Source organism: Pullulanibacillus sp. KACC 23026 (assembly GCF_029094525.1).
GTDB lineage: Bacteria > Bacillota > Bacilli > Bacillales > Sporolactobacillaceae > KACC-23026.
On record NZ_CP119107.1, the window covers coordinates 980,418 to 1,038,088 of the forward strand.

General features: G+C 43.2%; 55 protein-coding genes, 1 tRNA gene and 1 riboswitch (1 of these 57 only partly in view). Of the genes, 43 read left to right on the top strand and 13 right to left on the bottom strand.

What is annotated here, in order from left to right; genetic code table 11:
* Positions 1-205 precede the first annotated feature (205 nt).
* Complete coding sequence (locus PU629_RS04265) at positions 206-847, bottom strand: YigZ family protein (RefSeq protein ID WP_275283036.1); 642 nt, start codon at positions 845-847, stop codon at positions 206-208.
* Between the two features lie 578 nt (positions 848-1,425).
* On the opposite strand from PU629_RS04265, the gene PU629_RS04270 reads away from it, so the two are divergent.
* The 8 genes from PU629_RS04270 to prfB all read left to right on the top strand — a co-directional run bounded on the left by PU629_RS04270 (position 1,426) and on the right by prfB (position 11,742).
* Positions 1,426-2,127: a response regulator gene (locus PU629_RS04270; RefSeq protein ID WP_275283037.1), complete on the top strand. Its 702-nt coding sequence runs from the start codon at positions 1,426-1,428 to the stop codon at positions 2,125-2,127.
* Between the two features lie 141 nt (positions 2,128-2,268).
* A complete protein-coding gene (locus PU629_RS04275) occupies positions 2,269-3,123 on the top strand; it encodes a DegV family protein (protein ID WP_275283039.1) in 855 nt (284 codons plus the stop codon).
* A 41-nt stretch (positions 3,124-3,164) separates the two neighbouring features.
* On the top strand, positions 3,165-5,063 hold the full coding sequence (locus tag PU629_RS04280; protein WP_275283040.1) for an ATP-dependent helicase ComFA: 1,899 nt from the start codon (positions 3,165-3,167) through the stop codon (positions 5,061-5,063).
* Between the two features lie 26 nt (positions 5,064-5,089).
* Positions 5,090-5,818 (top strand): ComF family protein, encoded by a 729-nt coding sequence (locus PU629_RS04285; protein ID WP_275283041.1) that lies wholly within the window; start codon positions 5,090-5,092, stop codon positions 5,816-5,818.
* Between the two features lie 91 nt (positions 5,819-5,909).
* Positions 5,910-6,137: a hypothetical protein gene (locus PU629_RS04290; RefSeq protein WP_275283042.1), complete on the top strand. Its 228-nt coding sequence runs from the start codon at positions 5,910-5,912 to the stop codon at positions 6,135-6,137.
* Positions 6,138-6,989: 852 nt separating this feature from the next.
* Positions 6,990-7,553 carry a ribosome hibernation-promoting factor, HPF/YfiA family gene (hpf, locus tag PU629_RS04295; RefSeq protein WP_275283043.1) on the top strand — a complete coding sequence of 188 codons (564 nt, stop codon included), beginning with the start codon at positions 6,990-6,992 and terminating at the stop codon, positions 7,551-7,553.
* Positions 7,554-8,014: 461 nt separating this feature from the next.
* Positions 8,015-10,531 carry a preprotein translocase subunit SecA gene (gene secA, locus PU629_RS04300; protein ID WP_275283044.1) on the top strand — a complete coding sequence of 839 codons (2,517 nt, stop codon included), beginning with the start codon at positions 8,015-8,017 and terminating at the stop codon, positions 10,529-10,531.
* A gap of 109 nt (positions 10,532-10,640) precedes the next feature.
* A protein-coding gene (gene prfB, locus PU629_RS04305) for a peptide chain release factor 2 (protein ID WP_275283045.1) occupies positions 10,641-11,742 on the top strand; the annotation gives its coding sequence in 2 pieces (ribosomal slippage) (positions 10,641-10,712 and positions 10,714-11,742; 1,101 coding nt in all).
* Between the two features lie 855 nt (positions 11,743-12,597).
* Here prfB and PU629_RS04310 read toward each other — a convergent pair.
* Entirely contained in the window at positions 12,598-13,635 is a 1,038-nt protein-coding gene (locus tag PU629_RS04310; protein WP_275283046.1) for a sensor histidine kinase, read from the bottom strand.
* A 701-nt stretch (positions 13,636-14,336) separates the two neighbouring features.
* Positions 14,337-14,486, bottom strand: a complete 150-nt coding sequence (locus tag PU629_RS04315) for a hypothetical protein (protein WP_275283047.1) — start codon at positions 14,484-14,486, stop codon at positions 14,337-14,339.
* Positions 14,487-15,141: 655 nt separating this feature from the next.
* Between PU629_RS04315 and ftsE the strand changes: the two genes are divergently transcribed.
* From ftsE to PU629_RS04380, 13 genes are all read left to right on the top strand, one after another.
* Positions 15,142-15,828 (top strand): cell division ATP-binding protein FtsE, encoded by a 687-nt coding sequence (ftsE, locus tag PU629_RS04320; RefSeq protein WP_275283048.1) that lies wholly within the window; start codon positions 15,142-15,144, stop codon positions 15,826-15,828.
* Positions 15,818-16,720 (top strand): permease-like cell division protein FtsX, encoded by a 903-nt coding sequence (gene ftsX, locus PU629_RS04325; RefSeq protein ID WP_275283049.1) that lies wholly within the window; start codon positions 15,818-15,820, stop codon positions 16,718-16,720. The genes ftsE and ftsX overlap by 11 nt, the downstream gene beginning before the upstream one ends.
* A gap of 166 nt (positions 16,721-16,886) precedes the next feature.
* Positions 16,887-18,206, top strand: coding sequence for a murein hydrolase activator EnvC family protein (locus PU629_RS04330; protein ID WP_275283050.1), 1,320 nt, complete (start codon positions 16,887-16,889; stop codon positions 18,204-18,206).
* 224 nt (positions 18,207-18,430) lie between these two features.
* Positions 18,431-19,879 (top strand): S41 family peptidase, encoded by a 1,449-nt coding sequence (locus PU629_RS04335; protein WP_275283051.1) that lies wholly within the window; start codon positions 18,431-18,433, stop codon positions 19,877-19,879.
* Between the two features lie 279 nt (positions 19,880-20,158).
* Positions 20,159-21,352 carry a PDZ domain-containing protein gene (locus tag PU629_RS04340; RefSeq protein WP_275283052.1) on the top strand — a complete coding sequence of 398 codons (1,194 nt, stop codon included), beginning with the start codon at positions 20,159-20,161 and terminating at the stop codon, positions 21,350-21,352.
* 711 nt (positions 21,353-22,063) lie between these two features.
* The gene (uvrB, locus tag PU629_RS04345; RefSeq protein WP_275283053.1) at positions 22,064-24,043 is read left to right on the top strand and encodes an excinuclease ABC subunit UvrB; all 1,980 of its coding nucleotides are present in this window, start codon (positions 22,064-22,066) and stop codon (positions 24,041-24,043) included.
* Positions 24,044-24,048: 5 nt separating this feature from the next.
* Positions 24,049-26,913 (top strand): excinuclease ABC subunit UvrA, encoded by a 2,865-nt coding sequence (uvrA, locus tag PU629_RS04350; RefSeq protein ID WP_275283054.1) that lies wholly within the window; start codon positions 24,049-24,051, stop codon positions 26,911-26,913.
* A gap of 231 nt (positions 26,914-27,144) precedes the next feature.
* Positions 27,145-27,345 carry a PspC domain-containing protein gene (locus PU629_RS04355; RefSeq protein WP_275283055.1) on the top strand — a complete coding sequence of 67 codons (201 nt, stop codon included), beginning with the start codon at positions 27,145-27,147 and terminating at the stop codon, positions 27,343-27,345.
* 1 nt (position 27,346) lies between these two features.
* Complete coding sequence (locus tag PU629_RS04360; RefSeq protein WP_275283056.1) at positions 27,347-27,712, top strand: phage holin family protein; 366 nt, start codon at positions 27,347-27,349, stop codon at positions 27,710-27,712.
* A 319-nt stretch (positions 27,713-28,031) separates the two neighbouring features.
* The gene (gene hprK / locus PU629_RS04365; RefSeq protein ID WP_275283057.1) at positions 28,032-28,955 is read left to right on the top strand and encodes an HPr(Ser) kinase/phosphatase; all 924 of its coding nucleotides are present in this window, start codon (positions 28,032-28,034) and stop codon (positions 28,953-28,955) included.
* A 37-nt stretch (positions 28,956-28,992) separates the two neighbouring features.
* Positions 28,993-29,640, top strand: coding sequence for a pyrophosphatase PpaX (ppaX, locus tag PU629_RS04370; RefSeq protein WP_275283058.1), 648 nt, complete (start codon positions 28,993-28,995; stop codon positions 29,638-29,640).
* Between the two features lie 42 nt (positions 29,641-29,682).
* Positions 29,683-30,201 carry an acyltransferase gene (locus PU629_RS04375; RefSeq protein ID WP_275283059.1) on the top strand — a complete coding sequence of 173 codons (519 nt, stop codon included), beginning with the start codon at positions 29,683-29,685 and terminating at the stop codon, positions 30,199-30,201.
* 32 nt (positions 30,202-30,233) lie between these two features.
* Positions 30,234-30,443 carry a hypothetical protein gene (locus PU629_RS04380; RefSeq protein WP_343076305.1) on the top strand — a complete coding sequence of 70 codons (210 nt, stop codon included), beginning with the start codon at positions 30,234-30,236 and terminating at the stop codon, positions 30,441-30,443.
* A gap of 118 nt (positions 30,444-30,561) precedes the next feature.
* Here PU629_RS04380 and cax read toward each other — a convergent pair whose 3' ends face one another.
* The gene (gene cax, locus PU629_RS04385) at positions 30,562-31,623 is read right to left on the bottom strand and encodes a calcium/proton exchanger (protein ID WP_275283060.1); all 1,062 of its coding nucleotides are present in this window, start codon (positions 31,621-31,623) and stop codon (positions 30,562-30,564) included.
* A 390-nt stretch (positions 31,624-32,013) separates the two neighbouring features.
* Between cax and PU629_RS04390 the strand changes: the two genes are divergently transcribed.
* The 8 genes from PU629_RS04390 to hisIE are packed head-to-tail and all read left to right on the top strand — an operon-like array spanning position 32,014 to position 38,540.
* Complete coding sequence (locus PU629_RS04390; protein WP_275283061.1) at positions 32,014-33,183, top strand: ATP phosphoribosyltransferase regulatory subunit; 1,170 nt, start codon at positions 32,014-32,016, stop codon at positions 33,181-33,183.
* A 27-nt stretch (positions 33,184-33,210) separates the two neighbouring features.
* On the top strand, positions 33,211-33,876 hold the full coding sequence (gene hisG / locus PU629_RS04395) for an ATP phosphoribosyltransferase (protein WP_275283062.1): 666 nt from the start codon (positions 33,211-33,213) through the stop codon (positions 33,874-33,876).
* The gene (gene hisD, locus PU629_RS04400; protein WP_275283063.1) at positions 33,840-35,177 is read left to right on the top strand and encodes a histidinol dehydrogenase; all 1,338 of its coding nucleotides are present in this window, start codon (positions 33,840-33,842) and stop codon (positions 35,175-35,177) included. Before hisG ends, hisD begins: the two co-directional genes overlap by 37 nt.
* Positions 35,116-35,703 carry an imidazoleglycerol-phosphate dehydratase HisB gene (gene hisB / locus PU629_RS04405; protein WP_275283064.1) on the top strand — a complete coding sequence of 196 codons (588 nt, stop codon included), beginning with the start codon at positions 35,116-35,118 and terminating at the stop codon, positions 35,701-35,703. The genes hisD and hisB overlap by 62 nt, the downstream gene beginning before the upstream one ends.
* A complete protein-coding gene (hisH, locus tag PU629_RS04410) occupies positions 35,703-36,341 on the top strand; it encodes an imidazole glycerol phosphate synthase subunit HisH (protein WP_275283065.1) in 639 nt (212 codons plus the stop codon). Before hisB ends, hisH begins: the two co-directional genes overlap by 1 nt.
* Positions 36,342-36,364: 23 nt before the next feature.
* Entirely contained in the window at positions 36,365-37,102 is a 738-nt protein-coding gene (hisA, locus tag PU629_RS04415; RefSeq protein WP_275283066.1) for a 1-(5-phosphoribosyl)-5-[(5-phosphoribosylamino)methylideneamino]imidazole-4-carboxamide isomerase, read from the top strand.
* Positions 37,096-37,854, top strand: a complete 759-nt coding sequence (gene hisF, locus PU629_RS04420) for an imidazole glycerol phosphate synthase subunit HisF (RefSeq protein WP_275283067.1) — start codon at positions 37,096-37,098, stop codon at positions 37,852-37,854. The genes hisA and hisF overlap by 7 nt, the downstream gene beginning before the upstream one ends.
* Before the next feature lie 41 nt (positions 37,855-37,895).
* Entirely contained in the window at positions 37,896-38,540 is a 645-nt protein-coding gene (hisIE, locus tag PU629_RS04425; RefSeq protein WP_275283068.1) for a bifunctional phosphoribosyl-AMP cyclohydrolase/phosphoribosyl-ATP diphosphatase HisIE, read from the top strand.
* A 65-nt stretch (positions 38,541-38,605) separates the two neighbouring features.
* Here hisIE and PU629_RS04430 read toward each other — a convergent pair whose 3' ends face one another.
* The 3 genes from PU629_RS04430 to PU629_RS04440 form a co-directional block, all read right to left on the bottom strand.
* Complete coding sequence (locus tag PU629_RS04430) at positions 38,606-38,902, bottom strand: hypothetical protein (RefSeq protein ID WP_275283069.1); 297 nt, start codon at positions 38,900-38,902, stop codon at positions 38,606-38,608.
* 164 nt (positions 38,903-39,066) lie between these two features.
* Positions 39,067-39,228, bottom strand: a complete 162-nt coding sequence (locus tag PU629_RS04435) for a hypothetical protein (protein ID WP_275283070.1) — start codon at positions 39,226-39,228, stop codon at positions 39,067-39,069.
* 164 nt (positions 39,229-39,392) lie between these two features.
* A complete protein-coding gene (locus PU629_RS04440) occupies positions 39,393-39,554 on the bottom strand; it encodes a hypothetical protein (protein WP_275283071.1) in 162 nt (53 codons plus the stop codon).
* A 373-nt stretch (positions 39,555-39,927) separates the two neighbouring features.
* Here PU629_RS04440 and PU629_RS04445 point away from each other — a divergent pair, with 373 nt between their 5' ends.
* The 7 genes from PU629_RS04445 to PU629_RS04475 all read left to right on the top strand — a co-directional run bounded on the left by PU629_RS04445 (position 39,928) and on the right by PU629_RS04475 (position 46,808).
* Positions 39,928-41,442 carry a tetratricopeptide repeat protein gene (locus PU629_RS04445; RefSeq protein WP_275283072.1) on the top strand — a complete coding sequence of 505 codons (1,515 nt, stop codon included), beginning with the start codon at positions 39,928-39,930 and terminating at the stop codon, positions 41,440-41,442.
* 114 nt (positions 41,443-41,556) lie between these two features.
* A complete protein-coding gene (gene trxB / locus PU629_RS04450; protein WP_275283073.1) occupies positions 41,557-42,492 on the top strand; it encodes a thioredoxin-disulfide reductase in 936 nt (311 codons plus the stop codon).
* A gap of 354 nt (positions 42,493-42,846) precedes the next feature.
* Positions 42,847-43,308: an 8-oxo-dGTP diphosphatase gene (locus PU629_RS04455; RefSeq protein ID WP_275283075.1), complete on the top strand. Its 462-nt coding sequence runs from the start codon at positions 42,847-42,849 to the stop codon at positions 43,306-43,308.
* A 79-nt stretch (positions 43,309-43,387) separates the two neighbouring features.
* Positions 43,388-44,266, top strand: a complete 879-nt coding sequence (gene rapZ / locus PU629_RS04460) for an RNase adapter RapZ (RefSeq protein WP_275283076.1) — start codon at positions 43,388-43,390, stop codon at positions 44,264-44,266.
* A complete protein-coding gene (locus PU629_RS04465) occupies positions 44,266-45,255 on the top strand; it encodes a gluconeogenesis factor YvcK family protein (RefSeq protein ID WP_275284354.1) in 990 nt (329 codons plus the stop codon). The genes rapZ and PU629_RS04465 overlap by 1 nt, the downstream gene beginning before the upstream one ends.
* 205 nt (positions 45,256-45,460) lie before the next feature.
* Positions 45,461-46,414 (top strand): DNA-binding protein WhiA, encoded by a 954-nt coding sequence (whiA, locus tag PU629_RS04470; RefSeq protein ID WP_275283077.1) that lies wholly within the window; start codon positions 45,461-45,463, stop codon positions 46,412-46,414.
* A 136-nt stretch (positions 46,415-46,550) separates the two neighbouring features.
* Entirely contained in the window at positions 46,551-46,808 is a 258-nt protein-coding gene (locus PU629_RS04475) for an HPr family phosphocarrier protein (protein ID WP_275283078.1), read from the top strand.
* 556 nt (positions 46,809-47,364) lie between these two features.
* On the opposite strand, the gene crcB (PU629_RS04480) is transcribed toward PU629_RS04475, so the two are convergent.
* The 4 genes from crcB (PU629_RS04480) to PU629_RS04495 all read right to left on the bottom strand — a co-directional run bounded on the left by crcB (PU629_RS04480) (position 47,365) and on the right by PU629_RS04495 (position 49,496).
* Positions 47,365-47,706, bottom strand: coding sequence for a fluoride efflux transporter CrcB (crcB, locus tag PU629_RS04480; protein ID WP_275283079.1), 342 nt, complete (start codon positions 47,704-47,706; stop codon positions 47,365-47,367).
* Complete coding sequence (gene crcB, locus PU629_RS04485) at positions 47,703-48,080, bottom strand: fluoride efflux transporter CrcB (protein WP_275284355.1); 378 nt, start codon at positions 48,078-48,080, stop codon at positions 47,703-47,705. The genes crcB (PU629_RS04480) and crcB (PU629_RS04485) overlap by 4 nt, the downstream gene beginning before the upstream one ends.
* Positions 48,081-48,206: 126 nt before the next feature.
* A riboswitch (Fluoride riboswitch) is annotated at positions 48,207-48,296 on the bottom strand.
* 6 nt (positions 48,297-48,302) lie between these two features.
* Positions 48,303-48,887, bottom strand: a complete 585-nt coding sequence (clpP, locus tag PU629_RS04490) for an ATP-dependent Clp endopeptidase proteolytic subunit ClpP (RefSeq protein ID WP_275283080.1) — start codon at positions 48,885-48,887, stop codon at positions 48,303-48,305.
* A gap of 294 nt (positions 48,888-49,181) precedes the next feature.
* The gene (locus PU629_RS04495; protein WP_275283081.1) at positions 49,182-49,496 is read right to left on the bottom strand and encodes a hypothetical protein; all 315 of its coding nucleotides are present in this window, start codon (positions 49,494-49,496) and stop codon (positions 49,182-49,184) included.
* Between the two features lie 153 nt (positions 49,497-49,649).
* Between PU629_RS04495 and PU629_RS04500 the strand changes: the two genes are divergently transcribed.
* A tRNA-Arg gene (locus tag PU629_RS04500) sits at positions 49,650-49,728 on the top strand.
* A 303-nt stretch (positions 49,729-50,031) separates the two neighbouring features.
* Here PU629_RS04500 and PU629_RS04505 read toward each other — a convergent pair.
* Both PU629_RS04505 and PU629_RS04510 read right to left on the bottom strand, forming a co-directional pair.
* Positions 50,032-50,241 (bottom strand): hypothetical protein, encoded by a 210-nt coding sequence (locus tag PU629_RS04505; protein WP_275283082.1) that lies wholly within the window; start codon positions 50,239-50,241, stop codon positions 50,032-50,034.
* 38 nt (positions 50,242-50,279) lie between these two features.
* The gene (locus tag PU629_RS04510; protein WP_275283083.1) at positions 50,280-50,492 is read right to left on the bottom strand and encodes a hypothetical protein; all 213 of its coding nucleotides are present in this window, start codon (positions 50,490-50,492) and stop codon (positions 50,280-50,282) included.
* Between the two features lie 134 nt (positions 50,493-50,626).
* Between PU629_RS04510 and rpoN the strand changes: the two genes are divergently transcribed.
* From rpoN to tpiA, 6 genes are all read left to right on the top strand, one after another.
* Positions 50,627-51,940, top strand: a complete 1,314-nt coding sequence (rpoN, locus tag PU629_RS04515) for an RNA polymerase factor sigma-54 (protein ID WP_275283084.1) — start codon at positions 50,627-50,629, stop codon at positions 51,938-51,940.
* 990 nt (positions 51,941-52,930) lie between these two features.
* The gene (locus PU629_RS04520) at positions 52,931-53,173 is read left to right on the top strand and encodes a glutaredoxin family protein (RefSeq protein WP_275283085.1); all 243 of its coding nucleotides are present in this window, start codon (positions 52,931-52,933) and stop codon (positions 53,171-53,173) included.
* 238 nt (positions 53,174-53,411) lie between these two features.
* Positions 53,412-54,425: a sugar-binding transcriptional regulator gene (locus tag PU629_RS04525; protein WP_275283086.1), complete on the top strand. Its 1,014-nt coding sequence runs from the start codon at positions 53,412-53,414 to the stop codon at positions 54,423-54,425.
* 40 nt (positions 54,426-54,465) lie between these two features.
* The gene (gap, locus tag PU629_RS04530; protein ID WP_275283087.1) at positions 54,466-55,473 is read left to right on the top strand and encodes a type I glyceraldehyde-3-phosphate dehydrogenase; all 1,008 of its coding nucleotides are present in this window, start codon (positions 54,466-54,468) and stop codon (positions 55,471-55,473) included.
* A gap of 226 nt (positions 55,474-55,699) precedes the next feature.
* On the top strand, positions 55,700-56,887 hold the full coding sequence (locus PU629_RS04535; protein WP_275283088.1) for a phosphoglycerate kinase: 1,188 nt from the start codon (positions 55,700-55,702) through the stop codon (positions 56,885-56,887).
* A gap of 123 nt (positions 56,888-57,010) precedes the next feature.
* Positions 57,011-57,671, top strand: the 5' portion of a protein-coding gene (gene tpiA, locus PU629_RS04540; protein WP_275283089.1) for a triose-phosphate isomerase. The gene runs 101 nt beyond the window's last position; the window shows 661 of its 762 coding nt (coding positions 1-661); its start codon is at positions 57,011-57,013; its stop codon lies beyond the right edge, outside the window.

The window sequence follows — 57,671 nt, forward strand, 5'->3', positions numbered from 1 at the left end:
AAACATAAAGCCTCTATTATATATAGCTGTTTGTGCAAGTTAAATGGGTCTACTTAGTTGTTCGTCATGTAAGTTTTTTTTATGTCGCTTTCATGAGGGGCAACTTTTCTAAAATGGCTTTGTCATTTGCCCCTCCGTAGATGATGGATTGTCCTCTATAAGGAAGTATGATGGTCTAACCTTAAAAATTCCTTAATTTTTCTTGTTAATCCTTTTTATGATCGACCTCTATATAGTCATCTCGCAAATGTGTCAAGGTGTTTTGGCCGTTGCAGAGATTTGTTATCCAGGGTTCAAAGGTGTTGATATCCGAAGAGCGCACGGCAATTTCTAATGTTATTTTATCCGTATAGGTTGTTTGGTTCAGGATGTAGGGGGAATGTGACAATGCATTTTGGACAGCTCCCCATAATGGATAATCAAAAGAGACGGTGAACAAGCTGACCGGTACGCGTTCAATGATCCCTGCCGCTTCAATACCGATTGAAGTCGAGGTCGAGTAGGCCCTAATTAGGCCGCCTGCCCCGAGTTTGATTCCGCCAAAGTAACGGGTAACAACAACCAGGGTATCGCGGAGATGCTGTTTCTTTATTACTTCTAGGATCGGTACGCCGGCTGTCCCGCTCGGTTCACCATCATCACTTGCTTTTTGAATATGACTTGTCTCCCCGATTACATAGGCAAAGCAATTGTGATTAGCTTTCCAATGGGTTTTGCGAATTGCTTCAATATGTGATAAGGCTTCTGCTTCTTCCTCAATGTGGAAGATATGAGAAATGAATTTAGATTTTTGTATGATATAGACCTCTTCTGTCGCCTGTTTTACTGTATAATAGGGATGTTCCATCATTGCCTCCCAATGGATATGACTATTACGCTTTAAATGATAAAAGGTGTTATGATTACATCTTAAAGGGAAATGGACGGACATTCAAAAAATTAGACGTTAGTGGCTCTTAAAATGTTTCAGTTACAAGGCATTTTTGTTTACTTAATTAAGGAAAATAACAACTTCCCTACGGCCCACAAGCTTCCTCGGAAAGTTGGCATGATGCAAGTCTTGAACTTCAAGCAGATACTCGCCAGGAATTGGCGACAAGCCAAGTTTTTCTAAAGAGGCGAAAGTTGAAAAAGTGAATCCATTAATAAACCCGCCAAAAAGGACTTTTTTCTTAAATGAGTGGTGTTCACTTTCATTAAGGTGACCCAGCTCTCGTTTTAACATGCTTTTATATATGTAACAATTCATTAGGACATGCTGCGGAATTGGGACAAAAAGAACTGTTGTCAATCGAATAGTTATATTAATAGGTAAATCGGTTAACCGTTTCCAAGAAGCACGGGAAACCCAAATGAATTAGCCAGCAGATGCCCTAGGTTGGCGATTGGCAAGTGAATCGGTTTCCGCTTGAAGGAGGTATGAGAATGAGTCTTACCATGAATACACGTAAAATTAAAATCTTTTTAATAGATGATCATCGGCTTTTCAGAGAAGGTGTGCGTCGAATCCTAGAGATGGAACCTAACTTTCAGGTGGTCGCTGAAGCGGATGATGGGTTAGAAATGAGTAAAATTGTTGAAACAGAAGATCCAGATGTTCTCATTATGGATATAAATACATCAGGTTCAGATGGACTCGAGACCATTCGTCGCTTACTGTTAGACTACCCGGATGTTAAAATTCTCATCTTATCCATCCGTGATGAAGAGTCATATGTGACACATGCGTTGAGGTTGGGAGCTTCAGGTTATTTGCTGAAGGAAATGAATGCGGATTCGCTCATTGATGCCGTGCGTGTTGTAGCCGGTGGCGGGGCTTATATTCATCCGAAAGTGACACATACTCTTATTAATGACTATCGGAGACTTGCCAAAACTCAAGAATCTCAATCTGTCTTGCGAAATGTTGAGTACCGAAAACCGCTCCATATTCTAACGAGACGGGAATGTGAAGTGCTTCAGCTTATGACAGATGGCCGAAATAATCGCAGTATCGGTGAGGACCTGTATATAAGTGAGAAGACGGTGAAAAACCATGTCAGCAACATTCTGACTAAAATGAATGTGGAGGACCGCACACAAGCGGTTGTTGAGGCAATAAAAAAGGGATGGGTCCAAGTTCGTTAAAGTTAAAGGCAAAAAAGGATTCTCCTGGATGAATAGCGAATAGGTATGTAGAGCAACAAAGCCCGGGTGAGAGACTTACTGCAGGGTCAGCTATTTTGTTTAGGGTACACTAATAAAAAAGTGTTAAAGTGAGGTTTGGCTGTGTCTAAGATTGCTTTAGTAACAGATAGTACGTCTTATTTACCTGATGATTTTGTAAAGGAAAATGATGTTCGAATTATTCCTCTCAGTGTTATTTTCGGTTCAGAGGTTTATAAAGAAGGCATTGAGCTGGATGCTAGCGCCTTTTATAAAAAATTGAAAGACGTCCAGGAGCTTCCGACCACCTCCCAGCCGCCAGCAGGCGAATTTGTTTCTGTATATGAACAGTTGGAGAAGGAAGGCTATGATGAAGCGATTGTCATTTGCTTATCCAGCGGCCTTAGCGGAACGTTTAACACGGCCAAAGCAGCTGCTGAAATGGTCGAGAAGATTAAGGTTCATGTGTTTGATTCTGAAATTGCCGCACTAGCAGAAGGATTTTATGTGATTGAAGCGGCCAAAATGATTAAAGAAGGCGCCACATCGGAAGCCATTCTCCAACGCTTAACAACCATCCGAGATGAACACGGCATGAATGTCTATTTGGTTGTTGATGATTTAACGAATCTGCATCGCGGTGGACGAATGACCGGAGCCCAAGCCCTCCTCGGAAGTCTCCTTCAAATTAAACCTATCCTGACATTTAAGGATAAGAAGATTGGTTTGTTTGAAAAAGTGAGGACAAAGAAAAAGGCGCTTGCCCGTATGCTTGAACTTTTTTCCGAGGATGCCAAAACTGGTGCCCCTATTCGTGCTTCAATTATTACAGCTGAGCGAGAAGAAGAGGCTCAAGCCATGATTAAGGATTTGGCTGCGACTTATCCGAATATCGAAATTGACACAGGCTATCTCGGTGCCGTCGTTGGGACACACGGCGGTGAAGGGCTTATCGGCCTTGTTTGGTACAGGAAATGAAACGATACCTGAATAGGTTCTGGAAAAAGGGGATAAGCGCCTTGCGCGCCCCTGCTTCCATTCATTCTAGTCCGCCCCTTACGTCCAATTACCACTCCGCTGTTTCCCCAGAGCCGCTTCCTTCTAACGTAGACGCCTCTGTCTGTCGGCATCTAAATCCGGCCCTTTTTGATACTTGGTATGCCCCTTTATCTCCTAAAGAACCATCCGTCCATTTGGTCTCTGCTGCCCCCCCTACATCGACCGCTTATTTTCTCGATACCTGTCTTTCCTATTTTAAAAAATCCAGCCCTTTTATTTATGAGTATGAACCCACCCTTCAAGCGTTTATAACCCTTAGTTGGCGCCGCCTATTAAAATGGCTTCATTCTGACCGATTTTCGGAAGAGAACACCGCACCTTACTCTCAATCAAGCCAAATTGATGCGACGTTTGACCAAACAGCTACTCATCGAACACGCGGCCAGTCAAAGAAACAACATCCAACCCATGCATTAACCCAATCTATCCGTAATGAGACCCATCCCGCTTATTCATCGTCATTTTGCATGCCGCTTGATCCTGACTTTTCTCCCAATCAACAGCTGCAAGTCTTCCTAGCAGGACGGCTGCTGTTAATGAGTGAGTGCCAAGCGTTTCCTCTAAAAGAATTAGAGGCACATTTTAAGGCAGGTTATCTGCAAATTCAACAAGGAATTACATGTGTCGGAGGAATCCCCTTTTGTCATCGATGCGGAAATCACGTTTTTCATCAATTTGTTTCCCATACATGCAGGCGGTGCGGGAGAAAATGCCTCTATTGTCGAGAGTGTTTGGAGATGGGATTAGTCCGTTCATGTACAGCTCTTGTGAAGTGGCGGGGGCCGAGTCCGCCGCTTCTGTATCAGGAAGTACAGTTAAATTGGGAGGGGACATTGACTGTTGAACAACAGGAGGCTTCAGACAAACTGCTGCATTCAGTCAAGGCGCGGCAAAACTTCCTCGTCTGGGCAGTTTGCGGAGCAGGGAAAACAGAAGTCCTCTATCAAACCTTGAAAAATATGATTGAACAAGGGAAACGAGTAGCGATCGCGTCACCTCGTTCCGATGTTATTCTTGAACTTGATCGCCGTATAGGTTCTGTCTTTCCAACTCTTTCACGTGTGGCCATATATGGGGATTCACCTGATGACTATACCTTCACACCCTTTGTCCTGACAACGCTCCATCAGCTCAGACGGTTTGAATCGGCGTTTGATTTAATCGTGATTGATGAAGTGGATGCCTTCCCTTTTAAAGGAAACCAGGCATTGAATACCGTCTTGCAGCGAGCGCTCATGTCAGATGGCAGTCTCGTCTTTGTTACCGCTACACCTGATCGGGAAATGAAGAAAGCCTATCTCCATGGAAGGCTTAATGGGATTCATATTCCGATCCGATTTCATCGAGGGCCATTGCCGGAGCCAAAATTTGTATGGATCGGTGATTGGAAGAAGAAGCTCAGTCGTGGAAAACTGCATGAAAGTCTGTATAAATGGCTTCAAGAACGGATTCAGGATAAGCGAAGAGTCTTCCTCTTTGTCCCTGAGATTGGGGATGTTGAGCCGATGGTTTTGCTGCTGAATAAGAAACAGTTTTTGGCTGAAGGGGCTCATTCGAAGGACCCTATGAGGCGCGACAAGGTTTTGGCGTTTCGAGAAGGGCGCCATCACATTATGGTGACGACAACGATCCTAGAGCGTGGTGTGACCATTTCCCGTGCTGATGTTGCTATATTGGGGGCAGAACGTCCTATTTTTGATGAGCGAGCTTTAGTTCAAATGTCAGGTCGGGCAGGACGAGACCGAGAGAACCCAGACGGTGAGGTCGTTTTTTTTCACAATGGAAAGACCCGTGAAATGCTTCGCGCTCTACGCCATATACAATTCATGAATCATGAGGCTATGAAACTAACCCGGTAAAAGGGGAATTAGGGGAGTGTATGAATATGCCAGTTTGCTTGTGGTGTCATCAGCGGCCTATTCAAGCCGTATCATGGGAAACTTTGTTTGAGCTAGGGCCTCGTCCGGGTTTTTGCGAGCAATGTGAGGCAGAGCTTGTTCGGCTAAAAGGAGCGAGGCTGTGTCAGAAATGCGGACGTGATTTAGACCAATTGGACGATCAATTTCAGGTAAACGGAATATGTCTGGATTGTACGAAATGGCAAAGTACCCCTTTTGGACAAGCGCTTTATCAGAATCGGTCGGTCTACTTGTATACCCCCCATTTAAAAGACTTATTAACACAACTGAAGTTTCGCGGTGATGCTATACTTATTGAAGGATTTAGACGGGACTTAAGGAAGGCTTATTGGGCATGGTACAAATGGCGGCTTGCGATTCCCATACCATTGAGCGCTGAACGCCAAGAGGAACGAACCTTTAATCAATCAGAGCTGATCGCAGACTGTTTGGCGGCTCCAAAACTCCTCGCGCTGGTGCGATCCGGTTCCACTGAAAAGCAGAGTAAAAGAACAAGACAAGAGCGCCTTCAGAAGTTGAAACAAGAGTCCCTGCCCTTTAGTGTGGTACCCGAGTTCAGCCGGCATTTAAAAGACAGGCACCTTGTGCTCATAGACGATATTTATACAACAGGAGTAACCTTGAGACTGGCCGCTCAAGCCCTCTTACCCTATGCCCCCCGTTCCATCTCCAGCTTTACTCTCGCCAGAAGCTAATGGTCCACGATAGATTTTTTATTTTGCTAGCCTCAATTAAATCGTTCCTAAATCATTTCACCTAACCTAATCAATGAAAGGAAAAGATCCTATGACTGAATTAGCCCATTGTACAGAATGCGGAAAGCTCTTTGTTCAAACGACCTACGACCTTTGTCCATCCTGTCGGCAAGAACTGGAAAAGAAATACGAAACCGTTTTTGACTACATTCACCAAAAAGAATCACAGGACCTAACCGTCAGCGACATTCATCGCGCAACAGGTGTAGAAGAAAACCTACTCAACAAATGGCAAGAAGAAGGCAAACTCGAAAAGTGAAACGCGGGGACGGTTCTCCCGTTTCATTTTCATTTCGGAACGCGGGGACGGTTCTCTTGTTTCATTTTTTCATTCCTATTAACAGGCAATCTGACACCTTTATTTATAATAAACTTATAAAATAAGAGTGCGACTATTTAAGAATTTCTATAAGAAGTAGGTTCAAAAAGCCATCCAGTTTACGAAAATAGCCACCCATGGTAAGTTATACGATCAGGCGATCAGATCACCTATGCGCGTTTTGAGGCGCCACTACCAGATGCATGCAAATTGCATAGACTTTATTAGCTTTAGCCATCTATTTTGGCCTTGCTTTCAGGGGTGTAAAATACCGTTACACTTAATTAAGTTAGCATAGCGAGAATTCGTTATCGCGGTTGAAAATGGCTATTTAACAAGATAGACGCAACGAGGAAACGCTGAACCTGGGCTCCTGCCCCGTTTTAGGCTGAAAATAGTGGAATGAACAACAAATAAGGGGTTTACAAAACTATCAAATGTGGTATAAATAGAATAAGCTTATAAATAAATGGACGTGAGGAGGGACGTTAGTCGTAAACATCCGAGCTCAGGGAGGTATAAACAACCACTTGAATCTGGATAGCGATGTGCGGCCTTTTTTCATCTCATTTTATAAGCGGAGTCTCTCAAAAGTTAGCGAGAGACACGGAGGTTTAGAAGACATCAAAAGGAGGCATTAAAACGATTTAACTAAACCCATCATCTTGACGGTTTGACGCTTCATTTAAGCTTCATTGACGTTGGTATTTTCCAAAAATTCGGACAAGTTAAAAGGGATAACAAGGATTTGTAATGAATAGGATATACAAATCCGATAAGGAGGAGTTCACAATGAATTTTAACATTCGCGGTGAAAATCTAAAAGTGACCCCGGCACTCCGGAACTACACGGAAAAGAAAATTTCAAAACTGGGTCGATATTTTGATACTCCCCTGATGACTGATGTTCATGTCAACATGCATGTGCACAACAACAATCAGGTGATTGAAGTCACCATTCCATTGCAAGGATTGCTCTTAAGAGCGGAGGAGTCCCAAATGGATATGTATGCGGCCATTGACTCAGTTATTGAAAAACTTGAACGGCAAATTCGAAAATATAAAACAAAAGTCAATAGGAAATATCGTCAGCGTGTGAGTCGCGGTTATGCTCAAATTGCGGTTGGAGCGAACCCTGTTTCTTATTATGAAGATGATGAGGTTGTAGAAGAATCCGATTTTGATGTTGTACGTCGCAAACGATTTAATTTTAAACCTATGGATGTCGATGAAGCTATTATGCAAATGGACATGCTTGGACATGATTTCTTTGTTTTCTCCAATTCTGTAACCGGAGACACTAGTGTCGTCTACCGTCGCAAGGATGGAAAATACGGCTTAATCGAAAAAGAATAGTGATCTTTAGAAAAGATCAACGTGCATTAACAACCTACTTACTTTATAAAGCAACGCCTCACATTGGTGAGGCGTTGTTGTTGTGTTCTTATTTTTGATGAAATAATGAAAGGGTTTTTACTCAGAACGGCTTCCTTTCTATTTCTATCTTTAAATAGTCCTGTTGTTTGTAAAGAAGAGGTTTGTCACTTTGTACAGGGTTTGTTAAAATAGAGAGTGAACCTTTAATGAATAGACATAAAAAGTTAAAGAAAGAACAACATTTTACTAAAAAATTGTATTTTTCTTCTTTTTAAAAGGTTATATATAGAATATTAGTAGAGATTGGTGCTTATGATTACTTCTATTACGATTCTGTTATTCGAACAGAAATGAGTTTCGGCAGGACAAGTATCTAAATGTGGTTTGCGTTCGGTATAGAAACGCTCAGCGAATTGGGCAAAAATTTGAGGTGACATCACATGATGGGAATTTTGAAGAAAATTGTTGGTGACCCTAGTCAAAGACAATTGAAGAAAATGGAGAAAGTTGCGGATCAAATCGACGCGTTGGCAGATGAGATGAAGGCGTTGTCTGATGAAGCGCTTCGAGCCAAAACAGACGAATTTAAAAAGCGTTATCAGGATGGAGAAACACTTGAATCGCTCATGCCAGAAGCTTACGCAGTCGTTCGGGAAGCATCGACCCGTGTTTTGAATATGACTCCTTTTTACGTTCAGCTTTTGGGTGCCATTGCGCTCCATGAAGGTAATATTGCTGAAATGAAGACAGGTGAAGGTAAAACGCTTGTAGCCACAATGCCGCTTTATCTTAATGCATTGACTGGTAAAGGGGTTCATCTTGTCACAGTTAACGAATACTTGGCATCACGTGACGCCGAGACCATGGGTGAACTCTTTCATTTCCTAGGAATGTCTGTTGGCTTGAATGTGGCCAGCCTCTCACATGAAGAGAAACAAGCCGCTTATCAGGCGGATATCACCTATGCCACAAATAATGAGCTTGGTTTTGATTATTTGCGTGACAATATGGTGCTCTATAAAGAAGAGATGGTTCAACGCCCGCTTCACTATGCCATCATTGATGAGGTTGACTCCATTTTAATTGATGAAGCAAGAACGCCTTTAATTATTTCAGGTTCCGCTGAAAAATCCACGATCCTTTATACTCAGGCCAACCAATTTGTTCGGTTGCTGACGAAGGATGAGGACTATACAATCGACATTAAGACCAAATCTGTCCAATTAACGGAAGAAGGAATGACCAAAGCGGAGAAATTCTTCAAGGTCGAAAACCTTTTTGATACAAAAAATATTCAATTAAATCATCATGTTCACCAAGCTCTCAAAGCCCACACCATTATGCACCGAGACACAGACTATGTGGTGCAGGATGGCGAGATTGTCATTGTTGACCAATTTACTGGTCGATTAATGGCGGGCCGCCGTTATAGCGAAGGCTTACACCAAGCCATTGAAGCAAAAGAGGGCTTAGAAATTCAGCGGGAGAGCAAGACGCTTGCCACCATTACGTTCCAAAACTATTTCCGTATGTACGAGAAACTCGCTGGTATGACGGGGACCGCAAAGACTGAAGAAGAAGAATTTCAAAGCATTTACAACATGGATGTTGTTGTAATTCCTACCAATCGTGCTGTTGCCCGTATTGATAAGCCAGATTTAATTTTTAAGTCAATGCAAGGTAAGTTTACGGCAGTAGTCGATGAAATTAGTCGTGCTCACCAAACCGGTCAGCCAGTACTAGTTGGTACCGTGGCTGTTGAAACTTCAGAAATTGTTTCTCAGTTATTAAAGAAAAAAGGCATTCCTCATAATGTATTAAATGCGAAGAATCATGCGAAGGAAGCCGAGATCATTGAAAACGCCGGTCAGTATGGTGCGGTTACGATCGCTACGAATATGGCTGGTCGAGGAACTGACATTAAGCTTGGTGAAGGGGTCAAGGAGTTAGGCGGTCTTTATATTATTGGAACAGAACGCCATGAATCCCGACGCATTGATAATCAGCTAAGAGGACGTTCGGGTCGTCAAGGGGACCCAGGGGTTAGCCAATTCTATTTATCAATGGAAGATGAGCTTATGCTTCGTTTTGGTTCGGACCGAATGAAGGGGATGATGGATCGGCTAGGTATGGCCGATGATCAGCCGATAGAAAGCCGTCTTGTGTCCCGTTCTGTTGAAGCGGCACAAAAACGAGTTGAGGGGAACAACTTTGATGCACGGAAACAGCTCCTTCAATTTGATGATGTTATGCGTCAACAACGGGAGATTATCTATAAGCAGCGTTTTGAGGTTCTAGAATCCGAGAATTTGCGCAATGATATTGAAGCGATGATGGCATCTTTGATAGAACGTGTGGTTAACTCGCATACTCCTTCCGAAGAGATTCCAGAAGATTGGGAGCTTCAGGCAATCGTGGATTATATTAATGCCGTTATTTTAGACGAAGGCGAACTGACGGAAAAAGAACTTCGCGGCAAAGAGCCAGAAGAAATGACAGAGCTTATTATACAGAAGGCAAAAGCGAAGTATGATGAGAAAGAAAGTCAGTTTACATCAGAGCAAATGCGCGAGTTTGAACGCGTGATTATGCTTCGTACTGTGGATATGAAGTGGATGGATCATATTGATGCAATGGAGCAGCTTCGTGAAGGGATTCACCTTCGTGCGTATGCTCAAGTTGACCCATTCCGTGAATACCAAATGGAAGGCTTCCAAATGTTTGAGGAAATGGTTGCTTCAATTGAAGAAGAAACGATTAACTACATTATGAAGGCCCAAATTGAGCAAAATATGGAGCGACAAAAGGTTGCTGAGGGTGAAGCCGTTATCCCTGGTGATGAAACGAGCCAAGTCAAGAAACAGCCTAAGAAGAAAAAATCAGATGTCGGCCGAAATGCTCCATGTCCTTGCGGGAGCGGAAAAAAATATAAAAATTGCCATGGAGCAAATATGTAACTCGTTGCTTTCTTCTAAGTCAAATTGGCTTGGAAATCAAGAGACTGAGGAACCTTCTCAGTCTCTAAGTTTGTCTAGCATATAAAGATAACTTTTAGGAGTGAATGGAATGGATTTAACAGAAATCAGAGCAGAGCTTCAAACGATGAGTCACAAACTTCAAGATTTTAGGGGGTCTCTTTGACTTAGAGGCAAAGCTTGAACGCATCCAAGTCTTAGAAGAACAAATGTCGTTGCCGGGCTTCTGGGACAACCAAGAAGAAGCCCAAAAAGTCATTAGCGAAACCAATGTGCTAAAAGATAAAGCCAATGGGTATCAAGAGCTAGAAAGCGGCTACGAAGAATTAGAGGTCTTGCTTGAACTGGTTCGTGAGGAAGACGACCCAGAAATGCGTGAGGAATTGGAGAGCCATTTCCAGGACCTTAAAGACCGCTTTAATCAGTTCGAGCTTGAGATGCTTCTCAACCAGGAGCACGATAAAAACAATGCCATTCTGGAATTGCATCCAGGGGCAGGCGGAACGGAATCTCAAGACTGGGCATCGATGCTCCTGCGCATGTATACGCGCTGGGCAGAGAGCAAGGGGTATTCTGTTGAGACACTTGATTACCTGCCAGGTGAGGAAGCAGGGGTTAAGAGTGTTACCCTGTTAATCAAAGGACACAATGCCTATGGCTATTTAAAGACGGAAAAAGGGGTCCATCGATTAGTCCGGATTTCACCGTTCGATGCATCAGGACGCCGTCATACCTCATTTGTTTCCTGTGAAGTCGTCCCAGAGCTTGATGATGATGTAGACGTTGATATTCGCAGTGAGGACTTAAAAATCGATACGTATCGTGCCAGTGGTGCGGGTGGTCAGCATATTAATACCACCGATTCGGCTGTTCGAATTACCCACTTGCCTACAGGTACGGTTGTAACCTGTCAAACCGAACGTTCACAGATTAAAAACCGTGAGCATGCGATGAAAATGCTTCAATCTAAGCTTTATCAGTTGGAGATTGAACGTCAACGAGCTCAACTGGATGAAATCCGCGGGGAGCAAAAGGAAATTGGATGGGGAAGTCAAATTCGTTCTTACGTCTTTCATCCTTATTCAATGGTTAAAGACCATCGCACGAACGTGGAAACAGGAAATGTCCAAAGCGTGATGGATGGTGACCTTGATCCGTTTATAGATGCTTATCTTCGTGAACAACTTAAGTAATCAATAAGACCTTAACAAGTTAATCAAAAAAAACCTCCGCAAATTTTTGCAACGGGTTTACTTGTGAGATGCAAAACGCTAATTATCACCTTAAATCACTCTACTATTCACAATAAAATCACAGAAAGAAAAGACTAGTAAACGTCAAAACAACCGAATCTTTTGAGATTCGGTTGTTTTATTTTCATAAAAGGCAATCGATTACCTATTTCATTAAATGGCTAGAGCGAACTTTCTAAATAAGCGGAGAAATTCCGCTTATTTAGAAATCAACATTGAAAATAGCTAAAATAGACGGAGAAATTCCGACTATTGACTCGAAAAACATGAAAATGGGTCAATTCTTTTTGTTTAAACGGAAAAACTCCGCTTATTTACGACGAACTGAACGCTACTTTGGTTGATAACGGAAAAAATTCCGCTTATTTCACATAGCACAGGTGACTCTAAAATTTCTTGTTCAGTCCGTTTTTTACTTTAAGAACAATTCGATAATCTAACTTTTATTTTAGCATATATATCCAAATGACTTGGTGATCACCCTCACTTTCACTTGCTCAATCACAGGTTAATTCACACACCGCCAATAATTATTTCCACCCATGTAAATTACACTGTGATTTGATCGATGATTTACGGATTAAATGGTTAATAAACATTGATATTACAATAAAAATCGCACGGTGAATGACTACGTGAAAAGCCGTGCGATTTACCTTGATAGTTAATTGTTTGCACCTCTGAAGTGAACCCGTTAAAATTTTTGCAGGAGGGTTTTCTAATACCAAGGCCATGTTTTTTTTTCTAATAAAGTGTGTGCTCCAAATATCGAGGCCTGTCCATCTAAAGTGATTTCTAATGTTGAACGGGTAATGTAACCTTTACACAGGTTCCGTGCGGTGAACTTTCGAATTCAATGAGCCCGCTATGCTCTTTTATAATGTCGAAGCTCATCATTAATCCAAGACCTGTTCCACCCTCTTTAGTAGAGTAAAAAGGGGTCCCTAATTTCTCGAGAACTTTTTCAGGAATTCCAGGACCTTGATCCGTTATCCTAGTCACGATTTGTTCGCTATGTAACTCAGTTGAGATGGCAATGATTCCACCGTCAACGGTTGCTTCAATCGCATTCTTTATAAGATTAATGAATACTTGCTTAAGCCGAGTTTCATCACCCATGACCTCATTAAGAATGGGTTGCTCATTTATAAGATTGAGGGTGATGGATTTCATCGCGGCTTGATTTTGAAGAAGCGCGATCACTTGTTTGATCATCGCATTATAATTAACCGCTTTTGTTTTCAAATTCGCCGGTTTCCCGAGTACAAAGATTTCACTCAACATGATTTCCATGCGTTCGACTTCAGCTTGAATAATTTTTAAAAAATCGTCTGTACTTCCTTTTTTAATCATCAACTGAATGAATCCTTTTATTGCAGTTAAAGGATTTTTAACTTCATGGGCAATGCCTGCTGCTAGTTGAGTTAAACGTTTCAAATAGTCGGCGGTTTGCTTTTGATTCGTAAGGTCATTAAATTGCGCCGCATAGATTCTTGATGATTCACTTTCTGAGAGCAGTGAGTAGGAAATGGATACCCAAATAGCCTCCCCGTTTGTTCTCATTAAGCAGGCTTCTTGTTGATCAACCTCTAAGTCACTTTGAGACAACCTTTCAAGCAGGGTTTCACATATTAATAGATCAGAAGGATATTGAAATAGCTCGAACAGAGATTCAGGCTCTGATTCATCCTCTGAATGGCCAAGCAGGCGAGTGAGCGAAGCGTTTTTATGTAACCAATGACCTTGTTCATTAAATAGACCAATTCCTGTTGAAGATCTTTCTACAAATTTTTCAAAAGCAGAAGAGGGAGCGGATGGCAAGTCGTTGAACAATGAAAGGACCTCCTTAGACTTCAATTCATTCGTTATAGAAAAGAGCGTCTACTCTTGTTTTGAGGAATCATTCTAAAGAAGGCTGTGGAATGCACCGATTGCAGTCATATTATTCCATTCAATTTATTATAGCCATTCGAATTGGAAAATGTCTATAAATAGACGGACAAAGTTAAGGATTCTGTGAGAAAAGTCAATGAATCCTTGAGAGGTTTGGGCGGTTTTTTCCTCTAAGAACCTCTAATCTATAACGTTATTTGACATTCTATGACGTCATTCAAAAAAAAAGACCAAATTCTAATCCTGTTATCCCCGAAATTTGACATCATTTCCCTGGAAATATGTCAGATTAAGGAGATGTGAGGAAGAGGCTAGGACAGAAGGAGTTGACGAATAGAAAAAGCCGAACTTATTCACATTTTAACGTGATGGGTTCGGTTTTTCATTTATAGGTTAAGTCCTTTATGAAACGCTCCGTCGAAAATACGTTGCTTGCCGCGGGCACGGCCTCAGTCTTCTCAGCAAGGAAAACGCTCGCTTGCGGAGTCTCCGGACATGTGCTGTTCCCGCAGGAGTCGCCGTATTTTGACTACGCTTCCTATTTGTTAAACATTTAGTGTTCGGGATTTAAGCCAGTTAGTTTAGTTTTTTCAAAGCCTCTTCCCCAGTGAGAAAACTCTGCAGTTGAAGAGTACTCGCCTCTAGGAATCCTTGTTATGAGGATTTGATTCTTCTGGGAGATCAAATGGGTTTAGGGCGTCATCCCTCATCATGATCATACCAGGGTTAAGTACTGTATCGTCAGGAAGTTCAGCGTCGGAGGATTGAACTTTATTAGGTGCATTTTTCATGGAGACACCTCCTATCTTGATTGGAGTCCAACCTTAATAAAGCACGTCTATGGTTATTCAAAATTTCAACAGAAACCGATTTTAGGCACTGACTTTTATTTTCATAGTGTATGCAAACGCTGTTATATCGTTCCATTTAACGAATGTGATTTTGAATTTTTTAAATGATTAAATTTAAATGAATCAATGACAATTCTATTTTCAGCCCGAGAATTCTATTATTAGGATATCCTATTTTGCGCCAATAAAAACATGTTCGAACTGGGGGACAGTCCCGGACTGCGGTTTGAAGAGGGTGGTCTTTACCCACAACTCTTGGTCAGGTGAAGAATTTGTCAAAATATGTCGGCAGGTTAGCCCTGAGAAAAGGTAAGAAACTGAAATATAATTGTAATAATTCTTTGACTCAACTCAACGAAGTAGGGTGTTATAATATGTTTATGCTTGTAGAAAAGGCTCGTTTTTTCTGCGAGATGAGATTCCTTTATTCGACAACCGCAAATAAAAACAGATTTTTCGACAATGACATATTCAGTTTAATTAGACTGTCACCGCGGCTTTATACGATGCGGATCATCAAAATTGGGACCAGTCAGCATGAATTTTTTTCATTAAGTACCCTTATAAACAAATTCAATGTAGGAAGTGATTATTTGTGATCCGAATGCAAGATGTTTGGAAGGCATACTCGAATGGCGTCATGGCCATTAATGGTGTGAGCGTTCATATTGAAAAAGGCGAATTTGTATACATTGTCGGCCCAAGTGGATCAGGGAAATCGACTTTTATAAAAATGATGTACCATGAGGTGAAGCCAACTCGAGGAAAGATTGAAATCGACGGCATTGACCTTACGAAGCTTAAACAAAAACATGTGCCCGCTTTGAGGCGGAAGCTTGGCGTCGTCTTTCAGGATTTTAAGTTGCTGCCAAAACTAACAGTCTATGAAAATGTAGCCTTTGCTCTTGAAGTTATTGAGGAACACCCAAGGCAGATTAGAAAGAAAGTAATGGAGGTCCTTGACCTAGTTAAATTAAGACATAAAGCCAGATTCCTTCCAAGCGAACTTTCTGGCGGCGAACAACAGAGGGTGTCTATTGCCCGTTCGATTGTTAACAATCCTTCACTTGTCGTTGCGGATGAACCCACAGGAAACTTAGACCCTGAAAATGCTTGGGGCATCATGGAAGTTTTCGAACAAATTAATGACCGTGGAACTACCATTGTGATGGCAACGCACAATAAAGAAATTGTTAATGAAAAAAAGCGACGCGTTATCGCTGTTGAAGGCGGTATGATTGTGCGCGATGTTGAAAGAGGTGAATACGGTTATGAAGCTTAGAACCGTTGGACGCCACACGAAAGAAAGTTTCAAAAGTCTTGCCCGAAACGGATGGATGACTTTTGCCTCTATTAGTTCCGTAACAGTTGCTCTATTATTAGTAGGGGTATTCTTGACGGTGATGTTGAATCTAAATAATATTGCCCAGCAAGTGGAAAACAATGTTGAAGTAAGGGTGTTTATCGATAATACGGCAACACCTGCACAGCAACAGGAATTAAAAGCAAATATACAAAAGATTAAGAACGTCAAAAGCATTACCTTTTTATCGAAAGAGGAAGGTCTAAAGGAGTTAATTAAAGACATGGGAAGTGATAGTGATGTCTTTAAATCGCTTGAAGGGTCACAGAATCCGCTTCCTGATGCTTATGTGATTAAAACCTATGAGCCTAAGCAAACCATTGCGGTCGCGAGCGCCATTCAAAAACTGCAATATGTTGATAGTGTCCGATATGGAAAAGGTATTGTAGAAAAGCTGTTTAAAGTCATTGATGTGGCAAGAAACGTTGGGATTGTCCTCATCCTCGGCTTACTCTTTACGTCGATCTTCCTTATTGCCAATACGATTAAGCTGACTATTGTTTCCCGTCAGAAAGAGATTGAGATTATGAAGTTGGTAGGAGCGACTAACTCATTTGTCCGTTGGCCGTTTTTCTTAGAAGGTTTTGTATTGGGCGTTGTCGGAGCGCTGATTCCATCCTGTATAATTGGGCTTGGCTATCATGAACTCTATACGTTATTCATCAATAACAACTATCAGTCTTATGTGTTTATTAAATTGATTCCATTCAAGCAGCTCGTTTTCCAATTGACGATCTTACTTGTCGTGATCGGCGGATGTATTGGAGTCTGGGGAAGCACGAACTCTATTCGTAAGTTCTTGAAAGTCTAAGATACTTGCAGAACGATTTAATGGTTTTATGAAGCAATAACTATTATAGAGAAGAAAAAGACCTCTCAAATTTCGGACAAGCGTAACGATTAACAGCTACGAACAAACATATGGATTGGTTTCGCTGACGATTTATTTGAAGGATTTAGGTACAAGGGGGAGAACAATGTCTAAAGGATATCGCTCCTACGTCAGCTTAACTCTTTCCATTCTTTTGGTATTGATCTCTGTTATTCTTGTGACTCCAGCTCACGCCTCTACGGGTTCTGACCTAGAGCAACGCATTAATGACCTGACGAAAAAGACGAATTCTAAGAAGCAAGAAGTTAACAAGACCGATCAAAAGATTAAACAGAATCAGTCACAGCAGCAAACGGTACAAGAGAAACTGACAGACATAAAAAAAGACATTGAATCTGCATCAGCAAAAATTACGGCCAAGCAAAAATCCATTCAAGATACAAAGAATGCCATTAATTCTTTAAATAAACAAATTGCGACTGTCAAAGAACGGATTAAGCGCCGAGATGTCCTTTTAAAAGAACGTGTAAAAGCAATGTATGTGACAGGAAATTCAACCGACTATTTACAAGTGCTTTTGAATTCTAATAACTTTGGTGAACTTGTCAGTCGTGCAGTCGCTTTAACCACAATAGCGAATCAAGATCAGCGCATTCTTGAGGAGCAAAGAGCAGATAAGCAAAAGCTGAATGAGCAGCAAGGAGAAGTGAAGGATAAGCTTGCATTGCTGCAAAAAGACATGAAAGAATTAAAAAGCTTGCAGGCAAATCTATCATCAAAGCAAGCTCAACAGCAGAATCTATTAACGGATTTGAAATCTCAGCAAAAAGATCTCGAGAAAGAAAAATTCAGTGCCCAAGAGATTGCCGATAACTTAGCGAGTCAAAAAGCGGCAGCTCAGAAGGCCTATGACCTATGGAAATCTGAAGAGGCCAAAAAGGCTCAACAAAGCCGTGCCACTTCATCATCATCGAGTTCGTCATCGTCCAGTTCGTCGTCATCAAGCTCGACGCCGTCCAGTTCGTCGTCATCGAGTTCGACATCCACGTCGAATTCAGGTGCCATCTTATCATGGCCGGTGGCTGGCGGGTACATTACATCTCCATATGGACCGCGAGCATTTGACAACAGTTTCCACCCGGGGATAGATATAGGCAAAGGCATGGGAGCACCGATTATGGCGGCTGCTGATGGTGTTGTTAACAGAGCGTATGTGTCTTCAAGTTATGGAAATTGTGTCATGATTACTCACTATATCAATGGACAAGAATACACGACTGTATATGCCCACATGGAGCGTTATGTGGTAGGGACGGGACAAGTCGTGAAGCGCGGCCAAGTAATTGGTTATATGGGTGATTCTGGTGAAGCAACAGGTCCTCACCTTCACTTCGAGGTTTACCGAGGTCCATGGAATCCGCCGCCGCATCCAGGAACAATTAATCCAGTTTCGGTATTGCCTTAAGTAAACCATTCATATTTTTAAAAAATGAACATAGATTATAACTAGTCCAAGGGAAGCCCTCCCGTTAAACGGATCGGACAAGAGCATCGCATCATTTGGTGTGATGCTTTTTCTTTCTAGGTGTTTAGTTTAGGGGACGGTCGGATCCGTCCTCTCAAATCTAATAGAACCACATACATAGCAACCATTTTTGAAAGGAATAAGTGTAGTGAAGGAGTGACGAGATGGTTAGTAAAAAAATCGTGGCACTGTTAATGGCACTGTCATTAATCATCGGAGCGGGCGGCTCCTATTTAGGTGTGACCTATTTCACGAAGAAGCAGGAGGCTCAAACTCTCGAGAACATGAGCGATATAAGCAATGTTCCGGCTTCGGATGTATTGAAGATGGAATCTGTATTTAGTTTTATTACGAGTAAATATTATAAAAAGGTGAATAAAACGACACTGACCAATGGGGCAATTAAGGGGATGGTCGAATCACTTAATGATCCTTTTTCCTCTTATATGGACCCAGAGACCGCTAATCAATTTACTCAATCTTTGTCTTCGTCATTTGAAGGGATCGGGGCAGAGGTCCAAATGGATAACGGGGTTGTAACAGTTGTCTCCCCAATTAAAGGCTCCCCTGCTGATAAGGCTGGATTAAAGCCACGTGATCAACTGCTTGAAATTAACGGAAAATCGACTCAAGGAATGAGCCTTGATCAGGCGGTTTCCAAAATTAAAGGAAAATCAGGTACGAAAGTCACACTGGAAGTAAAGCGACCTGGTCAAAGCCATGTTTTGACCTTTGAAATTACAAGAGGAAAAGTGCCTTTAAAAACAGTTAGTCAAAAGACCTTTCAACAAGATGGGAAGCTTATCGGTTATATCGCCATTCAATCGTTCAGTGAGAATACCGATAAAGAATTTGCCGATGCTTTAAAAACGCTTGAATCTAAGAACATTAAAGGACTTATTATTGATGTGCGAGGCGACCCGGGCGGTTACTTAACAGCTGTTAAGAACATTGCAAATGACCTGATCGCAAGCTCGAAACCTATTGTTCAAATTCAAAATCGGGCAGGCCAAAAACAGCTTATTACCTCTAAATTGAAACAGAAGAAGCCTTACCCAATCGTAGGTATGATTGATGGTGGCAGTGCTTCTGCAGCTGAAATTCTTTCGGCAGCCCTTCATGAAGCAGGCGGTTATCCTTTAGTGGGGGTTAAATCGTTTGGAAAAGGAACAGTTCAGCAGGCGGTCTCTATGACAGATGGCAGTGAGCTTAAACTAACCATGTTTAAATGGCTGACACCGGATGGCAATTGGATTCACAAAAAAGGGATCCAGCCGACGATTAAAATACAAGAACCGGATTATTTCTTTACCACTCCGATTAATTTGAAGGATGATCAGACGTTAAAGCCAAATACAACAAATGATCAAATTGCCGATGCACAAAAAATGTTAAAAGGCGTGGGCTTTGATCCCGGCCGCGTCGATGGCTATTATGATGCGTCGACTGAGACAGCTGTTTCTGCCTTCCAAAAGACGAATCAGCTTCCTGTTACAGGTGTGATTGACGCTAAAACCGCGAGTTCACTTGAAGACAGTGTCATGAAAGCCGTTAATGATCCGAAAAATGATCTTCAGCTTCAAGAAGCTTTAAAAGTCGTAACAGGTGAGTGATTAAGCGAGCTCATCCTTGTCAGATAGAAATTAAAGGATTTTTAGTAACAAATGTCGAATTCTATCCGTACGTTCTACGTGCGGATTTTTTTATTTAGATAGGAACGTCCTTTTTCTGTATTAAAATACTGTTTCTGAGTGTTAAAGGGCTTATAATAGACATTAGGAAAACCATTTGAGTAGTTGGTAAATGGTCACCATGACGACGAATGATATAGGTAAAGTCCAGACATCCTTTAAAAACTGACTTATAGAATGAAATAAAATCGGGGGACCAGCATGATGATCGAGGTATTAAGATTTTTGGAAAGTATCTTTTTTCAACCGTTAACTTACCTATTCATATTAGGGCTGTTATTATTAGGGCTTCAGCGTGTTCGACGAGAAAGACGTTCGTTCGGCCTAAAGGTATATGGGACATTCAATGAAGTGTGGTATGCAATAGGGCCATCGCTTTTGATTGGTCTTATTGGGTCAATACTAATGATGGGAATAGGGGTTGCTCTACCTACTGGAATCGTGATTTTGTTAACCCTATCTTATATTATTACGATGCTTAGCTTGCAGTTTCGATATTTGTCACCTCTGCTCGCAGTTGGTCTAGCGATGATCCTTACTTATTTTTTTCCATACTTTCATTTGGGAGGTCACAGCGGTTGGCTAGGTTCATGGATCCACGATATCCAATCGAAGTGGCTTTGGGATTTAGGAGTCTTTCTTGCTATTGGTGCGTTAATGGAAGGTGTTCTTCTCTATGTATGGGGCTGGCGCCATTCTTCACCAAGACTTATTAATAGTAAACGAGGGAAATGCGTTGGCGCACATGAAGCGAGTCATATGTGGATATTGCCCTTTCTCTTCCTGCTTCCTGTAAGCGGGCACCTCCAGCGTATGGGCTGGTGGCCGCTCGCACAAGGGACGTCTTTTTCCATCGTGCTGTTCCCAATTGGTGTCGGCGTTCAACAATTAATTACGTATGCTTTGCCCAAAAAGGCGATTCGACTTTCAGGATTATGGGTGATAGTAACAGGTGTCATCCTTGCTATTTTGGTTGCAGTCAGTTATTTTTATCTATCAACACCTTTATTGCTCTCGGCTGCTATATTTGGCATTTTAAGTCGGCTCGGACTAGTGCTTTGTCATTATTATTTATTGGATAACAGCCCTTTTCACTTTACGGATGTTTCGAATGGATTGCGTGTTGTCGGGGTTATCCCGGGAACACCGGCAGCAACCATGGACGTTAAGATCGGTGAAGTTATTGTCAGTGTTAATGGAAAAGCTGTCACTTCTGAACAGGAATTCTATGAAGCCCTTCACCTTAATCTTGCCTATTGTAAAATTGATGTGATTGATGAAGAGGGGGAAATCCGCTTTGTAAAAGGGATGACCCACGAAAATGATCTTCACCAAATCGGATTTCTTTTTCTTGAACCATCCAAAAGGACAAAAGCCTTTGATGGACTCGCTTGAGAGACTAAATCCTGAAAGCAGCTAAAGCTCTTCCCAGAGTTTTGGCTGTTTTTTTTGTTAGGGTTAGAGTAACAAGGATGCGCTAACCTCCGCGAATCGGGCCAGAATGCTGAAATAACGGACTGACGTTACGCCTATTTCGATTGAGCGTAACGAGAATACGCTAACCTCCGCTAAACGGGGCTTGAATGCCGATATAACGGATTGACGTTACGCCTATTTCGATTGAGCGTAACGAGAATACGCTATCCGCCCGCGAATGGGGCCGGAATGACCAAATAACGGACTGTCGTTACGCCTATTTCGATTGAGCGTAACGAGAATACGCTAACCGCCCGCGAATGGGGCCGGAATGCCGAAATAAGGGACTGTCGCTACACCTAATTCTGAAAGGCGTAACGAGAATACGCTAACCTCCGCTAAACAGGGCTGAAATGCCGAAATAAGGAAATGCCGTTACGCCTATTTCAGTTGAGCGAAACGAGGAAACACTAATCGTCAATTTCAATAGAGGTGACACATTCACATAACAAAAAAACAGGAATGTTTGTTCGCTTATTTTAGGTGTTTTAAGAGTACCTATGTTATACTTATAAAGAAAACTGATAATAAAAACACTTAGCGCATTAAGTATGACTCATTTACTGAATGAATATCTAAGACCAGGATGCTTAATTATATAGATTCGAGAAATATGGAGGTCATAAAGGAATGGGCTTTGAACTTGTTTCCAAATATCAACCTCAAGGCGATCAGCCGAAAGCGATTAAGGCTTTAGTGGAGGGCATTAAGGCAGGAACACGGCATCAAACGCTTCTTGGAGCAACAGGTACAGGAAAGACGTTTACGATGTCTAATGTGATAAAAGAAATTAATAAACCAACGCTTATTATTGCTCATAATAAGACGCTTGCCGGTCAGCTTTACAGCGAATTCAAGGAGTTTTTTCCGAATAACGCGGTGGAATATTTTGTAAGCTATTACGACTACTATCAACCAGAAGCTTATATTCCACATACTGATACATTTATTGAAAAGGATGCCAGCATCAATGATGAAATTGATAAGCTACGCCACTCAGCTACCAGTTCTCTGTTTGAACGGGATGATGTCATCATTATAGCGAGCGTCTCCTGCATTTACGGCTTAGGTTCTCCTGAAGAATATGGGGCGCATATGATCTCGATTCGACAAGGGATGGAAAAGGAGCGCGATCAGCTTCTTAGAGATTTGGTCGATAACCAATATGAACGCAATGACATTAATTTTATACGCGGAAAGTTTCGTGTGCGCGGGGATATTGTTGAGATCTTTCCAGCTTCACGTGATGAGCATTGTGTGAGAGTGGAGTTTTTTGGAGATGAAGTGGATCGAATTACGGAGATCGATGCTTTGACGGGGGAAATTATTGCCGAGCGTGATCATATTGTGATTTTTCCAGCTTCTCACTTCGTAACCGGTGAGGAGAAAATGAAGGTTGCCATTAAGCGAATTGAAGCGGAACTTCAAGACCGTTTAAAGGAGTTAAGAGACGAAGGGAAGCTGCTCGAGGCTCAGCGCCTTGAATCGCGGACCAATTACGATCTTGAGATGATGCAGGAGATGGGTTTCTGTTCAGGAATTGAAAATTATTCCCGGCATTTGACACTGCGCGAAGCAGGCGCGACACCTTATACGCTGCTGGATTATTTTCCTAAAGATTTCCTAATCATTGTAGATGAATCGCATGTGACCATTCCACAAATAAGAGGGATGTATAACGGAGACCAGGCGCGTAAAGGGGTGCTGGTCGAACATGGTTTTCGTCTTCCTTCGGCCAAAGATAATCGACCGCTTCGATTTGAGGAATTTGAAGAACACATTTCTCAAATTGTGTATGTCTCAGCCACACCAGGTCCTTATGAAGCCTCCCATTGTCCGACAATGGTTGAACAAATCATTCGTCCGACTGGTTTGTTGGATCCGCCAATTGAGGTTCGTCCTATTGAAGGGCAAATTGATGACCTGCTGGGAGAAATTAATCAGCGTGTTAAGAAAAATGAACGCGTTTTGGTTACCACGCTTACGAAGAAAATGTCTGAGAATCTTACGGATTATCTCGCTGAAATGGGTGTGAAGGTTTCTTATTTACACTCGGAGATCAAAACACTTGAACGAATTGAAATCATTCGCGACTTAAGAATGGGTGTGTTTGATGTTCTCGTTGGGATCAACCTTTTACGTGAAGGATTAGATATTCCTGAAGTTTCTCTTGTAGCTATTTTGGATGCGGATAAGGAAGGATTTCTCCGATCTGAGCGTTCACTCATTCAAACCATTGGACGTGCCGCTCGTAATGCTAACGGCCAGGTCATTATGTACGCGGATAAAATCACCCAATCCATGGAGATCGCGATAAAGGAAACGCAGCGCCGTCGTGAGATTCAGGAGGCTTATAATAAAGAGCACGGGATAACCCCGCAGACCATTGTAAAGGATATCCGGGATGTCATTCGTGCCACACGTGTATCGGAAGCAGAGGTTGAACAGGACAAAGCCGTACAAGTGGACTACAGTAAGTTAAAAGGTAAAGAAAAGCAGAAGGTCATTGCTAATCTTGAGCGTGACATGAAAGAGGCGGCTAAAGCACTTGATTTTGAAAAAGCAGCTGAACTTCGTGATATCTTGTTGGAATTAAAAGCGGAAGGATGAACGGAATGGCAATAGAAAATATTATTGTCAAAGGGGCAAGAGAGCACAATCTGAAAAATGTGGATGTGACTATTCCTCGAGACAAATTGGTTGTTTTAACTGGCTTATCCGGTTCGGGAAAATCATCGCTGGCATTTGATACCATCTATGCAGAAGGTCAGCGCCGGTATGTAGAATCCCTCTCCGCTTATGCCCGGCAATTCCTTGGTCAAATGGATAAACCGGATGTGGATGCAATAGAGGGACTGTCACCTGCGATTTCGATTGATCAAAAAACAACAAGTCGAAATCCCCGGTCAACGGTTGGAACCGTTACAGAGATCTACGATTATTTACGGCTCCTTTATGCCCGGATCGGTCGCCCAGTCTGTCCAGAGCACGGGATAGAAATCACTTCCCAAACGATTGAACAGATGGTGGACCGGCTCATGGAATTCCCAGAGCGGACGCGGATGCAAATTCTTGCTCCTGTTGTATCAGGGCGCAAAGGTGAGCATGTGAAGGTGTTTGAACAAATTAAGAAGCAGGGCTATGTACGGGTTCGTGTAGACGGGGAGCTTCGCGAAGTGAGCGAAGACATCCAACTTGCAAAAAATAAGAAACACTCTATTGAAGTGGTGATTGACCGTATTGTCATGAAAGACGGAATTCGTTCTCGTTTGGCGGATTCACTTGAAACTGCCTTGAAATTGGGAGAAGGACGGCTTTTAGTGGATGTGGACGGCGAAGAGTTATTGTTCAGTGAGCACCATGCCTGCCCTTACTGCGGTTTTTCGATTGGTGAGCTTGAGCCGCGGCTTTTCTCTTTTAATAGTCCTTTTGGTGCCTGTCCGTCTTGTGATGGTCTAGGCGCTACTTTAGAAGTTGATTTGGATGCCGTCATTCCGGATTGGGACAAAACCTTAAAGGAACATGCGATTGCCGCATGGGAGCCGACCAGTTCACAGTACTATCCGCAATTGCTTGAGTGTGTCTGCAGGCATTATGGAATTGACATGGATATTCCCGTTAAAAATATTCCAAAAGACCAAATGGACAAAATATTAAAGGGAAGCGGTAAGGATAAAATTCTTTTCAGATATGAAAGTGATTTTGGACAAGTTAAGGAGAACTTGATTTATTTTGAAGGGGTTTTGAACAACATCAGCCGTCGTTATAAAGAAACTGGTTCTGATTTCATCCGTGAACAGATGGAAACCTATATGACCCCTAAGCCTTGTCCTTCGTGTAAAGGGTATCGCCTGAAGCCGGAAACACTTGCCGTCTTGATTGGCGGAAAGCATGTCGGCCAAGTGACTGAGATGTCCATACGCGAGGTACGCGATTATTTCAATTCGCTTCAATTGACAGCTAAAGAAGAGACGATCGGGCGGCTTATTCTACGAGAAATATTAGAGCGCACGGGCTTCTTAGTGAACGTTGGTCTTGATTATTTAACACTCAGCAGGGCTGCTGGAACCTTATCAGGGGGGGAAGCCCAGCGAATTCGTTTGGCCACACAGGTAGGGTCTCGATTAATGGGCGTTCTTTATATATTAGATGAGCCGTCTATTGGGCTTCATCAGAGGGATAATGATCGATTGATCTCAACCCTTCTCAATATGCGCGACCTTGGGAACACCTTGCTCGTCGTTGAGCATGATGAGGACACGATGCTTGCCGCCGATTACATTATTGATATTGGACCAGGAGCGGGTGCTCATGGCGGGACCATAACTGCTCAAGGAACACCTGAAGAACTGATGAAGGACCCGAACTCCCTAACTGGTCAGTATCTCTCAGGTGAGCGGTTTATTCCCGTCCCTCTTGAAAGAAGAAAGCCGACAGGGCGTTTTATTGAGGTTAAAGGAGCTACAGAAAACAATCTGAAAAACGTCAGCGTCAAATTTCCTCTTGGAATCATGACTTGCGTAACAGGGGTATCGGGTTCCGGAAAAAGTACATTGGTCAATGGAATTCTTCATAAATCTCTTGCACAGAAGCTGCATGGCAGTAAAGAAAAACCAGGTGCGTTTAAAAGTATTAAGGGGATCGAACAGCTTGATCGTGTGATTGATATTGACCAATCTCCCATTGGCCGAACGCCTCGGTCCAATCCGGCTACTTACACGGGTGTTTTTGACATGATAAGAGAGGTTTATGCTCAAACCAATGAGGCCAAGATGCGCGGCTACAAAAAAGGCCGATTTAGTTTTAATGTAAAGGGCGGGCGCTGTGAAGCTTGCAGCGGCGACGGCATTATTAAAATCGAAATGCATTTCCTTCCTGACGTCTATGTCCCTTGTGAGGTCTGTCATGGAAAACGCTATAATCGAGAAACGCTCGAAGTGACTTATAAAGGGAAGAATATATCGGATGTTCTTGAAATGACTGTGGAAGAAGCCCTTGAATTCTTTGAAAATATTCCACGGATTCGACGGCGCATAGAACCGCTCTTTGATGTGGGTCTTGGTTATATGAAACTAGGTCAGCCAGCAACGACATTGTCAGGAGGGGAAGCTCAGCGGGTGAAGCTGGCTTCACAGCTCTATCGTCGGACAAAAGGAAAGGCCCTTTACATCTTAGATGAGCCAACGACCGGTCTTCATGTAGATGATATCAGCCGACTGCTTGATGTGCTTCAGCGTCTAGTTGAAAACGACGATTCGGTCTTGATCATTGAGCATAATTTGGATGTCATTAAAACGGCCGATTATCTGATTGATTTAGGGCCTGAAGGCGGGGATGGGGGAGGAACCATCGTCGCTGTCGGTACGCCTGAAGAGATTACGAAAGTCGAGGCCTCCTATACGGGCCGTTATTTAAAACCAATACTTGAGAGAGACCGTAAGCGTATGGAGGATCGGATCCACCAAAAACAAACGGTGTAATAAGGCGTTTTTATTGCACGAAAAAATTAAGGGGCGTTTTGTATGAGCGCCTTTCTTTTTCATGAATAGATTTCCTTTTTCTTGATAGGCCGATTTCGTTTCTTTTTCAAATTCGAAACTCTTTTCTTACTCTTTCGTATAAATAATAAGTAGACAATCATAGAATAGTATACGGATATATAATCGTGATCGGAATTAAATGCTTTTTGACACTGAAAGGGTGTATGTGAGTTGAAACGACTTTACCGTTCCCGTAAGCAAAAAATGGTGGCGGGCATATGTGGGGGAGTGGCTGACTACTTTAAGGTTGATGTGACATTGATTCGAGTGATTTATGCGGCTCTTTGTTTGTTTAGTTTTTTTGTCCCCTGTATTCTCCTCTATATCGTTCTGTACTTTATCATTCCAGAAGCTGATGAGTGGGAGTCCTAATATGTTGAAGAAATGGTTGATCCATCTCGTTGTCAATACGATTGTTTTAATGGTTATTGCTGGATATTTACCTTTGTTTCATTTGTCTGGGGTAACGGCCGCGATTGAGGCAAGTATCATTCTGTCCATTTTGAATCTCATTGTCCGGCCCATTTTAATTGTGTTAACGCTGCCTGTTACCTTTTTAACGCTCGGCTTATTTTTATTTGTGATTAATGCGATCACCCTTTATATTACATCTGGAATAATGGGGGATTCCTTTGTCATTCATAGCTTTGGCGACGCCATTTTAGCAGCGATCATAATGGCAATTCTCAATGCGCTGATTCAGAACTTTATTGTCAAGCCCATTCAAAAAACACGCTGACTACTATTAAAAGGAACCACTCATTTTTTTGATGAGTGGTTTTTTGATTGTGGATATAATTTAAAAATCTCGACTTGCGGATAACTCACAATTAAAATACCGCTTTAAGGTGCGAAATTGACGTCGCTTTTCGTGGGCACGGCCTCAAGCTTGTCTGTAAGAGTTTGATGGCATCGGTCATTCGTTGTAAAAATTGTCTTTCAGAAAAGCTGGTTCTATCTAGCAGAAGCCTTCTATTTTAGTAACTTAGGATTAATGTGAAAGATACGTGGAAAACTGATAAAATAGAGAGGCTAGAAAGGATAAGAGGAGGATACATATGGCGAAAGTAATTGTACAAGAACTGATCGACCGTTTTGGTCTTGAGTTAATTGAGGGGGGAGAGGGTGTTAACCGCTTAGTGACGACGAGTGATATTTCCCGTCCCGGCCTTGAGATGGCAGGTTTTTTCACCTATTACCCAGCTGAGCGGATTCAGTTGCTCGGAAAAACAGAATTAACCTTTTTTCATTCACTTCCACCCCGAGAACGGCAGGACCGAATGGAGAAGCTCTGTGCGTTAGAAACGCCATGTATCATTGTGTCGCGCAGTTTAGAGGTTCCTGAAGAACTGATTGAGGCAGCCCAAACAGCCGGTGTTCCGGTGTTGAAGACGCGACTTAAAACCACTCATTTAAGCAGTTTATTGACGAACTATTTAGAAGGAAGGCTGGCTCCTATGACCTCCGTACATGGTGTTTTAGTGGATGTCTATGGAGTAGGTGTTCTCTTAACCGGTTCAAGCGGTGTAGGTAAGAGTGAAACGGCTTTGGAATTGGTGAAACGCGGTCATCGCTTGGTGGCAGATGACTCCGTTGAAATTCGTCAAACGGGTGAAAATGAAGTTGTTGGGAGTGCCCCGGACCTGATCCAGCATTTATTAGAGATTCGAGGTCTTGGAATTATCGATGTGATGACCTTGTTTGGAGCTGGGGCAGTACGAAGCTACAAGAAAATAACGATTGTTATGCATCTTGAACTTTGGGACTCTAAGAAAATGTATGATCGGTTAGGTTTGGAAGAAGAGACTATCCGTATCGTCGACTGTGACATTCCTCAACTGACTATTCCAGTAAGGCCTGGCCGAAACTTGGCGGTTATCGTTGAAGTAGCGGCGATGAACTTCCGATTGAAGCGAATGGGCGTCAATGCCGCTCAACAATTCTCTGATAAACTGAATGAGGCTCTAAAAATAAAAGACTAATGCTTTTAAAAAATAGGAATAAAGGAGACACTTCAGCATGATTAACACCTTGCTTTTTGATTTAGATGGTACGTTGATTAACACGAATGAGTTGATTATTGCCTCATTTTTAGACACATTGAATCGTTATTATCCAAACAAGTATGGACGTGAGGATATTATTGAATTTATTGGGGAGCCTCTCGAGGTGAGTTTTAATCGAGTGGACCCTGAACGTGTGGAGGAGATGGTCACACAATACCGGAAGCACAATATTGAGCACCATGATGAACTGGTCACGGAGTATCCAAAGGTTAGAGAAACGATTGCTCAATTAGCCAAAGAAGGCTACCGCTTAGGTATTGTTACGACTAAAAGAAGAGAGACTGTCATTATGGGGCTTGAGTTGACTGGACTACGACCTTATTTTGAAACGATTGTCACAATAGACGATGTGACGAATGCTAAGCCTGACCCAGAGCCTGTCCAGCTAGCCCTAAAGCAGCTTAAGAGTAAGCCGGAAGAGGCCTTTATGGTGGGAGACAGTCCTTCTGACATTGAAGCTGGCCGTCGGGCAGGGACCCAAACAGTGGGCGTCGCCTGGTCCATTAAAGGTGAAGCGATGATTCAAGAGGCGAAACCGGATTACATTCTTCATGAAATGACCGATCTGCTTTCGATATTAAGAGTTGAATCTAAAGCCTAATTTTGAAATCATTGGAAAACCCTTTTGAGGGGCTGATATGTATTGCGGTGTACGAAGCGCTATCCTGTTACGGGTTCGAACTCCTTATGGCAGATTTATAAAACGGTGTCTTTTTGGAAGGTCATAAAATGTTTTATTGTTATACAAATCGGTCGCTATACGCCGTCGGTTGCTTTAAAAAGACATCTGTACCGCCTCTTCTTACATATGGAAATTGGTGAGAAAACCGCTCTTGCTTTGATGGTAATGCCTGATTTAATGTTTCCAGAGAAGATTAGAATTGGCCGAAACTCAATCATAGGATATAACACCACCCTTTTAGCTCATGAATATTTAATCCATGAATACCGGCTTGGCGAGGTAAGCATTGGTGACGAGGTAATGATTGGAGCTAATTGCACGATCTTGCCAGGTGTCGATATTGGTGATGGGGCGGTCGTATGTGCAGGCACACTTGTTCATCGCGATGTTCCTCCTGGTAGTATGGTGGGAGGAAACCCGATGAAGATCATCTATACAGCCGAAGAGCGAGCCAAAAGAGAACAGAGCATCAAGAATTGAGATGGGATTATTAAACAAGGAGGGGAGCCGGGTTGGATAAAATAGAAAATCATTATCATCACTGCGCCTCCTGCCGTCATTTTGGTTTTCGAGAGCAAGACGGTAAAAAACAGCCGATGTGTACGCGGCTTGGCTACGATACCTTACCGCATTACCAGTTCAACTGCTGGAACCCAAAACCGCGAGTGAAGATGGCCATGCAGAAAAAAAGACGCAAAATGCTCCTTAATAGAAAGAAATAACTGAAACGCGGGTGAAACGCGGGGACGGTTCTTGTGTTTCAATTTTACAAGCATTTGTAGGGGAGAGTTCTCCTTGAATTTTTAAAAAGGAGAACTCTCCCCTCTGTTTTTCCCCTTTTTATAGGAGGAAGAAGCCAAATCCCATTATGACATAAGCAGCGAGGAGCATGGCACCTTCAAACCAGTTGGTGTCTCCATCGGCTGTAATGCTGATGGTTAGGATGGCAGCTAAGGCCATGGCGATGAGTTCTGTAACAGGAAAGACGAGCGGCATGAAGGTTTGGAATCCCCATGAAATCAAGACAAGGACGGGCGCAACAAACATGGCAATTTGAAGTGTCGAACCGACCGATATCTCGACGGCAATGTCAATTCTATTCTTGACCGCCATAAGTACGGCAGATGCATGCTCGGCAGCGTTGCCGACAATGGCAACAATAATAATGCCGATAAAGAGTTCACTCCAGCCCAATTGTTCCCCAACTGGCTCAATGGTTCCGACAAGCCGTTCGCTAATCAGCGCCACAACAACAGTCGTAACCGCCAAAATCAACATCGAACGGCCTTTTCCCCATTCTGGATGCTCCTCTTCCAAAATCACTGAAATATTATCCTGCTGCATTTTATAAACCCCACGATGCGTGACGAGACGAAAAACAAGAGAAAACAAGTAAATTAGAATCATGATACACGAGATGACCGTACTGAGGAACTTAATGCTGTGAACATCCATCTTTGCGGCGAAAACAGCTGGAAAGACAAAAGAAACAATGAGAGAGAAGACCATAATCCCCGCGTTATGGGCCGCATCATGGATGTTGAATTGCTGCCTCTTATATTTAAAACCCCCAAACAAAATCGAGAGCCCGCCAACAAGCAAGAGATTCCCGATAATGGAGCCTGTAAGTGACGCCATCACCACATTTACAAGTCCCTCCTGCAAGGCAAAAAAAGAAATGATGAGCTCAACCGCATTACCAAATGTGGCGTTCAGCAATCCGCCAATGCTTGGACCTGATATAATAGCCAGACTTTCTGTGGCTCTTCCAATATAACTGGCAAGGCCAATGATAGTCAGGCAGTAGATAATAAATAAAATTAGAGCGGGGAAGTGAAGGAAATTGCCTATTATAGAGAGCGGAATTCCAATGGCGGTTAATAAGAAAAAGAGTCGATCCAACCTGCCAACCTCCTTTATCTTGCTGGTTTGACGATTTAATAAAAGCAAAGCAAGGGCATTTTAAGAAGGACAATGCCCACTAAGTGCCCTCAGGTAACGTGTGAGTGAGATGTTATTATAACCTATTCGGCGAAAATTCATTTTATTTTGTTCGATTACGGTTGACGTTATGAATGCTTTTGAGGTAAACTTCAACTATACATTTTAGTTCGTTATCACATTAGCATGCTAAAGCAAAAAGGAAGCAGACTAAGCAAGCGTGGGGCGAGCGTGAAACGCGAGAACCGTCCCCGGGTTTCACGGGTTTCAAATGAAAAAGCAGACTAAGCAAGCGCGGGGCGAGCGTGAAACGCGAGAACCGTCCCCGCGTTTCAATGGAGTGGGGTGTCGATGGTGTCGGGAACGTATGTGTTTGAGAAGCCTTTGGGTATGCGGGATGTGCTGCCTGTTCATGAGCGGGTTCACCAAAATATACGGAGGGTTATGTCTGAGGAGATGGGCCGTTGGGGCTATCAGTTTTTGTCAACGCCAACGCTTGAGTATTATGAGACGGTTGGGAAGGCATCTGCTATTGATGAAGAGCGGTTGTTTAAATTATTGGATGCTGAGGGCCGAACGGTGGTCCTGCGTCCTGATATGACGGTGCCGATTGCTCGTGTGGCCGCTTCAAATCTGAAACAAGAACCGCTGCCATTAAGGCTTGCGTACATGAGTCCCGTCTTTCGCAAACAGGAATTTGAGGCAGGACGGCCAGCTGAGTTTGAACAAATTGGCGTCGAGCTAATTGGGGCTGCTTCTTTAGATGCGGATGCTGAAGTCATTGCGTTAATGAGTCAACTTTTTAAGAGTGTAGGGCTTACTAATTTTAATATCACCATAGGCCATGTCGGTGTGGTAAATGCTTTTTTGAATGAACTCACAACAGATGAAGTGCTTATTAGGAACCTTAGCCAGCGATTAATCGAAAAAAATGATGTCGGGTTTAGAGAGACGGTTGCGCAGGCTGACCTCAGCTTGGAAGCAAAGGAACGTTTCAATGCCTTTATCGAATTAAGACATTTGGAACGTCATCAGGCTTTGCGAGCCTTACCGAAGCTTATACCGGGTGAACAGGGCAGCTTTTTCAAAGAGAAGCTGACGGAATTGTTTGAACTGCTTGAAGCCTATGGCGTCGCAGATATGTTGGATTTGGATTTAACCTTATTAAGCCATTCCGACTATTATACAGGGATTGTGTTTGAAGGGTTTGCCGGACAGAGCGGATTTCCAATCGGAAGCGGCGGGCGTTATGATGAATTGCTGGCTAAGTTTGAAAGACCGGCTCCAGCAACAGGATTTGGACTTCGCTTGAACCTTTTAGCTGAAGCAATTGAGGCACAACCGGAGGCACTTAATCAAGAATGTGTGGTCTATACCGTTGATCAAAAAGGAGTGGCTTTAAAAAAAGCTTTAACCTTGCGCCAATTAGGAAAATTGGTTGTTTTACAGGATGCGGAAGCCTTAATTGATGCAGAGGCTTTTCTTTCACAATTTCAAGTCATACATGATTTTAGAAGCTAATGCTTAATTTTTTGAGGAGGAGAGACGATGGAGCCGATTACGATTGCCATGCCAAAGGGACGGATTTTAGAAGACGCGATTGCTCTTCTCAATCGGGCCAATATTCCTTGCCCCGATTTGGTTGAATCCAGTCGCAAGTTAATTTTTGAAACAGATGATCACACGCTCCGGTTCATTTTGGCGAAACCGACTGATGTTCCGACTTATGTAGAATATGGAGTGGCCGATCTCGGAATTGCTGGAAAAGACGTTCTTCTAGAGGAACAGCGTGATGTCTATGAATTACTTGATTTAAACATTAGTCCATGCCGGATGTCAGTAGCCGGCCGAATCGATCAATCAACGGCATTCTCACCGCGCATTGCAACGAAGTATCCGCGAATTGCCTCTACGTATTTCCGGCAGCAGGGGGAACAGGTGGAAATTATTCCTTTGAACGGGTCGATTGAATTGGCCCCTATCATCGGTCTTGCGGATCGTATTGTGGACATTGTGTCAACGGGAACGACACTAAAAGAAAACGGACTTGTTGAAAAAGCGACCATTGCTTCGATCACTTCTCGGTTAATTGCGAATCCGACGAGTTATCGTCTCAAGAAAAGGCAAGTCGTCAAGCTGTTTGAACAGCTTAAATCAGTAATAGGGGGGCAAGGGATATGGAATGGCGATCCAGTCAAGACCTCGACTTTTTAAATGATCGGAATACGGCGGCAACGAAAGAAGCCGAGGCGTCCGTCAAACGGATCCTTCAGCTTGTACAGGAAAAAGGCGAAGAGGGTATTCTGGAACTGACTGAACAGTTTGATAAAGTAAGGTTAACTCGCCTCCGTGTAACGGATACGGATATTCAAGAGGCTTATAAGCGAGTGGATGATGTGGTTATTGAGGCGATTCGTAAGGCAGCGAAGAACATTGAGTCTTTCCATGATAAGCAAAAAGTCACTTCTTGGTTTGAAGAAGCACCCGACGGAACGATGCTCGGGCAAAAGGTCACACCGCTCGATTCCATTGGGCTTTATGTCCCTGGAGGCTCAGCGGCCTACCCTTCTTCGGTCTTGATGGGGGCTATTCCAGCCAAAGTGGCAGGCGTTAAACGGATCGTCCTTGTTTCCCCCCCTCAAGCAGACGGAAAAATCAATCCCGGGGTGCTTGTTGCGGCGAATGAAGTAGGCGTGACAGAGTGCTACTCCGTCGGCGGTGCTCAAGCCATTGGTGCACTTGCTTACGGGACGGAAACGATTCAGCCCGTTGATAAGATTGTAGGACCTGGTAATCTGTATGTGACGTTAGCTAAGAAAGAAGTCTTTGGCTCTGTTGCGATTGATAGTTTGGCTGGGCCAAGTGAAATTGTGATTTTGGCGGATCGGACGGCTAACCCAGCTTGGATTGCGAGTGACCTGCTTTCTCAAGCGGAGCATGACCCGCATGCAATGGCGGTTTTAATCACCAATGATCGTGAGCTAGGTGAGAAGGTAGATGCTGAAGTGCAAAAGCAATGTGCCGCTCTTCCACGAAAGTCTATTGCGGGCCAATCGATTTCATCCTATGGAAAGCTCTTTCTCGTCGATACAATAGAGGCGGGCATTGAGGTTGTCAATCGCTTGGCTCCAGAGCATCTTGAGGTGGTCACGGAAAATCCAGAAAGCTGGCTGCCCCACATTCGTCATGCCGGTGCTATTTTTCTAGGAGCTTACAGCAGTGAGCCCGTCGGTGATTATCTGGCAGGACCGAATCACATTATTCCAACGAACGGAACGGCACGCTTTGGGAGTCCGTTGAATGTAGAAAGTTTTATTAAGCGCTCAAGCATTATTAGATACAGTGAAAAAGCTTTTAAGAGGGATGCAGAAGCGATTATGACTTTGGCTCGATACGAAGGGCTTGAAGGCCACGCTCAGGCTATTGAGCAGCGATTACAAGGAGGATTGTCAAATGGCGCGAACCGCAACGATCAAAAGAACAACAGCCGAGACGGACATTACACTATGCATTGATCTCGACGGAAAAGGGAACTCAAAGCTCGAGACAGGTGTTCCTTTTCTGACGCACATGCTCACCTTGTTTGCAAAACATGGTTTTTTTAACCTAGAGGTGAACGCTAAAGGGGACACGGATGTGGATGATCACCACACGACGGAGGATATTGGCATTTGTCTTGGACAGGCATTTCGTCAAGCGCTTGGTGATAAGGCAGGCATTCGTCGTTATGGAGAAGCAACCGTGCCAATGGATGATGCCCTCGCTCAAGTCGTTGTCGATCTGAGTGACCGTCCTCATTTTGTTTTGAAAGCGGATTGGGAAGCTCAAAAAGTCGGGACGTTTGATACCGAACTTGTCCATGAATTTCTGTGGAAGTTCGCATTAGAAGCGCGCATCAATTTGCATGTGATCGTGCCGTATGGCCATAATACACACCATATTATCGAAGCCATTTTTAAAGCGATGGCGCGGGCGTTGGATCACGCAAGCAGTCTGGATCCGAGAATAGAAGGCATCCTTTCGACAAAGGGGTCGCTCTAATGATTGCGGTAATTGATTACGACCGGGGAAATTTACATAGTGTGACGTCTGCACTTAAGCGACTGGATATTCCGCATATCGTCACGGACGAGCCGGATGAACTCCGTCAGGCCGATGCTTTGATTTTGCCGGGAGTGGGTCACTTTAGAGATGCGATTGACTCTCTTAATCAAAAACAATTAATTTCTGTGATTAAAGAGGAAGCTGTGAAAAAGCCGTTTTTTGGTATTTGTCTTGGCATGCAGCTTTTATTTGATTCAAGTGAAGAGGGGGGATACTCTGAGGGGTTAGGGTTAATACCAGGGACGATCCGACGCTTTGCTGGAATCGATGAGAATCATGAGCCATATAAAGTGCCGCATATGGGGTGGAATGAGCTTGTGTTTCATCAGCCTGATCACCCGATTTTAAAAGGCTTGAAAGAGGATTATGCCTATTTTGTGCATTCCTATTTGGCTTTTCCAGAAGATGAGGCGACTCTGCTAGCCTATTCCAACTATCATGGACGGGTGCCCGCTATTGTTGGGAAAGGCCACGTGATTGGCGCTCAATTTCACCCGGAGAAAAGTGCGGCTTTTGGTCAAGCTCTTCTTAAAAATTTCTATGAACAAAGTGTCTTGTCCATCAAAAAATTATAAAAAGATCGTTGGGAGGGGTAACCATGGGGTTTTCGATTTTACCTGCTATTGATATTCGGGCAGGTCAATGTGTAAGGCTTGTTCAAGGTGATTTTAATCAAGAAACCGTATATGGTCACTCGCCTTATAAAGTAGCGGAATCCTTTATCGCTCAAGGGGCTGAATGGATTCATATTGTCGATTTGGATGGGGCGAAGGAAGGCCAACCTCTCAACCATGATGTTATTTCAAGGATTGCGAGCAATTTAGGGGCGCGGATTGAGGTCGGCGGCGGTATCCGTAATGAAGAGGCCATTGAGACTTATCTCGAGGCCGGTGTTTCTCGCGTCATCTTGGGGAGTGCGGCGGTTTCCCGTCCCGAATTTGTTAAAGAAATGATTAAAAAATATGGTTCAAAAATAGCGGTTGGGCTCGACGCAAGAGACGGACGTGTTGCTGTAGAGGGCTGGCTTGAGACATCTGATGTAAAGGCGATTGATCTTGGCAAGGAATTGGCTGACGCAGGTGTAGGTGCCTTGATTTTTACGGATATTAGTCGTGACGGGATGCTTTCAGGACCTAATGTAGAGAGCATTCGTGAATTGGCTAGCGCAACAGGTGTCCCTGTCATTGCTTCAGGCGGGGTGTCTCAATTAGAGGACCTCATCGCTTTAAAAGCGCATGAGTCGGAAGGCATTGCTGGTGCGATCGTTGGGAAGGCCATTTATGATGGGCGGTTGAATTTGCTTGAAGCGATCAAGGCGGTGAAGCCATCATGTTAGCTAAACGCATTATTCCTTGCCTGGATGTTAAAGAAGGCCGTGTAGTCAAAGGGGTTCAATTTCTCGAACTGCGTGACGCTGGAGATCCCGTTGAACTGGCGAAGCATTATGATCAAGAAGGTGCGGATGAGCTCGTATTTCTTGATATCTCGGCATCACTTGAAGGACGAAAGACTATGGTCCAAGTCGTCGAACAGGTGGCTCGCGAGCTCGCGATCCCCTTTACAGTAGGCGGCGGTATTCGTACAGTAGACGACATTCGCCGGTTGCTGCGTGCGGGTGCCGATAAAGTATCCTTAAACACATCGGCTGTTCTTGATCCCGATTTGATTCGACAAGGGTCTGAAGCCTTTGGTGCACAGTGCATCGTCGTAGCGATTGATGCCAAGCGTCAAGCGGATGGCACTTGGGGTGTTTTTACTCACGGTGGAAAAAAGGCGACGGCTCTCGATGCTATTGAGTGGGCGAAGCAGGCAGTGGCGCTTGGTGCAGGGGAGATCTTGCTTACAAGTATGGATTCCGATGGTGAGAAGAAGGGCTTTGCGGTTGAACTCACGCAAAAAATCAGCGAAGCCGTTACCGTCCCTATTATAGCGTCGGGCGGTGCAGGTAATAAGGAGCATTTTTACGAGGTATTTGAAGAAGGATTAGCGGATGCGGCACTGGCGGCTTCCATCTTTCATTTTAAAGAAACCTCTGTCGGCACAGTTAAGCAGTACCTCTCAGAAAAGGGGATCCCTATAAGACTTTGAATGATGACAACCAATCTATTAAAAGAAGAGAAGGATGCAGGATGGATGTATCAGTTGTAAAATTTGATGAAAAAGGACTTGTTCCGGCAATTGTTCAAGATGCAGTAAGCAAAGAAGTGCTAACATTAGCGTATATGAACAAGGATTCGTTAAATAAAACGATTGAAACCGGTGAGACGTGGTTTTTCAGCCGCTCCCGCGAAGAACTATGGCATAAGGGAGAAACTTCTGGAAACACGCAGAAAGTTGTCGATCTGCTTTTTGACTGCGACCAGGATGCCTTGGTCGTGAAGGTGGTGCCTAAAGGACCGGCTTGTCATAAGGGGAGTTACTCCTGTTTTACGGAACGACTAGACGGTTCAGCGGTCTCGAAGGCTTATGAGAGTCTCGCAAAACCGGATCGTTTTAGCATATTAGCTGAGCTTGAGAGCGTGATTGCATCCCGGGAAGCGGAAATGCCGGAGGGCGCTTATACCACTTACCTCTTTGAAAAAGGCGTCGATAAAATCTTGAAAAAGGTTGGAGAAGAGGCCGGCGAGGTCATCATTGCTGCCAAAAACCGCAGTCATGAGGAGCTGACCTGGGAAGTGGCAGACCTTTTCTACCATGTCCTCGTTTTGTTACAGGAACAAAAACTGCCGCTTGATGCCATTTTAAAACGACTAGAGGAACGGCATCGTTCATAAAAAACATGTGCTCAATCTAATTAACTAAGTTAGCCTTCCATGGTGCCATGGGAGGCTATTTTATATTAAAACAAGGCTAGGCTGTAGGCTGGTGAAGCGGAATAGCGTAATGGGGTTGCACGAATGGGCGAAAAGTGGCCGGAAATCGGTGAATAGCGTAATGCCGTTACGCCTATTTGGTTTGAGCGTAACGAGAATACGTTATTCGCCGCGAATCCGGCCAGAATGCCGAAATAAGGGAATGCCGTTACGCCTATTTCAGTTGAGCGTAATGAGAATACGTTATTCGCCGCGAATCCGGCCGGAATGCCGAAATAAGAGACTGACGTTACGCCTATTTCGTTTGAGCGTAACGAGAACACGCTATCCGCCGCGAATCCGGCTGGAATGCCGAAATAAGAGACTGACGTTACGCCTATTTCAGTTGAGTGTAACGAGGATCCGCTATCCGCCGTTGAACGGGGCTGAAATGCCGAAAGAAGGAAATGCCGTTACGCCTATTTCGTTTGAGCGTAACGAGAATCCGCTATCCGCCGCTAAACGGGGCCGGAATGCCGAAATAAGAGACTGCCGTTACGCCTATTTCGTTTGAGCGTAACGAGAACACGCTATCCGCCGCGAATCCGGCTGGAATGCCGAAATAAGGGACTGCCGTTACGCCTATTTCAGTTGAGCGTAACGAGAACACGCTATCCGCCGCGAATCCGGCTGCAATGCCGAAATAAGGGAATGCCGTTACGCCTATTTGGTTTCATCGTAACGAGAATACGTTATTCGCCGCTAAACGGGGCTGCAATGCCGAAATAAGGAAATGCCGTTACGCCTATTTCAGTTGAGCGTAACGAGAATACACTATCCGCCGCTAAACGGGGCTAAAATGCCGAAATAAGGAAATGCCGTTACGCCTATTTCGTTTGAGCGTAACGAGAATACGCTATCCGCTGCGAATCCGGCCGGAATGCCGAAATAAGGGAATGCCGTTACGCCTATTTCAGTTGATCGTAACGAGAACACGTTATCCGCCGCGAATCCGGCCGGAATGCCGAAATAAGGGAATGGCGTTACGCCTATTTCAGTTGAGCGTAACGAGAATACGCTAACCTCCGCTAAACGGGGCTAAAATACCGAAATAAGGAAATGCCGTTACGCCTATTTCAGTTGAGCGTAACGAGAATCCGCTATCCGCCGCGGGGCGAGCGTGAAACGCGAGAACCGTCCCCGCGTTTCATAGTCTGGCATATTTTGTCGATATTTATTGCGGTTTTATGCTATAATTCGTTAAGGAACTTTGTTTCTAACACGTTTGATTTAAAATGAACCTCTTAAACTTTTAATCCATTTTAGTAATTAATAGAGTAATAGATAACAAATATGAGAAGGAGTCTTTATGAAGCCAGAAGGACATACGAACAAAGCGCGCGTCATTCCTTTTTTACCGGACGGAGACTATTATTTTGAAAAAGGGATTGTCGCTTATCAGCATGGGGATTTAGGGCGTGCAAAGAAATTTTTAGAACGTGCGGTTGCGTTTAATCCCAATGAACCGGATTACCTTTGCCAATTGGCTGCCATTTTGGCTGAACTGGAACAGTTTGAGGCATCCAATCAATTGCTGAAGAAAGTTGTCTTTGAAATTGATCCCTCTTTAGTCGAATGCTTTTTCTTTATGGCTAATAACTTTGCTTATTTAGGCCGTTATGAAGAAGCCATTCAAGAAATAAAACGTTATATGACGTTAGAGCCTCATGGGAGTTTTGTACAAGATGCTAAGGATTTGTACAAACTGCTTATGCTTGAATCCGGAGAAGAAATCGGCGAGGTGGATCCTGCCATTTCTGATCATGAAAAAGGACGACAAGCTCTTGAGCGGGGAGATCAGCAAAAGGCCATTTATTATTTTAAAAAGGTGATTAAAGAAAAACCCTCTTTTTGGGCGGCCCAGAATAATTTAGCGATTGCTTACTTTTCTTTAGGTCAACAAGAAAAGGGGCTCAATCAAATTGAACATATATTAGCGCATGATCCAGGAAATGTTCATGCCCTTTGTAACAAAATAACCTTCCATCATCAGCTAGGGGATGCTGAGGTGGTCAAGGCGCTTCTTGAACTGTTAAACAAGCTTCAGCCTTTTTATCCAGAAATGCAGAGCAAGCTTGGTGCTACTTATTTTTTACTGGGTGAGGATGAAAAAGCGTACAAGTGGCTTAAGAAAGCAGAGCGATCAGGGTTGTTTGAGGATCAAACTTTCTACTATTGGTTGGCTGTTTCGAGCTACCATTTAGGGAAGGTCTCAGAAGCGCTGAGGGCTTGGAAACAGGTTGACTTCTTTAGTGAATCGCCTTTTCCTCCTTTTGAATACGGGAAGATTAAGGATCTTTTGAAAGAAGAAGACGCTGAACATAACCCGTTAGTGCGTTCTCTATTAGACCATGAATTAAAAGAAGGTGATATGGAGAGCAAGCTTGTTTCGCTCTTTCTCCTTCACTATTTTGCCGATGAGGTTTCGGTTCAAACACTAGAGGAGATGAGTTCTTCTCAAAGTAAAGGGTCACTTGTTGCTGGACTATCAGAGCGGTTGAAACAGCATTTGGCAGGGCATCCTTTAGATGAGAGTCTTTCTGTAATGATGACGATTCAGAAAGTATTAGATGACGGTAAGCCAATTATTTCCGATACGAAGCTCTATTCGTATTGGTACCAAGTGTGCAGTGAAGTGAGCGTAAGCAGTGATGAGATTCAGGCCATGGCGGCAGCGATCGTGTATCGATGGTTTAATACGGTCAGACAGATTAAAATGACACAAGCGGAATGCTCCCAAACCTTTAATATCTCTTTATATAAATTAAGGCAACAGCTCTTCCGATTAGATCAAATCGATCATGATGATGTATTTATAAATTAGAAAATGAGAGTACCGCATAAAAGCAGATTGGTGGACTTCAAACTAGGTTTCCGATACGATAAGTGCACAAGTCAATGCGTGAAGTTAATGAATGGCTAAAGAGGGTGAATAGGGATGGCAGATACAGAAAAAATTTATGATGTGATTATTGCAGGTGCTGGTCCTGCTGGGATGACCGCAGCCGTTTACGCGTCTCGTGCCAATTTGGATACGTTGATGATTGAACGAGGAATTCCTGGCGGTCAAATGGCGAATACCGAGGATGTCGAGAATTATCCTGGCTTTGACTCGATCTTAGGTCCCGACCTATCAAATAAGATGTTTGAACATGCCAAAAAATTTGGTGCAGAGTATGCTTATGGCGATATAAAAGAGATCCGCGATGGGGAAGAATTCAAGACCGTCGTTGCGGGGAATAAAGAATATAAAGCACTTGCTGTGATCGTCGCAACCGGGGCTGAATATAAAAAGCTGAACGTTCCTGGAGAGAAGGAATTAGGCGGACGTGGTGTCTCCTACTGTGCGGTTTGTGATGGAGCTTTTTTCAAAGGGAAAGAGCTTGTTGTCGTAGGGGGTGGTGATTCAGCTGTTGAAGAGGGAGTTTATTTAACTCGTTTCGCTTCAAAAGTGACGATTATTCACCGTCGTGATAAACTGCGTGCGCAAAAAATTCTTCAAGACCGCGCTTTTAAAAATGAGAAAGTCTCGTTTATTTGGAATCATACGGTTAAAGAGATTCATGAGACGGACGGTAAAGTCGGTGAACTGACACTTGTGAACACACAAGATGGCAGTGAACAACCGTTCAAAGCAGACGGCGTGTTTATCTATGTCGGGATGCTCCCGCTTAACCAAGCTGTATTGAATTTAGGGATTACGAATGCAGCGGGCTATATCGAGACGAATGAAAAGATGGAAACGCGTGTCCCTGGTGTCTTTGCCTGTGGTGATGTTCGTGAAAAAGAATTGCGCCAAATTGTAACGGCTACGGGTGACGGTGCCATTGCGGCGCAAACGGCTCAAGCTTATATCGAGAATCTTAAAGGTTAATACGAAAGACACACGCGGCTTTCTAAGCACTTGGCTTGGAAGGTCGTTTTTTCTGTTTGGCTCTGTTGATTTCTATTTGCTTTTTAAATTAGCGAAAAAGCCTTTACTACCGCGAAATTATTTCGTGACAACCCCTTTAACAAACTGACTTTTTAAAAAAATCATAGTTGTTTAATCACTTTGTAGTGGTAAAGCAATAAAGTTTATGGTAAGATTAAGGAGAAATTTGACCCCCTTTTTATAAAGGTATTGGCACGAGCCTTGTCGCTCGTGCTCTTTTTTTTTTATAAGAAGCATGTTCGCTTTGTGGCATGATTTAAATCATAGTATACTTAAGGCAGTGAGGTGACGCCTGTGCAAAGAGTAACGAATTGCTTATTAAAAGATGGCGATGAAGTGTTGCTTTTACAAAAGCCGCGCCGTGGATGGTGGGTCGCTCCAGGAGGAAAAATGGAGTCCGGTGAATCGATTCGAGATACGGTCATTCGTGAATTTCGGGAGGAAACGGGTCTTTATTTAATCCAGCCCACTTTAAAAGGTGTGTTTACATTTATAATAAAAGAGGGTGAGTCCATTATTGATGAATGGATGATGTTCACCTTTTACGCTGATGCGTTCGAAGGGGAATGCCTAGAGGAATCAAAGGAAGGGAAGCTTGCCTGGCATCCGTTTAATCAACTGCAAACTCTTCCTATGGCTGAAGGCGACCGTCACCTTTTGGATTATGTTCTACGGGGAAAAGGGATGATTTACGGCACTTTCCATTACTCTCCGGATCATGAACTTTTATCCTATCGATTAGATCCAAGTCAATAATGGACCAAAAGGGCTAAGGGTCTGCTCTTCTTTCTTATTGTAAATGGTTCGACTCTTTTTAGAAATGAGGTCATTTAGTATGGCTCAATCCATTCAAATCGTTATTATTACAGGAATGTCTGGCGCAGGGAAAACGGTCGCCATGCAATGCTTTGAGGATCTTGGTTTTTTCTGTATTGATAATTTGCCGCCGACTCTTCTGCCAAAATTTATTGAAATGGTAGAAGAAACGGGAGATAAGTTATCAAAGATTGCCTTAGTCATGGATTTAAGAGGACGTGACTTTTTCGATTCGCTTTTTGGATCTATTGACCATTTAGATTTGAACGCTCATGTCAAACCTAAAATTTTATTTTTAGATGCCAAGGATAATGTCCTTGTAAGACGATACAAAGAAACAAGGCGATCTCATCCACTTGCACCGAGGGGATTGCCATTAGAAGGCATTCAGTCCGAGCGCCGCATGCTTGAGGAGATTAAAGGGCGCGCTCAATATTACATCGATTCAACTGAACTGAAGCCGATTGAATTGAAAGAAAAGATTGTTGCCATGTTTGGGGAAGAAACCGACGCTCATTTTAATGTCAATGTTGTTTCATTTGGATTTAAATATGGAATTCCAATTGATGCAGATCTCATGTTTGACGTTCGCTTCTTACCGAACCCTCATTATGTCGAGCACATGAGGGAGCGGACGGGGCTTGATTCTGATGTGGCAAGCTATGTATTCAAATGGTCGGAAACCAAACAGTTTCTTAATAAACTCATGGATTTTCTGACCTTCATGCTGCCGCAATATAAACGTGAAGGCAAGAGTCAGTTGGTGATAGCCATTGGTTGTACAGGGGGAAAACATCGTTCCGTTGCTTTATCTGAAGAAATAGCAAAACGTCTATCGGAGTCTTATACAGCAAAGGCGACGCATCGTGATATTCATAAGGGAAAAATCGTCGAATGATGACGTCGAAGCCTAAGATTGTGACGATCGGCGGGGGAACAGGGCTGTCTGTTCTCTTAAGGGGACTTAAGCATCATGAACTGGATTTAACAGCTATCGTCACGGTTGCCGATGATGGCGGCAGTTCGGGTGTGTTGCGTCAAGAATTACAAATTCCACCTCCTGGGGATATACGCAATGTCCTTGTTGCTCTTTCTGAAACCGAACCGCTTTTTGAACAGCTCTTTCAGCATCGATTTGAAACGGGTCATGGGTTAAGCGGGCACACACTTGGGAATTTGCTGCTTGCTGCGATGACCAGTATTTCTGGAGATTTTGTCAAAGGAATTCGGGAAATCAGTCGAGTCCTAAATGTCAAAGGCAAGGTTTTGCCCGCTGCCAACCAAAGCATTGTTTTAAAAGCTTTGATGTCAAATGGCGAGATGGTCGTTGGGGAGTCCACGATTCCAAAGCATGATGGAAAAATTAAACAAATGTTCTTGGAGCCCCCAGATGTTGAACCTCTTGAAGAAAGCTTAAATGCTCTTAAAGAGGCTGATCTTATTATTATTGGGCCAGGAAGCCTTTATACAAGCCTTTTGCCAAATCTCCTTGTTCCAAGATTGCAGAAAGAGCTGTGCCGGTCACAGGCTCCCAAATTATATATTTGCAATGTCATGACGCAAAAAGGGGAAACCGATCATTTTACAGCATCTGATCATATACAAGTCCTCCTTGATCATGTCCCGAACCTTTCGTTAGATTACATGATCGTAAACAATCGAACCGTTCCTAAAACGATTTTAAAGCGTTATGCTCTTGAAGGTGCAAAGCCGGTCGATTATGATAAGCAGCGATTAGCGAGCTACGGCTTTCAGGTTATAAGTGATAAGATTATTAAATATGATAAATCTGTGATTAGACATGATGAAACAATTCTAGCCAATTGGGTCATTCGCATTTTAGCGATGGAGAAGTTAAAAAGAAAACAAGATCTATATGACAAATAAGGTTTCATAAACACCAGCTGATCCCCCTTTTGCTAGGTTCAAAGGGGGATTTTTTTAAGTATAAGTGCAGCTTGGCGACTGCGCTTGCCTAAGGTCTTGGTGCCAAGTCAAGTTTTCTTTAATACCCTTAAAGCAATAGCTAACAATATTGGCCTTCTTCCGTTATAATAAAGGTTTATAAGGACTTAATAGGGAGGTGGAAAAGGTGTCGTTTGCAGCAGAAACAAAAAAAGAATTAACGCGCCTTGAATTAGAGGACTGTGGGGCTAGTCCAGAGCTTGCAGCCTTGATCCGTATGAATGGATCCATCTCTATCATGAACAAGCAGCTCGCGCTAGACATTACGACTGAAAATGCAGCCATTGCTAGACGGATCTATTCGTTAGTGAAATATGTTTACGATTATCCAGCTGAAGTGCTTGTACGTAAAAAAATGAGGCTCAAGAAGAATAATGTCTATATAGTGCGAATGCGTGAAAAGGCGAGGGACATGCTTGAAGACCTCAAAATTATGGACCAAAGCTTTATGTTTACAAGAGAAATAGATGCGACCTTAGTCAATACATCCTGTAAGCGCCGGGCTTATTTACGAGGAGCCTTTCTTGCAGGCGGCTCGATTAATCATCCTGAAGCGTCTTACCATCTCGAGATTTTCTCCAATTACGAAGAGCACACACAGTCCTTAGCCGATTTGATGAATCGTTATGAACTCAATGTGAAATGCCTTCCAAGAAAAAACGGTTATATTCTTTACATGAAAGAAAGTGAAAAGATTACCGAATTCTTGAATATTGTGGGCGCACACAATGCTCTTTTTGCCTTTGAAGATATTCGAATTGTTAAGGACATGCGCAATTCAGTGAATCGGCTGGTCAATTGCGAGACCGCTAATCTTAATAAAACGGTTAGTGCGGCCATGAAACAAGTTGAACATATTAAATTAATCCAAAAAAATATAGGATTAGACCGATTGCCCAAGAAACTTCGTGAGGTGGCCGAGCTTCGTCTGGAATACCCAGATGTCACTCTGAAAGAATTAGGAGAGCTCGTCCAAGGTGAGGCGATCAGTAAGTCGGGGATTAATCATCGCTTTCGGAAATTATCCGCGATTGCTGAGAAAATTGAGAAAGGGCATATTTCGGAACTAAAACTCAATTAATAAGGCTAACCTAGAGAGGTTCTCTTTTGCAAAAAAAATGGTCGTTTCCCGTGCATCTTCCTCATTATTTAGGTATGGTTAATGAAAGAAAGCGCTAAAATGTAGATAAGAAAACTAAAAAAAGGGGTTGAACACAATGATTCAAAAGGAAGTCAAGATCCAATTGAAGAGCGGACTCCAGGCCAGACCGGCTGCGCTCTTTGTTCAGGAAGCGAATCGATATCGCTCAGAGGTGAACCTCATCTCGAATGAAAAAACAGCCAATGCCAAAAGCATTATGGGAATCATGAGTCTAGCCATTGGCCATGGTGAAACCATTCAACTGCAGGTCAGTGGGCCAGATGAAGAAGAAGCCATGCAAGCTTTAGTGACCTTTGTCCAAAAAGAAGATTAAAAGGCAGTAAAAACAGGGGAACGAGTTCCCTCATCAGAAGGCGTTTTACCTGAACTCCTAATAAGAATCGCAGACCATTTCTCCTAATTGGAATGGTCTATTTTCTATGTGTCGGAGGCTATTTTTATGCGTGTACGATGAATGATTGTCTTGCTGACTTTTTGGAGGTCCATTTTTTAGTGAGCCTTTGCTGAGAGAGTGTTGTGATAGGCGGAGAATTTCCGGCTAATGTAAAATTCAGGGCAAAATTTAGAGAGATAAGCGGAATAATTCCGCTTATCTGCTCTAATTAAGACAAAATCCAGGGCTTTGGAGACACATAAACGGAAAAACTCCCGTTATTTTTAGGGAAATAGATGTATTTCCCAAAATAACCGGAATATCTCCTGTTATTTTTCAAACAAACAGCGCTAAGACTAGATAACGAAAAAGAGCATCCCCATCGATGCTCTTTTCTTTTTGGAAGATCCCCATCTACTACAAAAAAACAGCACACGCGACAGGTGGATGTCAAACCACGGGATGCTCACTGGGCAACAAGGTTACCGTCTAATTGTTACAAACTCATTCCTAAGAAGGCGAGTGATAGTCCGCCTAGATAAGAGAGGAGGATGTATAGTAGAAAGACGCGCCAGTTTTTTCCTAAATGGAGTTGGATTGCTTCTAATTTAAAGGTGGAGAAGGTCGTGAAGGCGCCTAGAAATCCTGTTCCAAGGAGCAGGGTAATCGGGCCGGAAAAGTGACTGATGAATCCGAGGCAAAAGGCGCCAACCCAATTGACCAACAAGGTTCCAATTGGAAAGGTGGTGGACCACGTTCGTTTTGCCCATGTGCTTATTAAGTAGCGTGCCATCGCTCCAAAAAAGCCGCCTAATCCAACATATAAAATATCGATCATTGCAAGCCCCTCCTTCGCCCAGATTGATAGCCAAGAAATGAAAAGGCCCAACCGCCGAGGAGGCTTAAAAGGATATAGATGAAGGCCATGAAAAAGAAATGCCCTTGAATAAGCTTAACGGTTTCAACACTAAAGGTAGAGAAAGTTGTAAAGGAACCGATAATGCCGGTGCCAACCCCGGTGACGATCCATTTGGGAAGTTTGGGTGAACGGGCAGCTGTTGCGGTTAACCAAGCAAGAAGAAAAGAGCCGATGAGATTGGCTGCAAAAGTTCCAAGAGGAAATGCTCCTGGATGAGAATTGGCAAATAGGAGACCGACCGAGTAGCGAAGAATAGCTCCGATGATCCCTCCAACTCCTACTATAAACACCATGTTTTTATTCCCCCGTAAATGAAATGGATTTATAAGGATCCCTATATTCTTAACAAGAAACGTTGTAAAATCAAGTAATATCCCCAAAAAAATAGACTCCTGCTGTACATGCAACCCCGGAAGGTTGATACAGCAGGAGTCATTAGCTTTCTAAAAGCGGTTGGTTAGCCCCTCGATTTAAGACGCTAACAGGTGAACTCCATCACCTTTACATTTATATCCCTATTTCTTTGGATAAAGCACTTCGTCAATAAGACCGTAATCTTTAGCGGCCGCTGCTTCCATGAAATTATCGCGTTCTGTGTCGCGGTCAATAATTTCAAGAGGTTGACCCGTACGCTCAGCCATAATTTTATTAAGCTTTTCGCGCATTTTAATAATGCGGCGAGCGTGGATTTCAATGTCCGTTGCTTGACCTTGTGTTCCACCAAGAGGTTGGTGAATCATAATTTCACTGTTTGGAAGAGCAAAGCGTTTTCCAGGTTCTCCGGCACATAACAAAAAGGCACCCATGGAAGCGGCCATTCCAATACAAATAGTTGAAACCTTGGCATTGATGTGCTGCATGGTGTCGTAAATGGCCATTCCTGCTGAGATGGAACCGCCAGGACTGTTTATGTACAAGGAGATTTCTTTTTCAGGGTTTTCAGCCTCTAGGAAGAGGAGCTGTGCAACAATAGCATTTGCAACGTTGTCATCAATGGCCGTACCAAGCATAATAATGCGGTCTTTCAACAAACGAGAGTAAATGTCGTACGCCCGCTCGCCACGATTGGTTTGCTCAATAACTGTAGGAATTAAAGGCATTTTATAATCCTCCCTTTTTAATATCTTTGTCTTAAATCGTTTAAATGATGGATCAACTCGACCTAATCATACCTCAAATGGTCAAATTAGGTCAAATAGAATGATTAGTTATGTATTCTATGTTTCACCTGTCATCATCATTCCCTTTCTATGTATTTTTAAACCTTGATTTTTTGGGGCATTTATCCATAATGAAAGGAGAATAAACGGCAAAAAATAAACACGTGCCCACCAAGAGGAAATTCTTAGGTGAGCACGTATCTTTTTAAGGGCAGATGGCGGCTGAAAAACGGATTAAGGTCTTAGCTTAAAGGGAATTCCGGACGATTCAAGTGCTTTTTCGATCCATTTGGCACGCATGGTGTCATAATCAAATGTGACGGTAACGGCATCTTTATCGGGATGGTAGGTGACTTGGTCAATTCCGATGAGGTTGTGTAAGGCGCCGTCAATTTTTAACCTTTCATCGGGTTGATGAAGTCCGACAGAATAGAAGGTAATTTCATTATCGCCAGCATGTGACGTTTTAGGGGGGGCTGTTTTGGCCAAGACAAACGCTACTCCTATGACCGCAATCACACAGACTGCCATGAGGCTTTTTTTCAACATGATTCAATCCCTCCAACCTTAGATAAAGAACTTATTCACTAAAGGTTAGAGTGTCTCGTTGGGGCGCAAATTATGTATCACTTTTGGGATTGATGAAAAAAGATTGCTTCATACCAACTTCTGATGTATAATAAATTTTGTCTTTAAAAATAGGCGCCCGTAGCTCAGCTGGATAGAGCGGTGGTTTCCGGTACCACGTCTGCCGGGGGTTCGAATCCCTCCGGGCGCGCCATAAAAACTAATAATGTCAAGGGATTAGCTGATTTTAGCTAATCCCTTTTTAATGCATATAGAGGTTTTGGCACGCCCCTGACTTGATTTAGTTTGGCGGCGGACAACAGGCTATTCATTAATAAAATTTTAGCAAGGCAGAAAATCGGCGCAGAGGAAATTTTAAGGTACTAATATAAGTGGGAACAAGGCAATCCGCTTTCGCCTAAAGGCTTGGCGCGAGCCTTGTTTTCTTTAGGGCTTCGGAGCGTCGCTAAGGATGTGAGTGACCGATTGATCTCGGGGAAAATCGGTCATAACTTTATTATGTGAAATAGTGATCAACGGTATCTTGATCATCAACAGCATCCAGGAGTTGCTTGAGGGTGATCTCCTTGCCATTTATTTCTCCCCATCCTTGGTTTTCCTTTTTTAACGATTTCCAACCGTTCTGGGTGTTTAGTTGGCTGTTAAAAATGCCAGAGCTTTTTTCTAAAACTTTTATATCGATTGTTCTAATATGAATACCGGTCATCTTCGCCTCCACCTCCTGTCAGTTATGGGTCCATGAAATTAACCGTCATAGCGGTCGTTGTCCCATACTGCCGAATGCCACTCCTCTATGTTTGAATCGCCTTCTTGTCTGACACCAGTATTAACCTTTGTTACAGCACGCCACTGATGGGCGTTAGTGGGACCATCCATAAACAATCCAGACGTTGCCGTTATTAGATCAATAGTTAGATGGCCAACTTGAATATGCGGGTCCGATCTTTTCCTTCTCATCCGCTCACCTCGCGTTTATTTAACATTAATATTTAAGGGGTGAGGCATTTATGAAAGGACAAAGGAAAAAACAAATCTTCACCATTAGAAAGAGACTTCATTTGGATGTATAATTTAAATGAGGGGGGATGAGGATGGAATTGAAGCAGACGCTTCAGCAGCAAATGAAAATGGCACCGATGTTATTTGAGGCTATTTCACTTCTACAATATAACCAGGTCGATCTTAACGCTTTTTTAAAGGAAAAGACGCTTGAGAATCCCTTGCTCGACTATCAAGAAGCTGATATTTATGCGGATTCGTCATTTAATAAGAGAGGAACCGGTGTATCGGCTACTGATGTTTTAGAAAACACGATGACAAAAGCAGAGTCCTTTCGAGAGGATTTGAAGCAACAAATTCGCGTTCATCCACTCAGTGAATTGAATCAGGCTTGTGCCTTTAATATGGTTGATAATCTTAATGATAAAGGTTATTGGGTGGAGGATACGAAAGAGTGGGCGCTCACAATGGGGTACCCTGTTGAAGAGGTGGAAGCTTCTCTTCGCCTTTTGCAATCCTTAGAACCAGCAGGAGTGGGAGCCACTAGTTTACAGCATTGTCTCTTGCTCCAAGCTGAGAGACTTATAGAGGAGGAGGAGCTCTCTTCTATTGTTCAGGCATTGATCCAGGATTATTTAGCGTTTTTGGCTGATGAGGACTGGGAGGCGCTGAGTGAACAGATGGGAATTAGTATCCCGATTCTCTTAGAGGCCTATGAGAGGATTAAGCAGTTATCCCCTTACCCTATAACAGAAATGAATCCAGAGCCTATTCAATTTATCATTCCCGATCTTCTTTTAGAAGAAAGAGAGGGGCGCTTTCGTTTAAAAGTGGATTTAGCGGTACAGCCGAAATTAACGATAAACCGAGACTATTACAATCAGTTACTGGATGCTACTCGTGAAACCAAAGAGAGAAGTTATGTTCATCAAAAATTCTCTGAAGCAGAGTGGTTGCTTAGAGGACTTAATAAGAGGGAGGAAACCCTTTTTAGAATCGCTGAAGCTCTTTCGCGGTTTCATGCCTCCTCATTTGCCTTTCCTCCGGAGAAATGGATGCCGCTGACATTAAAAGAAATCGCGGACCAACTTGACTTACATGAATCAACAATTAGTCGTGCGGTTAAGGGCAAATATGTCAGAACACCCTATGGAATATTGGAGCTCAAGCGTTTCTTTCCAAAGGGAGTCCGTCCGTTTGGCACTCACGGATTGTCATCCGACCATATAAAAAGTCTAATGCGAGAACGGATTATCAATGAAGACCCTTCTAATCCGTTATCCGACCAGGTCCTCGCCAATTGGTTTCGAACTGAACATGATCTGAGCCTCTCAAGACGAGTGATTGCCAAGTATCGAACGGAGCTTGGAATTGAGTCTTCTATGAAACGACGCCAGCGAAAGTAAAATAAGTCTCATTGTTCATAGAGCAAGTTACGCCTAATCAAAATAGGCGTAACGCCATTCCTTTATTTCGACATTTCAGCCCATTTTAGAGTCGGATAGCATATTCTCGTTACGCTCAATCGAAATAGGTGTAACGCCATTATCTTATTTGGGCAATTCGGTCCAGTTTAGAGTCGGATAGCATATTCTCGTTACGCTCAATCGAAATAGGCGTAACGCCATTATCTTATTTGGGCAATTCGGGCCAATTTAGAGTCGGATAGCGTATTTTCGTTACGCTCAATCGAAATAGGTGTAACGCTATTATCTTATTTGGGCAATTCGGTCCAATTTAGAGTCGGATAGCGTATTCTCGTTACGCTCAATCGAAATAGGCGTAACGACATTATCTTATTAGGGCAATTCGGTCCAATTTAGAGTCGGATAGCGTATTCTCGTTACGCTCAATCGAAATAAGTGTAACGCCATTATCTTATTTGGGCAATTCGGTCCAATTTAGAGTCGGATAGCGTATTCTCGTTACGCTCAAACGAAATAGGCGTAACGGCATTCCCTTATTTCGGCATTTTCAGCCCGATTCGAGTCGGATAGCGTATTCTCGTTACGCTCAATCGAAATAAGTGTAACGCCATTATCTTATTTGGGCAATTCGGTCCAATTTAGAGTCGGATAGCGTATTCTCGTTACGCTCAATCGAAATAGGCGTAACGACATTATCTTATTAGGGCAATTCGGTCCAATTTAGAGTCGGATAGCATATTCTCGTTACGCTCAATCGAAATAGGCGTAACGCCATTATCTTATTAGGGCAATTCGGTCCAATCTAGAGTCGGATAGCGTATTCTCGTTACGCTCAATCGAAATTGGCGTAACGAGAATACATTATCCGGCGACCCGCTATTGCTATTAATGCTAGCTTTTGTAACAGGTGTATCAACAAGGCTCTCGGGTAAAGCGTTTTTGAATAAGACTATAAAAAGGTGGACTAGTATGAGATCTCCTGTGATTGTATTTTATTCCAAACCTCGATGCCCATTATGTGAAGAGGCGAAGGCGGCTTTGGAAATGGTTATTGAGCCCCTTCAATTATCATTTAAAGAAGTGGATATTTATCAAGATGACAAACTTTTGGATGCCTATCAATTGAGAATCCCTGTTATTACTCTTAATGGTCAGGTGATTGCAGAGGGGCGCGTTTCTGTGGAAGCGCTACAAGAAATATTTACAAGGTAAAGGTCTTGATTAATATAAAATGCTTTTGTTAGAATTAACTTGTAATTAACGGGACGTAAAATGTCTCATAGGGACGTTTTTGGTCCCTGTAAAACAACATTAAAACACCAACTAGAAAAAAATTCTTGTCCCAATGCGCAATATGTGGAATAAATTTCAGGGATTGGAAAAAATACAACATGAGATAACAGGAAGAATGAAACCAAATTAGGGTAGATTTGGTCCAGGAGGGAGTCTCATGGACACCATTGTCAAATGGCAGCAAAAGCTTGTACCTGATTTGTTGGATATGATGGCAAGCCGCTACCGGATTTTACAAGCTGTTTCCATTCTCCAACCAATCGGTAGAAGAATGCTGTCAGGCCACTTAGGGATGACAGAGAGGGTACTGCGCAGTGAAGTCTCTTTCTTGTCCGAACAGGGGTTGCTCCACATGGAAACCTCCGGGATGAGAATGACAGAAGATGGCCTCCGCTTGTTGGAAGCCCTTGATGACGTCATGAATGAGGTTCTCGGAATTCCTCAGCTTGAAGAGCAGCTATGCCGAAAATTAGATTTAACAAAAGTGGTTGTGGTACCAGGAGATAGTGATGAGTTGCCTTGGATCAAGAACGATTTAGGTCTAGCCGCCGTCAAAGTCATGGAATCTTTGGTGAAGGACAAGAGCATTATAGCGGTGACAGGCGGAACAACACTTGCCTCTGTCGCTGAAATGATGTACCCATTCAAAAAGGTATCGGACTTGCTTTTCGTTTCTGCACGCGGTGGATTAGGGGAACAGGTTGACAACCAAGCGAACACGATTTGTGCCAAGATGGCGGAAAAAGCAGATGGCTCGTATCGTTTGCTTCATGTCCCAGACCAGATTAGTGAATCCACCTTTCAAACATTGATTCAAGAGCCGATGATTCAAGATGCTTTAGAGTTGATCCAGTCTGCTGATGTTATTGTTCACGGCATTGGGGACGCCATGACGATGGCGGAACGCCGCCGTTCGTCAGAGGGGTTGCTAAAGAAAATTGAGGAGGCGCAGGCCGTCGCTGAAACCTTTGGTTATTACTTTAACCAAGAGGGTCAGGTTGTCCACAAAGTAAAAACAGTTGGTCTTCAGTTAGAGAATCTCTATGAAAACCGACACGTCATTGCCATTGCTGGTGGCCGTTCTAAGGCGAAAGCCATTGAGGCCTACTTTAAGCAAGGGCCACATTCCATCCTCGTAACAGATGAAGGTGCGGCCCGACAATTAATTTAGTTGTCATTTAATTTTTTTTTAACTAAGGAGGAAATAGTTTATGGTATTAAAATTAGGTATTAACGGTTTTGGTCGTATTGGACGTAATGTATTCCGTGCTGCACTTAACAACCCTGATGTTGAAGTTGTTGCTGTAAACGACTTAACTGATGCTCAAATGCTTGCTCATCTTCTTCAATATGACACGGTTCATGGCAAATTAGATGCTAAAGTAGAAGTTAGCGGGAAAGATCTTGTTGTTAACGGGCAAACTGTAAAAGTTTTATCTGAACGCGATCCTGCTCAACTCGGATGGGGCAACCTTGGTGTTGAAGTTGTCGTTGAATCCACTGGCCGTTTCACTAACCGTGACGATGCAGCGAAGCACCTTGAAGCTGGCGCTAAGAAAGTCGTTATCTCTGCTCCTGCAAAAGGTGAAGATATTACGATCGTTATGGGTGTTAACAATGATAAATATGAAGCAGCTAATCATCATGTGCTTTCAAATGCTTCTTGTACAACGAACTGCTTAGCACCTGTTGCAAAAGTTCTTAACGACAAGTTTGGCATTAAACGCGGTATGATGACAACGGTTCACTCTTATACCAATGACCAACAAATCCTTGATTTGCCTCACAAAGACTACCGTCGTGCTCGTGCTGCAGCTGAAAACATCATTCCTACTACGACGGGTGCTGCTCAAGCTGTTGCATTAGTGCTTCCTGAACTTAAAGGTAAATTAACAGGTATGGCTATGCGTGTCCCAACCCCTAACGTTTCAATTGTTGACTTTGTGGCTGAGCTTAACCAAGAAGTAACAGTTGATCAAATCAATGAAGCGTTAAAAGAAGCATCTCACGGTGAACTCGAAGGAATTCTTGGTTACAGTGATGAGCCTCTAGTATCTAAAGATTACAACGGAAACAAATTGTCTTCTATTGTAGACGCCCTTTCCACAATGGTAATCGAAGGCAACTTAGTTAAAGTCATTTCTTGGTATGATAACGAAACAGGTTACTCTAATCGTGTTGTCGACCTCGTAAACTTTATCGCTAAACAAGGTCTTTAATAATATAGGCTGAATCTTGAGCCTCTTCTTGCTGAAAAGGCAGGAGGGCAGGCTCTTCATGACAAAGAGGAGTCTGCTGCTCCTCTTTTTTTGGGGGGCGGACCTCACGGGGACAGACCTCACGGGGACAGACCTCATCCCGCAGTTTTACCCGCTTGAGGCCTGTCCCCACCAAAACCTTGAGGCCTGTCCCCACCTATTCACTATTACATAAAGGAGGATTTCCATGCCGAAGCAAACCATTCAAGATGTTGATTTAAAAGGTAAAACCGTTTTTTGTCGAGTGGATTTTAATGTTCCGCTTGATAAAGATGTGATAACGGATGATACCCGAATTCGTGCGGCGCTTCCGACTATTGAATATTTAGTAGATCAGGGCGCGAAGATTATTCTCGCCTCTCATCTTGGCCGTCCAAAAGGAACCGTTAAGGAAGAATTGCGTTTGACTCCTGTTGCTAAGCGTCTAAGCGACCTGCTTGGTAAACCAGTTCAAAAGTCTAACGAAGTCATTGGGGATGAAGTAACTAAAGAAGTCGCTGCATTAAAAGAAGGCGATATTCTTCTTCTAGAAAATGTCCGTTTTCTCCCTGGTGAAGAAAAGAATGATCCTGAGCTTTCAAAAGCATTTGCAGACCTTGCAGATGTGTATGTGAACGATGCTTTTGGCGCAGCTCACCGTGCTCATGCTTCAACAGAGGGAATTGCTCGCTATCTTCAGCCTGCTGTTGCTGGTTTTCTTATGGAGAAAGAGCTTGAAGTCCTTGGTGCGGCACTGGAATCACCTAAGCGTCCGTTTACGGCCATTGTTGGCGGTGCGAAAGTAAAAGACAAGATTGGCGTTATCGAAAACCTTCTAGACAAAGTAGATAACTTAATTGTTGGCGGTGGACTCGCTTATACTTTTATTAAAGCTAAAGGGCTTGAAGTCGGTAAGTCCTTGCTAGATGCAGAAAAGATTGACTTAGCTAAATCATTCATGGAACAAGCTGAAGCTAAGGGTGTTGCTTTCTATACCCCAGTGGATGTTTTAGTGGCGGATGACTTTTCAGAAACAGCCAATAAAAAAGTGGTGCCGATTGACAAAATTCCTAGCGATTGGGAAGCTTTGGATATTGGACCTGAGACGGTCAAGCTATACAGTGATGTCATTGCGAAATCCAAGCTTGTTATTTGGAACGGACCAATGGGTGTATTTGAACTGGATGCTTTTGCTAACGGAACGCTTGGTGTTGCGGAAGCCTTAGCAGCGGCAAAGGATACCACAACCATCATTGGTGGCGGTGATTCTGCAGCGGCCGTTGAAAAATTCAATTTAGCTGATGAAATGAGCCATATCTCGACAGGCGGCGGTGCTTCTTTAGAACTCATGGAAGGAAAAGTGCTTCCTGGCGTTGCTATTTTGACAGAAAAATAAGGCAGTTTCTGCTAAGGTGTCCGTTACAAAAGAATCAGCGCATCATCAGCATGGAGAATTCCCGAAGAAGAGATTTAACGGGAGGACTTCAGTAGTAAGCTTGAAATAAAGGAGGCAGGAACCATGAGAACCCCTATTATTGCGGGAAATTGGAAGATGAATAAGACCATTGGTGAAGCCCATCAATTTATTCAAGAGATTAAAGGACTTGTTCCAGAAGCAACAAAAGTGGAAAGCGTGATCTGTGCACCCGCTGTTTTTTTGGATACTCTTGTTGATGAGACAAAAGATACCCAAGTGAAAATTGGTGCGCAAAACATGTATTTTGAAGAGAGCGGGGCCTTTACGGGAGAGGTTAGCCCTGTTATGCTCCAAAGCCTTGGCGTGAGCTACGTTATAGTAGGCCACTCTGAACGCCGTGATATTTTTGGTGAAACAGATGAATGGGTCAATAAAAAGGTACATGCTGCGTTTGCTCATCAATTAACACCAATCGTTTGTGTCGGCGAGTCGCTTGAACAACGTGAAGCCGGGCAAACGGAATCACTTGTAAAAGAACAAGTCGTTAAGGGATTAGCGGGCCTTTCAGCTGACCAAGTTTCAAAGCTTGTCATTGCCTATGAACCTATCTGGGCAATTGGAACAGGCAAAACGGCTTCTTCGAGTGATGCCAATGCGGTTTGCCAGGTTATTCGTCAAACCGTTTCTGAGCAGTTTGGTGAGGCTTCAGCCAAAGCCGTTCGCATTCAGTATGGTGGAAGTGTGAAGCCTGCAAATATCAAAG

Bases quoted from the DNA above. Each gene is read 5' to 3' on its own strand.
- uvrA (WP_275283054.1), top strand. From the start codon at position 24,049: ATGGCAATAGAAAATATTATTGTCAAAGGGGCAAGAGAGCACAATCTG.
- gap (WP_275283087.1), top strand. From the start codon at position 54,466: ATGGTATTAAAATTAGGTATTAACGGTTTTGGTCGTATTGGACGTAAT.
- PU629_RS04330 (WP_275283050.1), top strand. From the start codon at position 16,887: ATGTCTAAAGGATATCGCTCCTACGTCAGCTTAACTCTTTCCATTCTT.
- ftsX (WP_275283049.1), top strand. From the start codon at position 15,818: ATGAAGCTTAGAACCGTTGGACGCCACACGAAAGAAAGTTTCAAAAGT.
- hprK (WP_275283057.1), top strand. From the start codon at position 28,032: ATGGCGAAAGTAATTGTACAAGAACTGATCGACCGTTTTGGTCTTGAG.
- hisH (WP_275283065.1), top strand. From the start codon at position 35,703: ATGATTGCGGTAATTGATTACGACCGGGGAAATTTACATAGTGTGACG.
- rapZ (WP_275283076.1), top strand. From the start codon at position 43,388: ATGGCTCAATCCATTCAAATCGTTATTATTACAGGAATGTCTGGCGCA.
- hisA (WP_275283066.1), top strand. From the start codon at position 36,365: ATGGGGTTTTCGATTTTACCTGCTATTGATATTCGGGCAGGTCAATGT.
- PU629_RS04510 (WP_275283083.1), bottom strand. From the start codon at position 50,492: ATGAGAAGGAAAAGATCGGACCCGCATATTCAAGTTGGCCATCTAACT.
- PU629_RS04520 (WP_275283085.1), top strand. From the start codon at position 52,931: ATGAGATCTCCTGTGATTGTATTTTATTCCAAACCTCGATGCCCATTA.
- ppaX (WP_275283058.1), top strand. From the start codon at position 28,993: ATGATTAACACCTTGCTTTTTGATTTAGATGGTACGTTGATTAACACG.
- PU629_RS04505 (WP_275283082.1), bottom strand. From the start codon at position 50,241: ATGACCGGTATTCATATTAGAACAATCGATATAAAAGTTTTAGAAAAA.
- PU629_RS04340 (WP_275283052.1), top strand. From the start codon at position 20,159: ATGATGATCGAGGTATTAAGATTTTTGGAAAGTATCTTTTTTCAACCG.
- hisF (WP_275283067.1), top strand. From the start codon at position 37,096: ATGTTAGCTAAACGCATTATTCCTTGCCTGGATGTTAAAGAAGGCCGT.
- PU629_RS04265 (WP_275283036.1), bottom strand. From the start codon at position 847: ATGGAACATCCCTATTATACAGTAAAACAGGCGACAGAAGAGGTCTAT.
- PU629_RS04495 (WP_275283081.1), bottom strand. From the start codon at position 49,496: ATGTTGAAAAAAAGCCTCATGGCAGTCTGTGTGATTGCGGTCATAGGA.
- PU629_RS04465 (WP_275284354.1), top strand. From the start codon at position 44,266: ATGACGTCGAAGCCTAAGATTGTGACGATCGGCGGGGGAACAGGGCTG.
- PU629_RS04290 (WP_275283042.1), top strand. From the start codon at position 5,910: ATGACTGAATTAGCCCATTGTACAGAATGCGGAAAGCTCTTTGTTCAA.
- PU629_RS04360 (WP_275283056.1), top strand. From the start codon at position 27,347: ATGTTGAAGAAATGGTTGATCCATCTCGTTGTCAATACGATTGTTTTA.
- crcB (WP_275284355.1), bottom strand. From the start codon at position 48,080: ATGGTGTTTATAGTAGGAGTTGGAGGGATCATCGGAGCTATTCTTCGC.
- trxB (WP_275283073.1), top strand. From the start codon at position 41,557: ATGGCAGATACAGAAAAAATTTATGATGTGATTATTGCAGGTGCTGGT.
- crcB (WP_275283079.1), bottom strand. From the start codon at position 47,706: ATGATCGATATTTTATATGTTGGATTAGGCGGCTTTTTTGGAGCGATG.
- PU629_RS04315 (WP_275283047.1), bottom strand. From the start codon at position 14,486: ATGAAAAATGCACCTAATAAAGTTCAATCCTCCGACGCTGAACTTCCT.
- PU629_RS04535 (WP_275283088.1), top strand. From the start codon at position 55,700: ATGCCGAAGCAAACCATTCAAGATGTTGATTTAAAAGGTAAAACCGTT.
- hpf (WP_275283043.1), top strand. From the start codon at position 6,990: ATGAATTTTAACATTCGCGGTGAAAATCTAAAAGTGACCCCGGCACTC.
- uvrB (WP_275283053.1), top strand. From the start codon at position 22,064: ATGGGCTTTGAACTTGTTTCCAAATATCAACCTCAAGGCGATCAGCCG.
- hisG (WP_275283062.1), top strand. From the start codon at position 33,211: ATGGAGCCGATTACGATTGCCATGCCAAAGGGACGGATTTTAGAAGAC.
- rpoN (WP_275283084.1), top strand. From the start codon at position 50,627: ATGGAATTGAAGCAGACGCTTCAGCAGCAAATGAAAATGGCACCGATG.
- hisD (WP_275283063.1), top strand. From the start codon at position 33,840: ATGGAATGGCGATCCAGTCAAGACCTCGACTTTTTAAATGATCGGAAT.
- PU629_RS04525 (WP_275283086.1), top strand. From the start codon at position 53,412: ATGGACACCATTGTCAAATGGCAGCAAAAGCTTGTACCTGATTTGTTG.
- PU629_RS04475 (WP_275283078.1), top strand. From the start codon at position 46,551: ATGATTCAAAAGGAAGTCAAGATCCAATTGAAGAGCGGACTCCAGGCC.
- secA (WP_275283044.1), top strand. From the start codon at position 8,015: ATGATGGGAATTTTGAAGAAAATTGTTGGTGACCCTAGTCAAAGACAA.
- PU629_RS04285 (WP_275283041.1), top strand. From the start codon at position 5,090: ATGCCAGTTTGCTTGTGGTGTCATCAGCGGCCTATTCAAGCCGTATCA.
- PU629_RS04390 (WP_275283061.1), top strand. From the start codon at position 32,014: ATGGTGTCGGGAACGTATGTGTTTGAGAAGCCTTTGGGTATGCGGGAT.
- clpP (WP_275283080.1), bottom strand. From the start codon at position 48,887: ATGCCTTTAATTCCTACAGTTATTGAGCAAACCAATCGTGGCGAGCGG.
- PU629_RS04270 (WP_275283037.1), top strand. From the start codon at position 1,426: ATGAGTCTTACCATGAATACACGTAAAATTAAAATCTTTTTAATAGAT.
- hisIE (WP_275283068.1), top strand. From the start codon at position 37,896: ATGGATGTATCAGTTGTAAAATTTGATGAAAAAGGACTTGTTCCGGCA.
- PU629_RS04445 (WP_275283072.1), top strand. From the start codon at position 39,928: ATGAAGCCAGAAGGACATACGAACAAAGCGCGCGTCATTCCTTTTTTA.
- PU629_RS04335 (WP_275283051.1), top strand. From the start codon at position 18,431: ATGGTTAGTAAAAAAATCGTGGCACTGTTAATGGCACTGTCATTAATC.
- hisB (WP_275283064.1), top strand. From the start codon at position 35,116: ATGGCGCGAACCGCAACGATCAAAAGAACAACAGCCGAGACGGACATT.